The sequence below is a fragment of the Lysinibacillus sp. S1 genome, from assembly GCF_044986265.1.
Lineage (GTDB): Bacteria > Bacillota > Bacilli > Bacillales_A > Planococcaceae > Lysinibacillus > Lysinibacillus capsici.
In genome coordinates this window covers 2,201,369-2,246,366 of the sequence record NZ_CP173154.1, presented here as the reverse complement: position 1 = coordinate 2,246,366, position 44,998 = coordinate 2,201,369, and the positions used below count along the sequence as shown (strand labels likewise).

At 37.9% G+C, this 44,998-nt stretch carries 38 protein-coding genes, 3 pseudogenes, 2 riboswitches and 1 other annotated feature (2 of these 44 cut by a window edge); of the genes and pseudogenes, 25 read left to right on the top strand and 16 right to left on the bottom strand.

Annotation, left to right across the window (positions count from 1 at the left end; translation table 11 throughout):
* Positions 1-145, top strand: a pseudogene (locus tag ACHZEU_RS11305) (glycine C-acetyltransferase); it begins 1,055 nt to the left of the window's first position.
* Positions 146-320: 175 nt separating this feature from the next.
* Here ACHZEU_RS11305 and ACHZEU_RS11300 read toward each other — a convergent pair.
* From ACHZEU_RS11300 to ACHZEU_RS11275, 6 genes and pseudogenes are all read right to left on the bottom strand, one after another.
* A pseudogene (locus ACHZEU_RS11300) lies at positions 321-1,517 on the bottom strand (CaiB/BaiF CoA transferase family protein).
* Positions 1,514-2,674: pseudogene (locus ACHZEU_RS11295) on the bottom strand (alpha-hydroxy-acid oxidizing protein). Before ACHZEU_RS11295 ends, ACHZEU_RS11300 begins: the two co-directional pseudogenes overlap by 4 nt.
* Positions 2,675-2,688: 14 nt before the next feature.
* Positions 2,689-3,468: an enoyl-CoA hydratase/isomerase family protein gene (locus ACHZEU_RS11290; protein ID WP_404804535.1), complete on the bottom strand. Its 780-nt coding sequence runs from the start codon at positions 3,466-3,468 to the stop codon at positions 2,689-2,691.
* Between the two features lie 13 nt (positions 3,469-3,481).
* On the bottom strand, positions 3,482-4,153 hold the full coding sequence (locus tag ACHZEU_RS11285; protein ID WP_048393370.1) for a methionine ABC transporter permease: 672 nt from the start codon (positions 4,151-4,153) through the stop codon (positions 3,482-3,484).
* Positions 4,146-5,171: a methionine ABC transporter ATP-binding protein gene (locus tag ACHZEU_RS11280; protein WP_066037030.1), complete on the bottom strand. Its 1,026-nt coding sequence runs from the start codon at positions 5,169-5,171 to the stop codon at positions 4,146-4,148. The genes ACHZEU_RS11285 and ACHZEU_RS11280 overlap by 8 nt, the downstream gene beginning before the upstream one ends.
* 107 nt (positions 5,172-5,278) lie before the next feature.
* On the bottom strand, positions 5,279-6,109 hold the full coding sequence (locus ACHZEU_RS11275) for a MetQ/NlpA family ABC transporter substrate-binding protein (RefSeq protein WP_404804534.1): 831 nt from the start codon (positions 6,107-6,109) through the stop codon (positions 5,279-5,281).
* An 88-nt stretch (positions 6,110-6,197) separates the two neighbouring features.
* A riboswitch (SAM riboswitch) is annotated at positions 6,198-6,302 on the bottom strand.
* 122 nt (positions 6,303-6,424) lie between these two features.
* On the opposite strand from ACHZEU_RS11275, the gene ACHZEU_RS11270 reads away from it, so the two are divergent.
* A complete protein-coding gene (locus ACHZEU_RS11270) occupies positions 6,425-6,928 on the top strand; it encodes a PPC domain-containing DNA-binding protein (RefSeq protein ID WP_048393374.1) in 504 nt (167 codons plus the stop codon).
* 42 nt (positions 6,929-6,970) lie between these two features.
* Here the strand turns inward: ACHZEU_RS11270 and ACHZEU_RS11265 are convergent, their stop codons facing one another.
* Complete coding sequence (locus ACHZEU_RS11265; protein WP_404804533.1) at positions 6,971-8,140, bottom strand: pyridoxal phosphate-dependent aminotransferase; 1,170 nt, start codon at positions 8,138-8,140, stop codon at positions 6,971-6,973.
* A 96-nt stretch (positions 8,141-8,236) separates the two neighbouring features.
* On the opposite strand from ACHZEU_RS11265, the gene ACHZEU_RS11260 reads away from it, so the two are divergent.
* Positions 8,237-9,031 carry a carbon-nitrogen family hydrolase gene (locus tag ACHZEU_RS11260; RefSeq protein ID WP_404804532.1) on the top strand — a complete coding sequence of 265 codons (795 nt, stop codon included), beginning with the start codon at positions 8,237-8,239 and terminating at the stop codon, positions 9,029-9,031.
* A 52-nt stretch (positions 9,032-9,083) separates the two neighbouring features.
* On the opposite strand, the gene ACHZEU_RS11255 is transcribed toward ACHZEU_RS11260, so the two are convergent.
* Entirely contained in the window at positions 9,084-10,652 is a 1,569-nt protein-coding gene (locus ACHZEU_RS11255; RefSeq protein ID WP_066037027.1) for a PucR family transcriptional regulator ligand-binding domain-containing protein, read from the bottom strand.
* Between the two features lie 233 nt (positions 10,653-10,885).
* On the opposite strand from ACHZEU_RS11255, the gene ACHZEU_RS11250 reads away from it, so the two are divergent.
* The 14 genes from ACHZEU_RS11250 (at position 10,886) to ACHZEU_RS11185 (ending at position 27,188) form a co-directional block, all read left to right on the top strand.
* Entirely contained in the window at positions 10,886-12,298 is a 1,413-nt protein-coding gene (locus ACHZEU_RS11250; RefSeq protein ID WP_279493801.1) for an amino acid permease, read from the top strand.
* Positions 12,299-12,322: 24 nt separating this feature from the next.
* Complete coding sequence (locus ACHZEU_RS11245; RefSeq protein ID WP_048393386.1) at positions 12,323-13,852, top strand: CoA-acylating methylmalonate-semialdehyde dehydrogenase; 1,530 nt, start codon at positions 12,323-12,325, stop codon at positions 13,850-13,852.
* A gap of 24 nt (positions 13,853-13,876) precedes the next feature.
* A complete protein-coding gene (locus ACHZEU_RS11240; protein WP_048393388.1) occupies positions 13,877-15,229 on the top strand; it encodes an aspartate aminotransferase family protein in 1,353 nt (450 codons plus the stop codon).
* A 482-nt stretch (positions 15,230-15,711) separates the two neighbouring features.
* Positions 15,712-17,295, top strand: coding sequence for a glutathione ABC transporter substrate-binding protein (locus ACHZEU_RS11235; protein ID WP_319839888.1), 1,584 nt, complete (start codon positions 15,712-15,714; stop codon positions 17,293-17,295).
* Positions 17,296-17,361: 66 nt separating this feature from the next.
* Positions 17,362-18,285 carry an ABC transporter permease gene (locus ACHZEU_RS11230; RefSeq protein ID WP_404804531.1) on the top strand — a complete coding sequence of 308 codons (924 nt, stop codon included), beginning with the start codon at positions 17,362-17,364 and terminating at the stop codon, positions 18,283-18,285.
* A gap of 13 nt (positions 18,286-18,298) precedes the next feature.
* Positions 18,299-19,195, top strand: coding sequence for an ABC transporter permease (locus tag ACHZEU_RS11225; RefSeq protein WP_048393395.1), 897 nt, complete (start codon positions 18,299-18,301; stop codon positions 19,193-19,195).
* Positions 19,196-19,206: 11 nt separating this feature from the next.
* Positions 19,207-20,199, top strand: coding sequence for an ABC transporter ATP-binding protein (locus ACHZEU_RS11220; RefSeq protein ID WP_404804530.1), 993 nt, complete (start codon positions 19,207-19,209; stop codon positions 20,197-20,199).
* Positions 20,192-21,157, top strand: a complete 966-nt coding sequence (locus tag ACHZEU_RS11215) for an ABC transporter ATP-binding protein (RefSeq protein ID WP_054549116.1) — start codon at positions 20,192-20,194, stop codon at positions 21,155-21,157. The genes ACHZEU_RS11220 and ACHZEU_RS11215 overlap by 8 nt, the downstream gene beginning before the upstream one ends.
* Positions 21,158-21,175: 18 nt before the next feature.
* Positions 21,176-22,054 (top strand): sugar phosphate isomerase/epimerase, encoded by an 879-nt coding sequence (locus ACHZEU_RS11210; RefSeq protein WP_112117293.1) that lies wholly within the window; start codon positions 21,176-21,178, stop codon positions 22,052-22,054.
* A gap of 13 nt (positions 22,055-22,067) precedes the next feature.
* Positions 22,068-23,126 (top strand): Gfo/Idh/MocA family protein, encoded by a 1,059-nt coding sequence (locus ACHZEU_RS11205; RefSeq protein WP_404804529.1) that lies wholly within the window; start codon positions 22,068-22,070, stop codon positions 23,124-23,126.
* Between the two features lies 1 nt (position 23,127).
* A complete protein-coding gene (locus tag ACHZEU_RS11200) occupies positions 23,128-24,009 on the top strand; it encodes a sugar phosphate isomerase/epimerase family protein (RefSeq protein ID WP_404804528.1) in 882 nt (293 codons plus the stop codon).
* A gap of 14 nt (positions 24,010-24,023) precedes the next feature.
* Positions 24,024-25,175: an ROK family protein gene (locus ACHZEU_RS11195; protein WP_404804527.1), complete on the top strand. Its 1,152-nt coding sequence runs from the start codon at positions 24,024-24,026 to the stop codon at positions 25,173-25,175.
* Between the two features lie 18 nt (positions 25,176-25,193).
* Complete coding sequence (locus ACHZEU_RS11190) at positions 25,194-26,195, top strand: asparaginase (protein ID WP_112117296.1); 1,002 nt, start codon at positions 25,194-25,196, stop codon at positions 26,193-26,195.
* Positions 26,196-26,207: 12 nt separating this feature from the next.
* Complete coding sequence (locus ACHZEU_RS11185) at positions 26,208-27,188, top strand: N-acetylglucosamine kinase (RefSeq protein ID WP_404804526.1); 981 nt, start codon at positions 26,208-26,210, stop codon at positions 27,186-27,188.
* 56 nt (positions 27,189-27,244) lie between these two features.
* Here the strand turns inward: ACHZEU_RS11185 and ACHZEU_RS11180 are convergent, their stop codons facing one another.
* Positions 27,245-28,420: an FtsW/RodA/SpoVE family cell cycle protein gene (locus tag ACHZEU_RS11180; protein ID WP_404804593.1), complete on the bottom strand. Its 1,176-nt coding sequence runs from the start codon at positions 28,418-28,420 to the stop codon at positions 27,245-27,247.
* Positions 28,421-28,654: 234 nt separating this feature from the next.
* Between ACHZEU_RS11180 and ACHZEU_RS11175 the strand changes: the two genes are divergently transcribed.
* The 3 genes from ACHZEU_RS11175 (at position 28,655) to ACHZEU_RS11165 (ending at position 33,438) form a co-directional block, all read left to right on the top strand.
* Positions 28,655-30,325, top strand: a complete 1,671-nt coding sequence (locus tag ACHZEU_RS11175) for a methyl-accepting chemotaxis protein (RefSeq protein WP_279493813.1) — start codon at positions 28,655-28,657, stop codon at positions 30,323-30,325.
* 351 nt (positions 30,326-30,676) lie between these two features.
* Entirely contained in the window at positions 30,677-31,630 is a 954-nt protein-coding gene (locus tag ACHZEU_RS11170) for an L-threonine 3-dehydrogenase (protein WP_279493814.1), read from the top strand.
* Between the two features lie 188 nt (positions 31,631-31,818).
* On the top strand, positions 31,819-33,438 hold the full coding sequence (locus tag ACHZEU_RS11165; protein WP_066037065.1) for a long-chain fatty acid--CoA ligase: 1,620 nt from the start codon (positions 31,819-31,821) through the stop codon (positions 33,436-33,438).
* A gap of 43 nt (positions 33,439-33,481) precedes the next feature.
* Here ACHZEU_RS11165 and trpB read toward each other — a convergent pair whose 3' ends face one another.
* Both trpB and ACHZEU_RS11155 read right to left on the bottom strand, forming a co-directional pair.
* Positions 33,482-34,645 carry a tryptophan synthase subunit beta gene (gene trpB / locus ACHZEU_RS11160; RefSeq protein ID WP_048393416.1) on the bottom strand — a complete coding sequence of 388 codons (1,164 nt, stop codon included), beginning with the start codon at positions 34,643-34,645 and terminating at the stop codon, positions 33,482-33,484.
* A 58-nt stretch (positions 34,646-34,703) separates the two neighbouring features.
* Positions 34,704-34,903, bottom strand: a binding site (T-box leader).
* 68 nt (positions 34,904-34,971) lie between these two features.
* Positions 34,972-35,454, bottom strand: coding sequence for a QueT transporter family protein (locus ACHZEU_RS11155; RefSeq protein ID WP_048393417.1), 483 nt, complete (start codon positions 35,452-35,454; stop codon positions 34,972-34,974).
* A gap of 6 nt (positions 35,455-35,460) precedes the next feature.
* Positions 35,461-35,505, bottom strand: a riboswitch (PreQ1 riboswitch).
* 330 nt (positions 35,506-35,835) lie between these two features.
* Between ACHZEU_RS11155 and ACHZEU_RS11150 the strand changes: the two genes are divergently transcribed.
* The 3 genes from ACHZEU_RS11150 (at position 35,836) to ACHZEU_RS11140 (ending at position 38,758) form a co-directional block, all read left to right on the top strand.
* Positions 35,836-36,858 (top strand): ABC transporter substrate-binding protein, encoded by a 1,023-nt coding sequence (locus ACHZEU_RS11150; RefSeq protein WP_257961635.1) that lies wholly within the window; start codon positions 35,836-35,838, stop codon positions 36,856-36,858.
* 84 nt (positions 36,859-36,942) lie between these two features.
* On the top strand, positions 36,943-37,971 hold the full coding sequence (locus ACHZEU_RS11145; protein WP_009371612.1) for an ABC transporter permease: 1,029 nt from the start codon (positions 36,943-36,945) through the stop codon (positions 37,969-37,971).
* The gene (locus ACHZEU_RS11140; RefSeq protein WP_279493818.1) at positions 37,964-38,758 is read left to right on the top strand and encodes an ABC transporter ATP-binding protein; all 795 of its coding nucleotides are present in this window, start codon (positions 37,964-37,966) and stop codon (positions 38,756-38,758) included. The genes ACHZEU_RS11145 and ACHZEU_RS11140 overlap by 8 nt, the downstream gene beginning before the upstream one ends.
* A 520-nt stretch (positions 38,759-39,278) precedes the next feature.
* Here ACHZEU_RS11140 and ilvA read toward each other — a convergent pair.
* A complete protein-coding gene (gene ilvA, locus ACHZEU_RS11135) occupies positions 39,279-40,541 on the bottom strand; it encodes a threonine ammonia-lyase IlvA (RefSeq protein WP_048393422.1) in 1,263 nt (420 codons plus the stop codon).
* A gap of 289 nt (positions 40,542-40,830) precedes the next feature.
* Here ilvA and ACHZEU_RS11130 point away from each other — a divergent pair, with 289 nt between their 5' ends.
* Positions 40,831-41,574, top strand: a complete 744-nt coding sequence (locus ACHZEU_RS11130; protein ID WP_048393424.1) for a TerC family protein — start codon at positions 40,831-40,833, stop codon at positions 41,572-41,574.
* Here the strand turns inward: ACHZEU_RS11130 and bshB2 are convergent.
* The 3 genes from bshB2 to ACHZEU_RS11115 all read right to left on the bottom strand — a co-directional run bounded on the left by bshB2 (position 41,571) and on the right by ACHZEU_RS11115 (position 43,511).
* Positions 41,571-42,305 (bottom strand): bacillithiol biosynthesis deacetylase BshB2, encoded by a 735-nt coding sequence (gene bshB2 / locus ACHZEU_RS11125; RefSeq protein ID WP_404804525.1) that lies wholly within the window; start codon positions 42,303-42,305, stop codon positions 41,571-41,573. The genes ACHZEU_RS11130 and bshB2 overlap by 4 nt on opposite strands.
* A 13-nt stretch (positions 42,306-42,318) precedes the next feature.
* A complete protein-coding gene (locus ACHZEU_RS11120) occupies positions 42,319-42,669 on the bottom strand; it encodes a YojF family protein (protein ID WP_004225428.1) in 351 nt (116 codons plus the stop codon).
* Positions 42,670-43,229: 560 nt separating this feature from the next.
* A complete protein-coding gene (locus ACHZEU_RS11115; protein WP_048393429.1) occupies positions 43,230-43,511 on the bottom strand; it encodes a hypothetical protein in 282 nt (93 codons plus the stop codon).
* A gap of 196 nt (positions 43,512-43,707) precedes the next feature.
* On the opposite strand from ACHZEU_RS11115, the gene ACHZEU_RS11110 reads away from it, so the two are divergent.
* Complete coding sequence (locus ACHZEU_RS11110) at positions 43,708-44,256, top strand: acyl-CoA thioesterase (protein WP_004227610.1); 549 nt, start codon at positions 43,708-43,710, stop codon at positions 44,254-44,256.
* Positions 44,257-44,301: 45 nt separating this feature from the next.
* Here ACHZEU_RS11110 and thiD read toward each other — a convergent pair whose 3' ends face one another.
* A protein-coding gene (gene thiD, locus ACHZEU_RS11105; protein WP_404804524.1) for a bifunctional hydroxymethylpyrimidine kinase/phosphomethylpyrimidine kinase crosses the window boundary here: on the bottom strand, positions 44,302-44,998 show its 3' portion. The gene runs 134 nt beyond the window's last position; only the last 697 of its 831 coding nucleotides appear in the window; its start codon lies beyond the right edge, outside the window; it ends in the stop codon at positions 44,302-44,304.

Sequence of the window (44,998 nt, the reverse complement as noted above, 5' to 3'; positions counted from 1 at the left end):
WGMMARATCAATTGTCTDCCCARCAGTTCMAAAAGGTACAGGDCGCGTTCGGAATATGCCAACAGCGGCACATACAAAAGAAATGCTTGATGATGCAATTGCGATTTACGAGAAGGTTGGTCGTGAATTAGGCGTTATTCAATAAGAAAAAGGCTTCCTCATGAATGGGGAAGCCTTTTTTGCATGATAGAAAAGAAAAAGTGAAGGATAGAATCAAAAAAGTGAAGGATAGAATCAAAAAAGTGAAGGATAGAATCAAAAAAGTGACCGATAGAAGCTTAAATCTAACTGATAGGGCGATCTAAAAATAGACAATCACTTTATTTTGACCCAATTATTTTGCCTGCCTTGAGCTGTTGAATAGCTTGATCAGAAATATTTAATGCCTGTAAAATTTCTTCATTATGTTGTCCTAAAGTGGGTGCTGCACTTGTTAGCTGTCCAGGTGTTTGTGAAAACTTAGCTGGGAAGCCCAATGTTCTCATTGGTCCAGCAGTCGGATGCTCATAGGACAGTACCATGCCACGCTCTAGTATATGAGGGTCATTCAATGTTTGGTCATAAGAATAGATTGGACTAGATGGTACACCATGCTTATCTAATAGTTCGAGCCAGTAGATAGCCTTATGCTTAATTAGCTCGCTTTCAATTTCTGCTTCCAGCTCCCTCACATGTTGGGCACGTGAATAGTTGGTAGCAAAGAGAGGATTGTCTAACCAATCAGGTCGATTGACAACCTTTGCCGCAAAAATCTCCCATAGCTTTTGATTKCYAGCWMCTACTASMATATAGTCATCCAGTGTTTTGAAACCTTGATAGGGCGCAGACACACGATGGGCGGTTCCTGTTCGCTCAGGTAACTCACCCTTTCCGAAGTAAGCAGCGGCCTCCCAAACAGTCCACGCAMKRYCTSWYWYMAMWAWSKMCRCAYCAAYATWTTGACCTTCACCACTACGAAGCTTATAAATATAGGCCATTAAAATCGATTGTAAGGCTGTTTGTGCAGCAGCAATATCATTCACCGCAAAGCCAACCTTTACAGGTCGTCCATCTGCTTCACCTGTCATATGCATTAAGCCACTCAGACCCTGAGCCATAATATCATAGCCACCCTTTTGACTATAAGGACCTGTTTGACCATAACCGGAAATAGAGCAGTAAATTAGGCCAGGATTGATGGCTTTTAATGTGTCATAATCAATACCAAGCTTTTTCGTGACACCTGGTCGATAATTTTCCACAAGTACATCAACAGATTGAATCAATTCTTTAAATAAAGTCAGTCCTTCAGTCGTTTTTAAATTGATGCAGACACCTTTTTTATTACGATTAACCATCATATACATATGACTTTCTTCATTAACGAATGGACCCATTGTACGGGTATCGTCTCCATTTGGGTATTTTTCAATTTTGATAACTTCTGCACCCATATCTGCTAATACCATGGTGCAATAGGGACCTGCTAAGACTTGTGATAAATCGATAACCTTTAATCCTTGTAATGCTTGTTTCATTTACCCTCAGTCCCATCCTGTTTGACTAATGTGATGTTGCGTAATCCTTTGACAGAGGTAGCACCGGCTAATGCGATAGAAACCTTTAATTCATCATAAAGATTGGTCATCACCTTTTCGACACCTTGTTGTCCCTCAAGGGCTAGTCCATAGACGAAAGGACGTCCAATTGCAACTGCATTCGCTCCTAAAGCAAGTGCTTTTAAGGCATCCATGCCACGATATACACCACTATCTAATATAATAGGAATTTGTCCATTCACAACTTTCACAATAGCAGGAAGGGCATCAAGTGAACCAATTACACCATCTAATTGACGGCCACCATGGTTTGATACAATAATGCCATCAATACCATTGTCGATAGCATGCTTTGCATCTTCAGGATGTAAAATTCCCTTCAATAATATAGGAAGGTTGGTATGTTTTTTTAGCTCTCGAACATGCTCCCAATTAAGTGTTGGGTGGAAGACATTTTGCAAGACACCTTGTACGTAGGACTCGAATGAATCATCAGGTAAAGTGGCTGTAAAAACGGGATCATTCATATAATTTCCTCTTGCATAGCCTAGCTTCAATGGTGAAAATTGATTGCGTACATCTTCTTCACGCCAGCCTAGCATTACGGTGTCGACAGTTAAAACGATCGCTTCAAATCCAGCTTCCTCCGCACGTGCAGCCATGCTAAAAGCAATTTCTTCATTAGTAGACCAATATAATTGAAACCATTTTGTTGCAGAAGGCGCAGCTTGAGCAACTTCTTCAAGAGCAAAAGTGGACACAGTGCTTTGTATATAAGGGATATTTAAAAACTGGGCGGCACGTGCAACGGCAAGCTCACCTTCAWCKTGAACCATTSSRTYYWWGMSMWYAKKRRSWWWAAKCWRWKKWGTTGGATAYGTWTKACSAAAYAARWGAASCKAWGTATYAACGTTTGACACATCATTTAWAWATCGGGGAACAATGGAATACTTCTCAAAAGCTGCACGATTATTGCGCAGTGTTTGTTCACCGCCAGCACCTGAACGGATGTAGCCAAAAGGGCCAGCTTCGATTTTTTCCGCTACGGCCTTTTCTAAATCTGCAAAGCAAATGGGGAAGGGGGCTTGTGCAGTTATATTTTTTAAGAGTAGATCGCCATCAGTTATGTTTGTCATCGTTACTACCTCACTTATTTATTGAAAATAGGCTTTCTTTTATTTAAAAAGGCTTGAATACCTTCGTTATAATCGTCTGAACTAAATGAATCCAAAACTAACTGTGCCAGCTCATCGTTTTCTTCAATTTCACCATCAACAATTGCTTGGATAATTTTTTTGATGCCTGCGTTTGCAATGGATGATTTACTTAATAAATGTTCAGCGAATTGCAATGTCGCCTCATCAATTTCCTCTGGTTCGTGTAGGGCCGTGATTAAACCAATATTTTTTCCCTCTTCAGCTGTAAAAATAGTAGCTGTGTACAAAATTTCCTTTGCCYTAGCGACACCAACAATATTTATGAGACGTTTCGTGCTTTCTAAATTATATACAATACCTATGTTTGCAGCGGTAATGCCTAGCTTACTCTTAGGCGTTGCTATTCTAAAATCACAAGCATTTGCTAACTCTAAGCCACCACCAATTGCTAAGCCCTGAATCATAGCAATTGTCGGGTGTGGAAATTTATAGAGAGCATCGATCGCCTTTAGAGCCAATTCATTATAGGCTTTAGCATTGTCTGTAGCATAACGAACATCTAAAAACTCGCTAATATCTGCACCGGAAGAAAAGGCTACTTCATTGACACCGCGAACAATTAAAAGTTTGATGGAAGAATCTATACGGAGCAGCTCTAGTTGGTCTACTATGGCTTGAAACATTGCCCTTGATAAAGAATTCCGTTTATCCGGGCGGTTTAATACTAACGTTGCAATATAGCCATTTTTCTCTACATAAATTTCGTTTGTCATCTTCATTCTCCTCTTAATCTTTTTTCAACTTCGCGGCGAAGCGGTTACCAATGGATTGAATGCTCTGCACAAGGATGATTAAGATAAAGACAGTTGCATACATCACATCAACCTCATAGCGCAAATGACCATAACGATAGGCAAGGTCACCTAAACCGCCAGCACCAACCATTCCTGCCATTGCTGTTGCACCAATTAATCCTATTGTGGCAATTGTTAAGCCTAAAATAATAGATGGTCGCGCTTCACGTAATAGGACATGCCAAATGATATGGCGACGTTTAATACCCATGGCTGTGTAGGCTTCTACTACTCCGGAATCCACTTCTAAAAGCGCAGACTCCATCAGTCGTGCAATATAAGGAGCTGTGTAAACAACTAGTGGAACGATTACACCTTTAACACCAATTGTTGTACCTACAATTAACTTGGTAAAAGGTAAGATGAAGAATAGTAAAATGATAAATGGAACAGAGCGAACAATATTGATAAATAGATTAAAAAACTGATAGAAAAATTTATTTTCAAAGGATTGTCCTGGTCGTGTTAAAACGATTAATAGCCCTAATGGAATGCCAATCAGAATGGAGAAAAATAATGAAATTCCGACCATTTGAAATGTTTCGATAATTGCTTTGCCAATAACATCTGACCAATCTGTAAAGAAGCTTTGGATACTACTCATTGAACGCACCTCCTAATTCTTCCACTGCCACGCCATTTTCTGAAAAATACGTTAACGCCTTTTGGACAATCTGCGTTTCGCCATGTAAATGCACCACAATATTGCCGACAATACCGTTTTTTAATTCAATAATATTAGCTGTTAAAATATTTGGTTGCACATCATATACCTTAGTGACTTCTGCTAATAATGGCTTACCAGTACTTTCACCAAGGAATGTTAAACGGATTACACTTCCTGAAACATTTAATTGCTCAATAAGAGAAGGGGATAAATTACGTTGTGAAATTGTATTCAAAAACTTTCGCGTTGTAGGGTGCTTCGGTTTCGCAAAAAGTTCAATCGCTGTGCCAAATTCCACAACTTTCCCTGATTCTAGAACAGAAACCTCATCGCAAATTTTTTGAATTACATTCATTTCATGTGTGATGAGCAGAATCGTAATGCCTAATTCACGATTAATTTTTAACAACAATTCAAGAATGGCTTCCGTTGTCTCAGGATCAAGTGCACTTGTTGCTTCGTCACTAAGTAAAATCTCTGGTTCCTGTGCTAAGGCACGTGCAATAGCCACACGCTGTTTTTGACCACCTGAAAGTTGATTTGGGTAACTATCTAGTTTATCTGTTAAACCGACAATTTCAGCATACTTAGCTACTCGGTTTTTTACTTCCGCCTCTTTATAGCCTAGTAGCTTTAAGGGAACTGCAATATTATTGTAAACTGTTGCTGTTTTTAAGAGATTAAAGTGCTGGAAGATCATCCCGATTTTTTGGCGTGTTTGACGTAATTCGTGAAGAGAAAGGGTCGTAATGTCTACATTGTCTATCACTACTTTTCCTGCTGTAGGACGTTCTAGTAGATTAACGCAACGAATGAGTGTACTTTTACCAGCACCACTATAGCCGATTACACCATGAATTTGTCCCTTTTTTACGTGAAGATTGATGCCATCCACAGCTTTTATGATGCCTTTTTTCGACTTAAATTCTTTTGAGATATTTTGTAATTGAATCATGCGATTGTTTGCTCCTTTCTCAACCTTCTAAAAAGCAAGAATCTGCTCGTCTTCCCATTGGGGAATTTCAGCAGATTCTTCGGCTTTATAGAAGCTTTCTGAACATATTACCAGCTAGGGATTACAGAACCTTTGAATTCCTCTTCGATGAATTGACGCACTTCGTCAGATTGGTAAGCCTCAACGAACTTTTTAATTGTTGGATCATTTTCATTTTCAGCACGTACAACAATATAGTTCACGTATGGAGAATCAGTAGATTCCAATAAAATAGAGTCATCTTTAGGGTTAATGCCAGCTTCTAGTGCAAAGTTTGTATTAATAGCTGCTACATCTACTTCACTAAGTTGTTTAGGAATTTGAGCTGCCTCTAATTCAATGAATTTTAAATTCTTTTTGTTTTCTTCTACATCACGGATCGAGGCTGTTAAGTCTGCACCCTCTTTTAACTTAATATAGCCAGCTTCCTGTAAAACAAAGAGGGCACGTGCTCCATTCGTTGGGTCATTTGGTAGGCCAAACGTTGCACCGTCAGGAADGBCATCAAAGGATTTATATTTTTCTGAGTAGATACCCATTGGATTTAAAATCGTCTTGCCCACTGGTACTAAATCTGTATCATGGTCTTTATTAAATGTATCTAGGAAAGGCTCGTGTTGATAGCTGTTCGCATCAAGATCACCTTCAGCTAAGGATGTATTAGGTAAAACATAGTCAGAAAATGATTTTAGTTCTACTTCTAGCCCGTTCTCTTTTGCTACTTTAGCGGCTACTTCTGCAATTTGTTCGTGTGGACCAGAAGTGACGCCTACAACGATTTTCTTTTCATCAATTCCTTCAGCTTGGCTTTTACTATCTTCTTTAGAGCCACAGCCTGCTAAAGCTGCTACTAATGTTAAACTTGYTAAACCTMYTAAWARTWTATTTTTCTTTTTCATGAWAATAYCTYMAAGATTGTTTTTATCGGTTTTTTGAAAATAAAAAAACTCTCTTACAAATTAAGAGAGGCTCATGAAAAGATGTCCTCTCTTATCTATCAAACGAAGATCGTTTGCAGGATTTAGCACCTTCCTATAAAAAGGAGGTTGCCGAGCTTCATAGGGCCAGTMCCTCAGCTACTCTTGATAAGAGATTTATAATATTTTTTTGTAATTCCGATAGAACTAATATAATTTATAGGGTATAGTAAGTCAATAAATAATTTTTAAATTTTTTATATAATTATAATATTTCGACGCAAAAGAGGGATAACAATGTCTGTAAGAGTTAATTATGGTATAGGTTCATTTGGTAAGGTTATTAGTGCTCGTTTTCTAACGGGAACAGATATCATTGAAGGAATTGAAGCGCTTTGCGAAGAGAATAGTATAGAGTCAGCAACAATTGTAAGCTGTATTGGCAGCTTTCAAAAAAGTAGCTTTGTTTATTTAGTGCCAGATGCAACAGTTCAAATTCAAGTTCGTTTTAGTGATGTGATTGAAAAAGAGGGACCATTAGAATTTATTCAAGGTTCAGGTGTGGTGTGTAAGCGAGATGGTGGATATGAGACACATTTCCATGGTTCTATGAGCGATCAATGGGGTGTTGTATCAGGTGGGCATTTAATAAAAGGGGGCAACCCTGTTATTACTGCTGACATCGTGTTGGCAGAGGTACAAGGGATTCAACATATTCGAAAATGGGATGATGAAACAGGTCATGTTCAATTTTATCCATTAGAAAATGGTTTAGGGCAACCAAGGAAAATTGAAAAATAGTAATAATCCTGTAGCTAGGGATAGCTACAGGATATGGCGTCATTATCTTATAAACAATTGTAATTGCTCGATTCTATGGATTGCTTCACGTAAGCGCTCCTCACTAACCAGCAATCCTACGCGAACATAGCCTTCACCATATTGACCGAAGCCATTACCTGCTGCTACAGCGATATCAGCTTTTTCGAGCAAAAGATCAGCAAACTGTTCACTTGTATAGCCTAGTGGTACAGGGAGCCATGCGAAGAAGGAGCCACTTGGAGCCGTAACATGCCAGCCAATTCTTCGAGCTTCTTCAATGAGTACATTGCGGCGACGCTCATAAGTAGCTCGTAGTTCATCCGCACATTGCTGGGAAGCCGTCAGTGCTACTGCTGCGGCTTGTTGAATGGCAGGGAATTGACTACAAAACAGATGATCCTGAATTAGATTAATAGCAGCAATAATCTCGGCATTCCCTACAGCGAAGCCTATACGCCAGCCAGCCATATTATAGGTTTTCGATAATGTATACATTTCAACTCCTACTTCTTTTGCACCCTTTGCTTGAAGGAAGCTAACTGGTTTATTACCGTCAAATCCTATTGCCCCATAAGCAAAATCATGTGATAMGATAATATTGTGCTCCTTCGCAAAGCGAACGGTCTCTTCAAAAAACGCAAGTGATGCTGTACCACCTGTAGGGTTGTTCGGGTAATTTAAGTAAAGAAGCTTTGCTTTTTCTTTCACTTCATCAGGTAATGCATGATAATCAGGTAAGAAATCATTTTCAGCAAAAAGGGGCATTACTTCAAAATTGACGTCTCCTAGTACAACACCTGATAGGTAATCTGGATAGCCAGGATCTGGTAAGAGCATCGTGTCACCAGGGTTTAACACAGCTAAAGGTAGCTGAACTAGACCAATTTTTGTTCCACTAAGAATCGCTGCCTCTGTATCTGGATTTAGTTCAACCTGATATTCACGTTGATAAAAGTGCGCAGCAGCTGGGCGTAATTCAGCGAGTCCTCTAAATGGTGAATATTTGTGGTTTTGAGGATTTTCAGCTGCTTCCTGTAATGCTTGAATGATGTGAATAGGCGTTGGCTGATCGGGATTTCCTTGCCCAAGGTTAATGACATCACGCCCTTCTTCTAGAGCCAAGTTTACTTTTTGAACGAGTGCTGCAAAAAATTGAGTGGGTAGTTGCTGTAGTTTTTTAGAGAATTCCATGCATGATCACCTTTTTCAGAATATAATAATTATTATTGAAGAATATGAAGCAAATAGTATTACTTTTTCTGTTAATTGTCTAGAGGAGGAATAGAGATGAAAATCGGTTGTATTCAATTAAATGTTGGCTTTGGCAAAGTTGAAGAAAATTTTGAACGTGCCGAGGATAAGATTCGTGAAGCTGCAAAAAATGGGGCAGAAATCATAGTGTTACCTGAAATGTGGAATACAGGCTATGCTTTAGAGAAACTGCCTGAGCTAGCAGATATCAATGGTGAGCGGACAAAGGCCTTTTTGGCTAAACTTGCTAAGGAACTTGATGTACATATTGTAGGGGGCTCTGTTTCAACAAAGAAAGGCGATAAATTTTATAATACGATGTATACCTTTGATCGTAATGGAGAACTTGTTGGGGAATATAGCAAGGCACATCTTTTCCGTTTAATGGWCGAGCATCTTTACTTGGAAGCAGGGGATGAAATGAATCGTTTTGCTTTAGATGATATTGAAGCTGCTGGTGTCATTTGCTATGATATTCGCTTCCCAGAATGGTTACGTGCACAWGCATTACAAGGAGCAAAGGTATTATTTGTACCAGCGCAGTGGCCAACTCCAAGGATTGACCATTGGAAAACGTTGCTACAGGCTCGTGCAATTGAAAATCAATGCTTTGTCATTGCAGTAAATCGTATTTCGAAAAAGGTAGAAAATTTTAATGGGCAGTCTATGATTATTCAGCCTTGGGGAGAAGTATTATGGGTAGGTGCTGAGGACGAGGAAGTAGCAGTGATCGATGTAGACTTTTCTATTGTCGATGAAGTACGTGGAAGAATTCCTGTTTACGATGATCGTAGACCAGGACTGTATCACGATGTAGTTGTGAAAGGGTAATAAAGGGCACGCTTAGGAGGGGAGTTAACCTTTTAAGCGTGCCAACTTTTTTCTAGCTCTTATCCTCGATTAATGAATTGGCTAGTAGCATAAATTCAAGTGTAATGCGGTTATGCCCGTTCATAAAATTTTTACCAAGTAAACTTTCAAGCTTTTTTAGGCGGTGATAGAGTGTTTGACGAACAATAAACAATTGATTCGCTGTTTGCTGTTTAGAGCCATTTGTTTGTAAATACACCTGCAATGTTTCGAGAAGCTTACTATTATATTTTTCATCGTATTCAATAACGGGCTGTAAATAGTCATAAATCACTTCCTGTAAATCCACCTGCATTTGTAATTTATAGATTAAATGATATAAATGCAGATCATCGTAAAAGAACGAGGACGTTTGTACTTTTCGACAAATATATAAGGTTTCTAGTGCAGTTTGATAGCTTTTAGGAATTTCATCTACATCACAAACAACCTTCCCAATAGCTATCTGATAACCTTGTGCCTGCTGCTTTTTATAAAATTCAGTTTTGACCAAAGAGGAAAACATGTTGTTTAGCATATCACGAATGGCTTTACTATCTTTTGTATGCAGTAAAATAAAAATAACATAGCTTTTTCTTTCAAATAAAAATGGAATAAAGCCATGTTGCTCAAAGAGATTACGATAATAAAGCTTACTATAGACTACATCCTCCTGTGCCTTTGTCAACGTATTAGGAGAAGCCAAAATAAAGACAGTGCCACTGGATTGTGTATAGTTAGTATAATGTGTAACGATAAATTTATAGATTTCCTCCTTAGATAGTTTTTGATCAATCCAATCAGCTAAAATCGAAGCATCCTCAATATTCTTTTTTTCCTCAATATAGAACTCTCGCATTAAAAGCTGTGCCAACGCTGTTGCCGTGCGATCTAATATTAATAATTCAAATTCGGAGAAAAGCCCATCTTCTCGATAAATTGATAAATCGGCATAATGTTGATCAAATAGAAAAATAGGCTCATGTTTAAATTGCTGAGACGATGTATTCAATGTTAGGAATTGCTGCCGCTTTTTATGAGCCATATTCGGGAAAAAGACAGGTTCTCTTCCCTTAATGGAAAACATAATTTGTATTTTTAATTCATTATACATATTTTGTAAAATATCGTCCGTGTTTTGTCCCAATACTGCATTTTTGTTCAATGTTTGTGAGTAAGCTTCTAGTGAAGAAATCAATAGATATTGCTGATTGATAATTTGACTATGTAAATCCTGTGTAATACGAACAAAAGGAACTGCTTCATGGAAAACAATAATAGGAAACTGGTGGCGGTTGGCAAGTGTTAAAATCGCTTCGGGTACTGCTTGAATAGAGGTGCCATATTCAATACAAAGTGCTGCACAATTTTTTTGAATGATGGCTTCTATAAAGGACACAAAGTCCTCAATACTATGTTGGAGACTAAGCCCTGTAGTTAATACTAACTCTTCACCAACTAAAAAATTATCAACATGTATGATTTCTAGTACATGTGCCCATTTAACGCTCCTTGTTAATCCCTCATGACCTGCAACTACCTCTGCATTTTGAAAATATTTATTCTGTAAAACGTCTAGTACTTTTAGTTGAAATGGGCTCATTTTTGCCCCTCCTTTTGACATGCGTGTCAGCGGTTAGAATTCAAAAATTTCTGCTTGGTGCAGAGAATTTACTCATAAAATCGTTTAAAAATTATTTTAAGAATATTTAGTCTATTTTACATTATGTATAAAACAAAAGTATAGAATTTTACAGTTTGTCTATTACTTCAACGTTATGAAAGATGTAAGATTTTTGTAAGCGATCAAGCAATCTACTAAAAGAGGTGACAGATATGGGGCGACAAACGCATTTACAAAGAGGATTAAAGAAGCGGCATATGACGATGATTGCGATTGCCGGTGTAATCGGTGCTGGACTATTTATGGGGAGTGGCTCGGTCATTAATCTAGCTGGTCCAGGGGCAATTTTATCGTATATATTTGCAGGAATTATCGTTGTATTAGTTATGCGTATGCTAGGTGAGATGGCGGCAGTCAATCCAACGAGTGGATCGTTTGCTCACTATGCACATGAAGCCATTGGTCCGTGGGCAGGTTTTATGATTGGATGGTTGTACTGGTTTTTCTGGGTGATTGCCATTGCTTTAGAGGCAACAGCAGCAGCTGCCATTATTCAATATTGGTACGATGGGATTCCTTTATGGCTTTTAAGTCTGTTATTAACTGTAGCACTTACATTAACAAATGTTCTTTCTGTCAAAGCTTTTGGTGAGTTTGAGTATTGGTTCTCTCTTATTAAGGTTGCAAGTATAGTCGTTTTTCTAGGTCTTGGTGCTTTTATTATCTTTGGTATTGCTCCAAACTTTAATGCTGTTGGTATGACCAATTTAGTTGAACAGGGTGGTTTTTTGCCAAATGGTTTTGGCGCTGTTCTAATGGGTGTCGTTATCGTTATTTTTTCATTTATGGGGACAGAAATCGTTGCGATTGCTGCTGGTGAATCGGATGAACCGTTAGCCGCTGTCACAAAAGCTACCAATTCTATTACTTGGCGTATTTTAATTTTCTATGTAGGCTCTATTGCAGTTGTAGTGACGCTATTGCCTTGGCATTCCTCAGATATTTTAACAAGTCCTTATGTAGCGGTACTTGATTATATTGGTATTCCTGCAGCCGCACAAATTATGAATTTTGTTGTTTTAACTGCTGTATTATCATGCCTAAATTCAGCACTATATGCTACATCAAGAATGGTATTTTCTTTAGCGGAAAAAGGAGAAGCACCAAAGGCATTTTTAAAATTAAATAAAAATGGTGCACCTGTTAATGCCATACTTGCCGCAACATTTTTCTCATATATTGCGGTCATTATGAACTATGTGTCGCCAGATAAAGTATTTATGTTTTTATTAAGTTCTTGTAGTGCTATTACGTTGATTCTTTATTTAATCATTGCCTTTTCACAGTTAAGAATGCGACGGAAGATTGAGCAAGAAAATCCAGAGCTATTAAAGGTGAAAATGTGGCTATTTCCATATTTAACATATTTAACAATAGTAGCAACAACAGCATTACTCATTGCGATGTTCTTTATAGAGTCTATGCGCTCACAAATTTTATTTACATGCGTTATTGTGGCCATTGTGATGCTTTTCTATATGCTGACTCAAAAGAAAAAGGTGATCAAACAAGCCGATGAATCAAGTTCCCTTTTCACAAAAGACAAGTTTGATTTTGAACAATAAGACGAAAAAAAGGAGTGGTCAATTATGACAGTTCAACAAGAAATGAAAACGCTAACACATTTTATCAAAGGAGAAGAGGTAGCAGGTACAAGTAACAGATTCTCTGAAGTATATAATCCGTCAACAGGTGAGGTTATTGCAAGAGTACCCCTTGCTTCAAGAGCCGAGGTAAAGCATGCTATTCAGTTAGCTAAGGAAGCCTTTCCAGCATGGAAAAAAACATCAATTGGGAAGCGGGTAGAAGTGCTACATCGTTTCCGTCAGCTGTTAGTAGAAAGACAGGAAGAACTTATCAATGTGATTTGCCAAGAAAGTGGAAAAACTAAGGAAGATGCGAAAGGTGAAATTGTTCGTGGTATTGAATCTGTGGATATGGCGATCAGTGCCCCCCAATTGCTAAAAGGAGAGTATTCCGTCAATGTAGGTGGAAATATTAATGCTTTTTCTGCCAAATCGCCTCTTGGTGTAGTAGCAACCATTGCACCATTTAATTTCCCTGTTATGGTACCACTGGCTATTACAAGTATGGCTGTTGCGGTAGGAAATGCAGTTATTCTAAAGCCATCTGAACGTGTACCTATTTCAGCATTATATTTGTGCCAATTATGGAAAGAGGCAGGTCTACCAGACGGTATTTGGACAGTGGTTAATGGAGATAAAGAGGCAGTCGATGAACTATTAGAAAATAAAGAGATTCAAGCAATTTCATTTGTTGGCTCAACGCCTGTTGCTGAATATATCTATCAAACTGGGACAAAGCACAATAAACGAGTCGCTGCATTTGGTGGTGGAAAGAACTTTATGATTGTTATGCCTGATGCCAATTTAGAACAGACAGCAAATGCCTTTTTAGGAGCAGCATATGGCGCAGCATCTCAGCGTTGCATGGCTATTTCTGGTGCACTCGTTGTAGGGAAGGATACGGAGCAACGATTTACGGAAATATTGAAAAATAAAATTTCCGAACTAAAGGTAGGGCCTTATACAGAGCAAGACGTCGATTTTGGTCCTGTTATCACTAAACAATCAAAGGAAACGATTATACGTTATATCGATGGGGCGGTCAGTGAAGGAGCGAATCTTGTCATCGACGGAAGAAATCCAAAAGTATGTGAATCGTCAAATGGTTTTTATCTTGGTCCTACTTTACTTAATCATGTCACACCAGAAATGACGATCTTCAAAGAGGAGGTCTTTGGTCCAGCACGTATTGTAGTAGGGGTTGATTCACTACAAGAGGCTATTGATTTAATAAATGATCATGAGCTTGGCAATGGTGTCACAATGTTTACAAGCAGTGGTGCGGCAGCGCGTAAATTCCAAGAAGAAATAGAGGTGGGTATGGTAGGGGTAAATGTGCCAATCCCAATCCCAGTTGGCTATCATAACTTTGGTGGGTGGAAACGCTCTAAGTTTGGTGAAGGGCATATGTTTGGTCCAGATCAGGCGAGGTTCTTTACAAAGGCAAAAACGATTTCTGAACGTTGGCCCGATGAGACAGAGGATACAGCAAGCTCCTTTGCGTTCCCAAGTAATAACGATGCGAAAAACTAAAATAATAATGAGGGGTGTTTGGCGATGACGCAGATCAATCTTAAAAGTGATGTATTAGCAAAGGATGAGCAATATGTATGGCATTCGATGAAACCCTATAATCCACAAGCCACGTATGTAGTAGAGAAATCTGATGGTGCAAGAATTACTGATACAGATGGTGTGGAATATATTGATGCGATGGCTGGGCTATGGTGTGTCAATGTTGGCTATGGTCGTAAAGAATTAGCGGATGCAGCCCATGAACAAATGATGAAAAATGCTTATGCACCTTTATCTCAGGGACATTTACCAGCCGTGGAACTAGCCGAAAAACTTAATGAAATGCTTGGTGGAGATTATGTTATTTTCTTCTCTAACAGTGGTTCAGAAGCGAATGAAACAGCTTTTAAAATAGCTCGACAATACCATCAGCAAAAAGGACAAAGCTCGCGCTATAAAATCGTCTCTCGCTACCGTGCTTATCATGGGAACTCCTTTGGTGCATTAGCGGCAACAGGGCAGGCGGAGCGTAAATATAAATATGAGCCTCTATCACCTGGCTTTATCCATGTTGCACCACCTGATCAATATCGTGAGCATGAAAGTGAGACTATTGCACCATTAGATTTAGCGAGTGTAAAGGCCGTAGACAAAACGATGACCTGGGAGCTGGGCGATACAATTGCAGCAATGATCTTAGAGCCTATTATTACAGGTGGTGGTGTCATTATGCCTCCAGAAAACTATTTAAAAGGTATTGAAGAAGTATGCAAAAAACACGGCGCTTTAATGATTGTGGATGAGGTTATTTGTGGCTTTGGTCGTACAGGGAAGCCATTTGGATTTATGAATTATGGTGTAAAGCCTGATATTATTACAATGGCCAAAGGAATTACAAGTGCCTATTTACCATTATCAGCTACAGCGGTAAAGCGTGAAATATATGAGGCGTTTACTGGATCAGATGCATACGGCTATTTCCGCCATGTAAATACATTCGGTGGCTCACCGGTGGCATGTGCAGTCGCATTAAAAAATATTGAGATTCTTGAGCAAGAGGCTTTATTTGACCGTTCCAAGGAAATTGGTGCAGTAACACTAAAAACACTGCAACAAGAATTACAGCCTCACCCAAATGTAGGAGATGTACGAGGCAAAGGCTTATTGATTGGAATTGAATTAGTGGTAGATAAAGTTTCGAAAGAACCTTTACCTGTGGAGAAAGTGAATGCTGTCATTGCAGCATGTAAAGGGCAAGGGGTCATCATTGGGAAAAATGGAGCTACTGTAGCAGGGTTTAATAATGTCTTAACGTTATCACCACCACTTAATATTTCACAAGAAGATCTTGACCGCATACTAAATGTGGTTGTGAATAGTATAAATACGCTATAGCAACTATTCATGTAGGTTCTAAAAGCCATGTAATAAGGGCTTTTAGAACTTTTATTATTGGCCTTTGGGGCAACAAAAACTCTAGGGATAATTATTATAGTTCAATAAAAACAATTATAAAATTCTGAAATTTATTAAAAAAATAGTGGAAATAATAGATTTCATAGTTTATAGTTGTTAAAAAATAATTAATTTTCTGATAATAAAAATGTCCTGAGAGGGAATATTTTTTTACTCATTTATTTTCAGCAGTGGAATAAATACACCTTGTATTTTGAACTATACTTTCTGATTAAAAGCAATTGTGATAGTTGAGGGAGCAATTTTTCCTGAATTGAATTGTCTAATCGTAAGAAAATATAGTTTATTTTTTGCCTACTTATTTTCATCAGTGGAGAAAATAAATGTTTTTTGGTAATTATATTTCTTAATTTAAGTTATAAGAAATATTCTTATAGATTTTTACAAAGGGAGTAGATGAGATGAATTATGTTAAAAAATTGGTTTTTGTAATTCTATGTACGTTGCTTTTAGCAGCATGCGCAGAGAAAGACAATTCTAACGCATCAAATACTGGGGACAAGTCTACTACAGATTCAGGTACAGCTAGTTCAAAAAATGAACTTGTTATCGCTGTAAATGAAAACTTTATTTCAATGGATCCACATAACACAGGGGATACGAATTCGAGTTCTGTACAGGAGACAATGCTAGAAGGATTGTTAGGCTTTAATGCAGATGGTCAAATTATTAAGGTTCTAGCAGATGACTATTCAATTAGTGAAGACGCGCTAGTCTATACATTCAAACTTAAAGAAGGGGTTACTTTCCATGACGGGGAGCAGTTTAATGCTGAAGCTGTAAAGGTCAACATTGAACGAATCATGAATGATGAAAGCTTACGTTTATATTCTCGTGGTTTTAGCTTAATCAGCGATGTTGAAATCCTAGGCGACTATGAAATTAAAGTTACTTTAAAAGAACCATATGGACCAATGATTACGCGTTTCGGAGTTGCCAAAATGATTAGTCCAAAAATGATTAAAGAAAATTCAGCAGATATACCTAAAAAACCTGTTGGTACAGGACCATATAAATTTGTTGAATGGGTACAAGGAGACCATTTAACAATTGAAAACTTTGATGGCTATTGGGAAGGTGGAGAACGTGTTGCTAAAATCACCTATAAACCAGTGCCAGAAAACGGCTCGCGCGTAGCGATGCTAAAAGCGGGCGATGCTCAGGTTATCTATCCAGTGCCAGCACAAAATATTGATGAGCTTTCTAATAGTAAAGATGTAGAGGTAAATAAGGTTCCTTCTACAATTGCACATTACGTTTCATTAAATACCTATAAAAAACCTTTGGATGATATTAAAGTTCGACAAGCCTTTAACTACGCCGTGGACAAGGATGCTTATTTAAAAGTGGTGAATGCAGGGCTTGGTTTACCATTAGACTCTATTATTCCTTCCAAAACCGTTTATTATAAGCAGCAAAAAATGTATGAACACAATATTGAAAAGGCAAAAGAATTATTGGCTGAGGCAGGCTATCCAGATGGTTTCGATATTGAAATCTGGGGGAACACGAACTCGGATACGATGAAGGGTATGCAGTTTATTCAACAACAGTTAGGTCAAATAGGTGTAAAAGTAGAAATTAAATCGATGGAAGAAGGAACTTTATCAGACGAAATCTATGGTGCACAAACACCAGATGATGCGAAATTACAAATGTGGTATGTGAGTTGGTCAGCGTATGCTTCGGATATAACGAATGCAACAAAGCCTCTTTTCCATAGCGTATCATTCCCACCGAATGGTGCAAATACAGCTTACTATCATAACACGGAGGCAGATCAATTAATGGATGAAGCTAACTCCATTTCAGATGTAGATCGCCAAGCTGAATTATATGAAAAATTACAGGAAATCGTTTATCAAGATACACCTTGGATTTTCTTAGGGGTAGATGAAGTTGTATATGGTGTACGTTCAAATGTGAGCGGTGTGCTAGTAAACCCTACAGGTGGGCTTGATGTGAAGAATGCCAAAGTGGAGTAATGAACAGTAAAAGGAATTGATGCTCGTCAATTCCTTTTCCATAAAAATAGAAAGGAGGAAGGCCACATGTGGAAGTATATAGCAAGAAGAACTGTTKAAMYSWTACYGMWATTAATTGTCATTTCTATATTAACATTCTTATTTATTCATTTCATACCAGGTGACCCTGCAAGATTAGTAGCTGGTAAGGATGCCASGCTAGAAGATGTTGAAAATGTACGCCATGAGTTAGGTTTAGATAAACCCATTCTTAAACAATACATGGATTATATGAAAAATCTTGTGACGGGTGAGCTTGGAACATCTTTAACAACAGGACTACCTGTCATAGATATGTTTAAAACAAGGTTTATGCCTTCTCTTCATCTTACTTTCCTTTCCATGTTTTGGGCTACATTAATGGGTTTGGTGATTGGTGTTCTTTCTGCCATCAATAAAAACAAATGGCCTGATTATTTTGGTATGGTAACGGCTGTTTCTGGCATCTCAATTCCAGGATTTTGGTTGGGCTTATTATTAATTCAATTATTTTCAGTGCAGCTAGGGCTATTTCCGACAGGTGGATTAGATGGCTTTTCTAGTTATATTTTGCCCTCCTTGACTTTAGGGGCTGGCATTATGTCAATGATTGCGCGATTTACTCGTTCTTCCATGCTTGAAACGTTACAAGCAGATTTTATAAGAACAGGGAGAGCAAAAGGATTGAAAGAACACTCCGTTATTGTTACCCATGCTTTAAGAAATTCCTTGATTTCTGTGGTAACAGTAGCAGGTCTGCAATTCGGATTTCTCTTAGGAGGATCGGTGGTAGTGGAGACAGTCTTTAGTTTTCCAGGAATGGGACGACTTTTAATTGATTCGATTGCCTTTCGAGATTATCCCGTCATTCAGTCTGCACTGCTGTTATTTGCATTTGAATTTATTTTAGTCAATTTAATAGTTGATGTGCTTTATACCGTGTTAAATCCAAAAATCCAATTAAATTCTTAAGGGAGGGAACAAAATGACTTCACCAACTACTGTGCAAAATAGCCAAGTGCAAAATACACAAAGAAAATACTCTCCTCTTAAAGAATTTTGGAAGTCTTTTAAAAAACAAAAGGCTGCTTTGGTAGCAAGTATCTTTATAGGATTGTTAATTGTAATCGCTATTATTGGCCCTTATATCGCACCTTACGATCCTTTTGAACCGAATTATAATGCTTTATTAGAGGGACCAAGTGCAAGTCATTTGGCAGGAACGGACGAGTATGGTMGAGATATTTTTAGTCGTTTAATAGTAGGCGCAAAAATATCCTTAATGGTGAGTTTCAGTGCCGTATTTTTAGGCTTAATACTAGGAACTATTTTAGGTTTAATTAGCGGTTACTTCGGTGGGTGGGTTGACAAAATCATCATGCGTAGCTGTGATGTGTTGTTTTCATTCCCTGATTTATTATTAGCGATTGCCATTGTAGCCTTATTGGGCCCTGGTATTAATAATGTCATCATTGCTGTGATGATCTTTAGTGTGCCATCTTTTGCTCGTTTAGTCAGAGGTGCTACATTGAATGCGAAGGAGAATGTCTATGTAGAAGCAGCACAATCTATGGGAGCATCGCATGTTAGAGTGCTGTGGAAACATATTTTCCCTGAAACAATTAGTGAGTTAATCATTTTTGTCACAATGCGTATAGGGACAGCCATTTTAGCAGCTTCTGGTTTAAGTTTTTTAGGCTTAGGTGCAAGCCCTGAAATGCCTGAGTGGGGAGTAATGCTAAGTAGTGGGCGCGACTATTTAGGGACATCTTCGCATGTAGTCATCATGCCAGGTATTGCCATATTTTTAACCGTACTAGCATTTAACTTAATAGGTGATGGATTACGAGATGTGTTAGATCCAAAAATAAAAAATAATTAAGGAGAATGCCTATGCCAGAACATGTATTGCGAGTAATTGACTTAGAAACGTCCTTTACGCGTGATAATAAGGAAATCAAAATTTTAAGAGGTGTCAATTTTTCCATCCGTAAAGGAGAGATAGTAGGCTTAGTGGGAGAATCGGGCAGTGGAAAAAGCTTAACATCGTTATCCATCATGCAATTATTTCACGGTACTACAGGCAAAATCGTCAATGGCTCTATTCATTTTAATGGACATGACTTGACGAAAATGTCCGAATCAGAAATTCGGAAGATTCGTGGCAAGCAAAGGGCCATGATTTTGCAAGAGCCCATGACTTCTTTAAATCCTGTCTTAAAAATCGGCAAGCAGTTAATGGAAGCAATTGAGATGCATTTGAAGCTGCCGAAAAACGAAAGTAAGCATCATGCAATCCAAATGTTAAAAAGCGTGGGCATAGGAAGAGCCGAGGAAATCATTTATGAATATCCACATCAGCTCTCAGGAGGAATGCGCCAACGGGTAATGATTGCAATGGCTATGGCCTGCCACCCTAATTTACTTATTGCCGACGAACCAACCACTGCGCTTGATGTCACGATACAAGCTCAAATTTTAGAGCTAATGAAAAAGCTAAAGGAAGAAAATGAGACAGCTATTTTATTAATTACACATGATTTAGGTGTTGTGGCGGAAATGTGCGATAGGGTAGTGGTCATGTATGCAGGGCAGGTTGTAGAGGAAGCAGATGTCTTTGAATTATTTGCTAGCCCCAAGCATCCCTATACAAAAGGTTTAATTGCATCTGTACCGAAAATTGGTGATAACAAAGAAGTATTAGATTCTATCAATGGTCAAGTACCATCCCCACAAAATATGCCGAATGGTTGTAAATTTGCTCCACGTTGTAATCAAGCGATGTCTATATGCCATCAGGAGAGTCCACCGACAGTAAAAATTTCGGCTACACGCCAATGTAGCTGCTGGCTATATGTGAAAAAGGATGTGGAAGTAAATGCCTAACAGTATATTAAAAGTGGAGAATTTAAAAAAGAGCTTTCAAATAGCCGGAGGGTTATTTCAAAAAAAGCAATATGTTAACGCAGTTATAGATGTCTCCTTTGAAATAGAAGAAGGTACGACATTTAGTTTAGTTGGGGAAAGTGGTTGTGGGAAATCTACTACGGGCAGATTAATTACTAGATTGATAGCACCAACGAATGGAAGTATCGTTGTGGATGGGAAAGAAGTAGCTACTGCAAAGCCATCTGAATTAAGGCACTTAAGGCAAACTGTTCAAATGATTTTTCAAGATCCATATGCCTCATTGAATCCAAGAATGAAGGTCAAGGAGCTTGTTGGAGAGCCTTTAGAAATTCATACAAAACTTTCGAAAGCAGAGCGTGAAAAACTAGTGCTTGAAATGCTGGAAGTCGTTGGATTAAATGCTGAACATGCTGATCGCTATGCACATGAGTTCAGTGGTGGACAAAGACAGCGTTTGGGTATTGCCCGTGCTTTAATAACAAAGCCAAAATTAATTATTGCTGATGAGCCTGTGTCTGCGTTGGATGTATCTATACAGTCACAAATATTGAATCTATTAAAGCAATTGCAGCAAGAATATAAAATATCTTATCTCTTTATTTCTCACGATTTAAGTGTTGTAGAACATATTAGCCATTATATTGGGGTTATGTATTTAGGATCCATTGTAGAAATTGGGCGTAAAGAAACCATATTTAATGAACCAAAGCATCCCTATACACAAGCGCTCATTGCTTCCGTACCGATTGCAGACCCAACATTACGAAAAAAGAAGATCGTTTTAACTGGTGATATTCCAAATCCTAAAAATCCGCCGAGTGGTTGTACCTTCCACACAAGGTGCCCCTTTGCATCAGATATATGTAAGCAAGCTATACCAGAAATGAGGAAAATTAACGAAGAGCAAAGTGTTGCATGTCACTTTGTTAACTAATGGAGAGGATGTTTATAAATGAAAATAGGGTTAAGCACATACAGCATGGTTAAAAAAATGAGACAGGGAGAGATGGATGTTCTAGATGTTTTACAATGGGTAGCAGACAACGGTGGTCAGCATGTAGAATTAGTGCCCTATGAATTTACGGTTGTAGATAACTATGAACTTGCAACTGAAATTAAAGATAAAGCAGCAGAGCTAGGATTAGAGTTATCCGCCTATTCGTTACCAGCTAACTTTATTCAGGATACGGAGGAAGCTTTTTTAGAAGAGGTTGAACGTTTAAAGAAACATATTGATGTAGTTCATCATATGGGTATTCACATTATGCGCCATGACGTTACTCTCTTTACCTTACCAAAGGAGCAAACATCCATTCATTATTACAACGAGCATTTTGAAGAAATGGTTAGAGGCTGTCAGTTAATTGCAGATTACGCGAAACAATTTAATATTACGACAACGATTGAAAATCATGGCTTTAATGTTCAAACAAGTGATCGTGTACAACAATTAATTCATGCGGTAAACAGAGACAACTTTAAAACAACTTTAGATATCGGTAATTTTTTATGTATTGATGAAGAGCCTCTCATTGGTGTTATGAAAAACATTCCTTATGCTGCTACAGTGCATTTCAAAGATTTTTATATTCGTCCTTATTATGAAAATCCAGGTGAGGGCGAGTGGTTCCGTACAGTTCATAACAACTACATCAGAGGTGCTATTGTCGGGCATGGTGATATAAATATTCGAGAAATTATTAAACTCGTAAAAGGCAGTGGATATGATGGCTATCTTACTATTGAGTTTGAAGGGATGGAAGATTGCCAAGTTGGTTCAAAAATAGGGATGGATAATGTACGTCGTTTATGGAATGAATGCAAGCTCTAAAGGAGGAAAGCACATGGATAAATTAAAAGTTTGTGTCATTGGCACAGGTTCTATTTCAGATTTTCACTTAGGTTCCTATACGAATAATCCATACGTTGAATTATATGGCGTGTATGATKCTTCCATTGAACGAGGCAAAGCAAAAGCAGCCCAATTTGGAGCAACACATGTTTTTTCTTCAAAAGAAGAGCTATTCGCAGATAAAAATGTGGATGCTGTCAGTATTTGTACATGGAATAATACGCATGCAGAATTGGCGATTTTTGCTTTGGAAAATGACTTACATGTTCTAATAGAAAAGCCGCTATCTATGACTTATGCAGAGGCTCTAAATATCCAAAAGGTTGCAGAAAAGCATCAGAAAGTATTTCAAGTGGGCTATGTAAGACGATTTGCAACAAATACCAAAGTACTGAAAAGCTTCATCGACGATAACAAATTGGGCGATATTTATTATGCTAAGGCTTCCTGCCTAAGAAGATTAGGGAATCCAGGAGGCTGGTTTGCCGAAATTGATAAGTCTGGCGGCGGACCTTTAATTGATCTAGGGGTACATGTAATTGATATATGCTGGTACTTAATGGGTAGACCAAAGGTGAAACGTATAACAGGTCATACTTACAATCAATTAGGAAATCGAAATCATATAGAAAATTTATCCTTCTACAAGGCTGCAGACTATGATGCAACTAAAAACACAGTAGAAGACTTAGCAAATGCCCTCATTACATTTGAGAATGGAGCATCGCTAATGGTAGACGTTTCCTATACACTACATGCTTTAAAAGATGAAATAAGTATTAAGCTATATGGCACGAACGGTGGAGCAGAGCTAGAGCCTGAATTAAAAATTGTAAGTGAAGAGCATAATACAATTTTAAATATTCATCCTCAAATTAACGATCTAACTTTTGATTTTGCAACTGCCTTTCAAAATGAAATTAATTCATTTGTTGATTGTTGCCTTCATCATTATGATTCAGTTGCACCTGTGGAGGATGGGGTAGAAATTATGAAAATCTTAGAAGGTATTTATATTTCTGCAACTGAAGGAAAGGAGGTTGTTTATTAAAATGGTGAAATTGGATAATAAAATCGGTGTGATAGTAGACAGCTTTCGTTTACCTATTCGTGAAGGTTTGTTAAAGGCGAAAGAAGTTGGGGCACAGGGGGTACAAATGTATGCCGTTTCAGGTGAGCTGGACCCCGATAACCTAAATGCTGAACAAAGAGCAGAATTGAAGGCGTATATTTTAGGGTTAGGTCTAGAAATCTCCGCCTTATGTGGAGATTTAGGAGGACATGGCTTCCAAGATAAAGCAGAAAATGCCAGAAAAATAAAAAAATCAAAAGAAATACTGCAATTAGCCAAGGACCTAGGAACATCCATTGTTACAACCCATATCGGTATTATTCCTGAAGATGAAAATGACCCAATCTATCAAACAATGCTGGAAGCTTGTGAAGAATTAGGACAATATGCTACATCATTAGATGCTTATTTTGCGATTGAAACAGGGCCAGAAACGAGTAAAACATTAAAAGGGTTTTTAGATAAGCTATCAACGAATGGTGTATCGGTTAATTTTGATCCAGCCAATATGGTGATGGTAACAAAAGATGATCCTGTAGCTGGAGTCAAACTATTAAAGAAATATATTGTACATACACATGTAAAGGATGGTATTCAACTGCAGTCAACGAATCCTAAAGATGTGTACGGGTACTTAGGATACGATTCTGGAACATCTCATGATAAAATAGAAGAAATGGTGGAAAATGGAGAGTTTTTCAGAGAACTTCCATTAGGTCATGGAGATGTCAATTTCGAGCTTTATTTTTCAGCTTTACAAGAAATCGGATACAATGGCTATTTAACTATTGAACGAGAAGTGAGATCAAATCCCGAAAAAGACATCAAAGAAGCTGTACAATTCATAGAAAAGTTTAAATAGGGGTTGAATCTAATTTGAAAAAGCAAGATCAAGTACAAATGCGAAGACAAAATAAATATATTGTGCTTGACGCAATAAGGCAGATGGCGCCAATTTCAAGAATTCAATTATCAAAATATACAAAAATGAGCCCTACGACCATTACTCGTATTGTGCAGGAGCTAGAAGCGGAAGGCTTTATTCTTGAAGGGGTATCGGAAGAAACAGCCATTGGTAGACGTCCTACGTTAATTCATATGCGAGAAGATGCTTTATATACGATTGGGATAGAAATTGACTGCTTTACTATTCGAATAGGTATACTAGATTTCTTAGGGAAGCTTATTGCCTTTCAGGAAGTCAAATGTAGCATCAAGCATCAATACGAAGAAGCTATATATCTACTTAAACGATCTATAGAAAATATCATGACAGAATATCAGATTGCTCAGGATAAATTACTAGGCATTGGGATAGGAATTCCAGGAGTAATCAATAACGAGGAAGGAATTATCGTTTCCTCTGAGCAATTGAAGTGGGAAAACTGCCATATAAGAGAAGATTTAAATGGTGTTTTTGGTTGTGAAGTCATCGTAGATAATGAATTAAAAATGCAAATCATTGCTGAAATTGGTGATATCTATACGCCACAGTATTCAAATTGTATTTTAGTCGGAATTGGAACGGGAATAGGAGCATCCATATTATTAAATGGAGAAGTGTATCGTGGCATTCAAAATAAAGCTGGAGAAATAAGTCATATAACGATTAATCCCTTTGGTGAAATGTGTCACTGTGGTAAAAGAGGATGCTTATCGATGTATGTTTCTGAAGTTACGCTGTTAAAAAGAACACCTAAAAATCTTAATATTCAATCAATAGAAGAGGTTTTGCAGTGTGTTGATCAAGGTGAGCAATGGGCAATCGATATTCAACAAGATGTAGCTACTTTTCTAGCTGTAGCCATCAATAATCTAGTTTGTTTATACGAACCAGAGGCTGTCATCGTCAGTGGAGAAATTATTGAGCACAATGTGACATTTCAAAAACTACTTAGTGAAAAGTGTAAACAGTATATATGGAAGGAATTACAACCCTACTTTGATTTGCAGTTTTCCAATCAATTAAAAGAAGGGGTTGTTAAAGGAGCGGCATTACAAGCACAAAAGCAGTTGCTGTCTGTTTAAAGAAAGGTTGGTTGATTCGTGGCTTACTCAGAATTTTTAAAGGAGTATCGTTCAGGATTAATGGAAAATGTGCATTATGGACAAATGAGTGCTGTGAATCTAACGAAGGAAGAATTCGTCTCTGTAGGTCAAGACTATGAGCCTGTGTATTTTCGTTCTGCAGCAAAACCATTTCAAGCCATTCCCATTTTTATGACTGATTTTATAGAAAAATACGGGATTACTTCAAATGAAAGTGCATTATTTCTGGCTTCGCAAAGAGGTGAAATTTATCATCAAGAGGCATTAGTCTCTTTGCTGGAAAAACTCCCTATTAATGAAAATGATTTAATTTGTGCAGCATCCTATCCATTAAATGAGGAACCTAAAACACAGTATATTCAACAGGGATTTGAAAAGAGGAAACTCTTTCATAATTGCGCGGGCAAGCATTTAGGATTTTTAACTGCATGTTTAGCAAATGGCTATGATGTCAAGCAATATTGTCATCCAGAACATCCACTGCAACAGATGATAAAAAAATATATTGCTTATTTAAGTGAATATGAAATAGAGAGAATTCGTACAGGGATTGATGGCTGTGGTGCGCCTGTCTTTGCGATTCCGCTAAAAAACATGGCCATTGCCTATTTAAAGTTAGCACGACCAGAATTGATTGATGATGAACTAATTCGTGAAGCAGTAATAAAACTTACAGCAGTAATGAATCAAGAGAGTCATATCATTGCAGCGCAAAACTTTATTTGTACAGCATTATTAAAGGACCCTAATATTGTGGCGAAGGGCGGAGCACAGGGTGTATACTGTTTTGCTCTAAGAAATGAAGGAGTAAGTTTTGCCTTGAAAATTATGAATGGCTCCGAAAGTCCGTGGCCCAATGTAATTGCTTCTGTATTGGAACAAATGCAGTATACAAATCAAGAAACAATTGAGCGTATTAAAGCATTGTCTCCTGCATTTGTGCGTAATGATGCAGGGGTAGAGGTAGGAGAAATTGTATCTACAATTAAAATTGTATAGAGGTGAAGGTACTTGCATGTTTTGGCAATAGATGGCGGTGGAACGAAAACGATTGCAACAATCTCAACATGTCATGGGCAAATTATGGCGCTAGCAGAAACAGGCAAAAGTAATCCCACATCCATGAGCTTCGAGCATTTTACAGAGACGATAACAGAATTAATAAATAATTTAAAAAGACAACAGCCTCACGAATTTCAACACATTACAAAGTGCCATGCTGGCCTGTCTGGTGTAACAGAAAATAATAATGGGAAAATTACCTATGCATTATTAACCTCGCTTTTACCGAAAGACTGTCAACTATCACTATCGAATGATGGAATGAACGCGCTGTATGCGGGAACCTTGGGGCAGCCAGGCATTGTACAAATTTCTGGTACGGGTGCGATTACACTCAGTATAGATGCATCTGGAAGAATTGAGCGTACAGCAGGATGGGGTTATATTTTTGATGATGAGGGCAGTGGCTATGATATTGGCATTCGCACATTAAAAGCGGTATTTAAAGCATTCGACAAAAGAGGTCCTGAAACGCTTCTAACAGCAGCGGTATTAGAATATTTTCGATTACAATCCGTTCCGCAGATAATTGAAGTGGTATATGGCGAAGGACATCCGCGGGATACCATATCACCTTTAAGTAAGGTTGCAATTGAATGCGCTAAACGTGGTGATGGAGAAGCCAATACAATTATTGATCAAGTGTGCCATGTTTTTTATCAAAGTATAGACGCTTGTTACAAAAAAAACCCGTTTGCACATAAGCAAGTCAAAGTAGTGCTAGCTGGTGGCGTTTTTAATGAATTGGAGCTATTTACTAAAAAATTAATCGCTATTGATAAAAAGAATAGTAATCAGTATGACTTCGTGGGTGCTTATAGCTTACCGGTAGGTGGTGCCGCTTTAGCTGCTTTAAGATTACCATATAATGAGGCAAAGCTATTTATCGATCAATATAATGCAAGTATGAAGAAGTTTTTAACGAATTAATCCCCCTTAACTTAGCAAGTAGAGAATAGCATATACATGTCTCTACTTGCATTTTGTCAGTCTCCTACTTTAAACATATACCCCTTATATGAATTATGAATGATCATGACGATTCCGAWAAGCATAAAAKTGGATAATAACGAACTTCCACCATAGCTTAAAAAGGGTAGGGTGACACCTGTGACAGGTAAAAGCCCAATGGTCATGCCGATATTTTGAGTAATTTGAAAGGCTAGTAAGCTTGAAATACCTGCCCCCATTAAAGTCATAAAGGGGTCTCGCGCTACTACCGTAATAACGACAATACGATAGATAACAAAAAAAAGTAGCGCGATTACAAATGCTCCTCCAATAAAACCTAGCTCTTCTGCAATAGCAGAGAATATAAAATCGGTATGTTTTTCTGGTACATAGACATTGTTATGTAGATAGCCCTTGCCCACAAATTCTCCTGACCCGATAGCCATAAAGCCTTGGCGTACTTGAAAAGAAGAATCTGTATATTCATAAGGCTGAAGCCATCCATAAATTCTAGAAATCTGATGTCCTGATAGAGCACCTAAAACCTTCTCTGTAAAAAATTCATTAAATCTGACATAGAGCACTACCAGCGTACTGATGATAACTAGAGGAACAGCCGTAAATACGACAAGAAGCTTTCTATGAATACCTGAAAAGAAAATCATCGGTAAAATCATTGCCATATACAACATGACCATACCTGTATCGGGTTGTCTATAAACAAGTAGCGTAGGAGGAAGGACAATTAGCCCGATTTTTATAAGTAACCAAAAATCTGCTAGATAGGAGGGGCGGACATTTTTCTCTTGATGAGCAATAATGACCTTACTCACAACTATTAAAAAAGCGAACTTTAAAAATTCCGAGGGTTGGAGAGAACCTAAAAACGGGATTTGATACCATGATTTTGCCTGATTGATCGTTCGAGCAATGCTTTCAGGAGCAACAATAAGACCAGCCGTTAAAGCAACTATTAGGAAGTAAAATGGCCATCCAATCTTCTTCAACTGTTCAATATCAAGCAAGGATATTCCAAGCATGATGGTTAATCCGATGACATAAAATAAAAACTGTTTGATAATAAAGGAGCTTGCATACTGTTCAAAATTTACACTACTAGAATGGACAAAAAGGCAACTAATAGCGCCGAGTAAAAGAAGACTTATTACTAAACTCCAATCTAACTTCTTGAATTGCGTCAAATGTAACACCTCCATTCTCTAGTATGAACGCTTACAATGTATGGAAGGTTGCGAATGTTTTTCTAAAAATAGTATGAATAAGTAGCAATAATCTGGCTAATTTAGCGAGTTAAATTACCTAAATAAAACTAAATGATGGGTAGAAATTCTTACTATTTCGATTAAAATTTACAAAAATATAACACTGGCTTTATATCTCTATACTATCATTATTGGTAAGAGTTGGAGGAGGAGCCAAGGATCATGCATTTTTTCCGTTTCATTAAGGTGAAGGACAAGTTACTTGTACTCATGATTGTTTGTGTATTATCGAATGTATTGCTAGGTGTATTCAGTGTAGATTATTTAAGGAAAATGTCGTGGCATGCAAGTGAGAGTTACACACAGGGACTGGTCCCAATTGGATGGCTAAATGAGCTAGAAGAATCACAGCGTCGATTAGATTTTATAGTAGATTCGAAGGGTGACGATAAAGAAATGACAGCCATTTTACAAAACATGGCGCAGCCTTTAGATCATCTAGATAGCCAAGAAATTGACAAGAAGATGAGTCATCAAATTAAGAAGTATAAGTCATTGCTTAAGAAGCAGGAAGAAGCCATTGAGAACTTTAAGCAATTGAACCATGGTGAGCTAGATCAGTTTTATGTGCAAACATTTTTACCAATTAGTCAGGAGAGTCATGCATTATTAGAAGACACGCAAAATTATTTGGTTCAACGAGCAAAAGACCAACAGCAGGCTTATCAAAAAGATGTACAATTTGGCTACTGGTTACTAGGTGGCGTATGCTTAGCGGTTGTCTTGCTTGTTATCCTTATCGGCTTTATTGCAACGAAGGCAGTCAATGTGCCAACCCGTCAACTAAAGTCATTATTAAAACGAGCAGAACAAGGTGATTTCACTGCCAATGCAAGTTATGTAGCTCATGATGAGCTTGGTGAAGTAGTTCTGTCATACAATCAAATGGTAACAGAGGTGAAACGACTACTCCATACTGTCACAGACAGTGCCTATGAAGTAGAAGAAATGACAGGGAAATTGCAGAAATCCTCTGAGCAATCATCAACAACGACATTAAAAATAGCGAAGGATGTACAATCTATTTCAGAGTCAACGTCTGCTTCTTCTAGTAAACTAGCTTCGAATACTGCTTCCTTAGAGGAGGTTTTAAATGATGTACAGGTTATTTTAGAAAAGGTTCAGGTTGTAGAAAGTTTTGCACAAAAAACGGCCAGAGATGCAGAAAGTGGAACTGAAATTGTACAGGCTAATTTAACACAAATGCAAGCTATTAAGCAGGCGGTTGAAAAATCTAATACAGCTATCTTTAATTTAGTAGAGCGGGCTGCATCGATTGATCAAATGATTGAAGTAATAGAAAGAATAACAGCGCAAACTAACTTACTGGCTTTAAACGCTTCAATTGAAGCCGCTAGAGCAGGAGAGCATGGTAAAGGCTTTGCAGTAGTGGCTAATGAGGTTCGTAAGCTTGCAGAGCAAACTGTTCAATCGACACAAACGATTACATCCATTGTACAGAACATCCATCTAGATTCGAGTTATGCGGTACAAATGATGGAAGGGGTTTTAGTAGCGACTGAAAAAGGTGTAGCTGTTACAGGACAAACTGCGTCAAGTTTTGATCAAATTTTAGAAAAAGTACATACTATTAAGCCATATATTATGGAAGTATCTGCTACGGTTCAAGAGATTGCCAATCACACGAAGAAGGTAAGTGAGGATGCGGGTATGCTGACAGCCTTATCCGATACGAATGCCGTGTCTACTAAGCATGTTGCTACGTTAACAGCTGATCAATTAACAGCTCAGCAACAGTTCCATAATTATATTAAGGAATTGCGCAAAGTATCAAAAGTTTTGCAAATAGCTGTCAAACGTTTTTCGATATAATTTAATATTAAAGAATAATATTCAAAAAGGGTCTTCTTTGCAAAAAATAGCAAAGAAGATTCTTTTTTTGCATGGTTACAAAACTAGCTTATGAAAGTGTAAATGATTTGTGTTTTTGAGATGTACAAATGTGTTTTGTATATTTTTGTAGCACAATATTTTTCTTGTTCTCATATACTGTGAATAAGGGATTGTATGTTCTTTGTAAGGAATATTATTAATATAATTGTTGTATTTTCAAAACGAACACATTATAATGAATTTCATTGAAAGTGTTATTAAATCAATGTTTATTAATGTATTTTTGTACTTTCAGAAAGTACAATTGTTCACATGTGGAGGTTTTGGGAAATGAAAAAGGTTATTGTTACTGGAGCACTTGGTCAAATTGGTTCTGAGCTAGTAGAAAAACTTCGTGGTATTTATGGAGAGGACAATATACTTGCTACAGACATTAGAAAGCTTGAACATACTAAGGGCCCATTTGAAATATTGGACGTGACAGATGGACAAAGAATGCATGATTTAGCAAAGGACTTCGGTGCAGATACGATGATGCATTTAGCAGCACTATTATCAGCTACAGCAGAGAGAAATCCATTGTTAGCTTGGAATTTAAATATGGGTGGATTAATGAATGCGTTAGAAGTTTCACGTGAGTTAAATATGCAATTTTTCACGCCAAGCTCAATTGGTGCGTTTGGTCCGTCTACACCTAAGGAAGATACACCACAGGATACTTTGCAAAGACCAACAACTATGTATGGGGTAAATAAGGTAGCGGGTGAGTTATTATGCGATTATTACTTCAATCGTTTTGGTGTTGATACACGCGGAGTACGCTTCCCGGGGCTAATTTCTTATGTAACACCTCCAGGTGGTGGTACAACAGATTATGCTGTAGAAATTTTCTATGAAGCCATCGAACAAGGCAAATATACATCGTATATTCAGGAAGGTACATTTATGGATATGATGTACATGCCAGATGCCTTACAAGCTATTGTAGATTTAATGGAAGCAGACGGTAGTAAGCTTGTTCATCGCAATGCTTTTAATATTACAGCCATGAGCTTCGAACCTTCGCAAATCGCGGCTGAAATCAAGAAACACTTACCAAATTTCACAATGAGCTATCAGGTAGATCCTGTTCGTCAAGCCATTGCAGATAGCTGGCCAAACTCTTTAAATATTGAAGCGGCTCAAAAAGAGTGGGGCTTCAAAGCAGAATATGATTTAGCTAAAATGACGGTAGATATGTTAGAAAAATTGAAAATTAAACTGCATAAAAAAGCAATTTCATAATAGATAGGCAACGGGTGAAGACTAGACTTCATCCGTTTTTTTATATATAAAAGAAAATTATTGGAATATATAGATTAAATTATGAAATTAAAATATAATAATATTCGGAATATTAATAGTATTCAGTTAAATTGATGCTATGATAATTTCACAAGGGGAAATTCACAAATGAAGGGATGATGGGTTTTATGATGCAAGCACCATTAGTTTTAACTAGTTTTTTTAAACGAGCAGAGAGCTATTTTGCAAGAAAATCAATTATTTCACGGACAAGCCCACACAAAATACATCGTTTAACATATGGGCAGTGGGCAAAAAGAACGCGTCGTTTAGCAGATGCCCTTACGAAGCTTGGGATGACAAGAGGAACAAAAGTCGGCTCCTTTGCGTGGAATCAGCATCGACATTTAGAAGCTTATTTTGCTGTGCCTTGCTCAGGGGCAATCTTACACATGGTAAATATTCGTTTATCAGAAGAGCATTTGATCTATATTATTAATCATGCAGAAGATGAGATTTTAATGGTAGATGTAGATTTATTACCGATCATTGAAAATATTGCGCCAAAACTTGAGACAGTGAAACATTATATCATTATGACGGATGAACCAGCTTTGCCAAAGACTACATTACAAAATGTTTTATCCTATGAGGACATATTAGCTACTGCTGATGAAGAATTTCAATTTCCAGAGGATATTGATGAAGAAGCACCTGCCGGTATGTGCTATACAAGCGCCACAACAGGGAATCCAAAGGGGGTTGTCTATTCCCATCGGGGTTTAGTATTACACAGTATCATGCTGAGTATGTCTGACTCTATGGGAATTGCGGAAAGAGATGTCGTGATGCCGATTGTACCCATGTTTCATGCAAATGCATGGGGCTTGCCTTTTGCTAGTGTCAATGTGGGTGCTACACAAGTTCTACCAGGTCCGCAATTTACTTCAGCATTAATAATGGATTTAATCGAACAAGAAAAGGTTACATTAACTGCTGGTGTTCCAACCATTTGGATAGGTGCCCTGCAGGAGCAGGAAAAGAAAGAACGAGATATTAGTTCTTTAAGAGCGATATGCTGTGGTGGATCGGCTTCACCAACTCGACTCATTCGGACATTTGAAGAAAAATATGGGATTCCTTATATTGTTGTCTACGGCATGACGGAAACTACACCAATCGTGGCATTGTCTAATTATATGTCATGGATGGAAGATTGGCCGATTGAAAAACGTATTGAAGCTCGAGCGATGCAAGGGATGACAATGGCAGGTATCGAATCTAGTATTATTAATGAGGCGGGTGAGGTACCTTGGGATGGCGAAACAATGGGGGAATTACGTTTAAAAGGCCCATGGATTTCCAACGAATACTATCGTGATGAGCGAACAGCAGATGCCTATCGAGATGGTTGGTTATATACTGGTGATATTGCTGTACGAACAGCAGATGGCTTTATTAAAATTACGGACCGTACGAAAGATCTTATTAAATCAGGTGGGGAATGGATTTCCTCTGTTGATTTGGAAAATGCGCTGATGACTCATGATGCCGTTTTAGAAGCGGCTGTCATTGCCATGCCCCATGCTAAATGGCAGGAGCGTCCATTAGCTTGTGTTGTATTGAAAGAGGGACAATCAGTAACTGAACCAGAGCTTCTTGCTTTTTTAGAAAATCAATTTGCCAAGTGGTGGGTACCAGATGCAGTCGTCTTTCTAGAAGAAATTCCAAAGACATCTGTCGGAAAATTCCTGAAAGCGAAGCTGCGAGATAATGTAGCAGAAATTTATCCTAAATCATTGGTATAGGTAAAAGAGCGATTTCCGTAAATGGAAGTCGCTCTTTTTTGAGTTATTTAGTTAGCATGTGGAAGACTTGTTCAACGTCTTTATCGCCACGACCAGAGATATTAATAATAATGCTTTCCTCAGATGATAAAGTTGGTGCTAATTTTAGAGCATGTGCGACTGCATGTGAGCTTTCAAGAGCAGGAATAATACCTTCAACCTTAGAAAGTACTTGGAAGGCATCTAAAACTTCTTCATTTGTCACGGTCACATATTCAGCACGACCGATTGTTTTCAAATGGCTATGCTCAGGCCCCGCACCTGGATAATCTAAACCAGCTGCTATTGAATAGGTAGGTAGTGGGTTGCCTTCTGCGTCCTGAAGTACTAAACATTTGAAGCCGTGTAGCTCTCCTGGTGTTCCTTCGTTTAAGGTAGCAGCTTTGTCTGGCTCTATTCCAATAAGACGAACATCTTCGTCTGCAATATAATCAGCAAATGCCCCAATGGCATTACTACCGCCTCCTACACAGGCAAGAACAGCTGTCGGCAGCTTTCCTTCCTTTTCTAAAATCTGTTCACGACTTTCGCGGCTAATCACTGATTGAAAATGTTTAACCATTGATGGGAAGGGGTGTGGTCCAACTGCTGAGCCTAATAAATAGAAGGTTGTTTCATAGTTTTCTACTAAGTCAGCGAATGCCTCATCTACTGCATCCTTTAAGCGTCCTTGCCCTTTATCGACAGCTACAACTTTCGCTCCGAGAAGTTCCATGCGAAATACGTTCAATGCCTGACGTTTTGTATCTTCCAAGCCCATATAAATCGTGCAATCCATTCCAAACATGGCACACGCTGTAGCTGTTGCTACACCATGTTGACCTGCCCCTGTTTCGGCAATCACGCGATTTGCTCCCATACGTTTAGCTAGTAAAATTTGTCCTAATACATTATTGATTTTATGGGAGCCTGTGTGGTTAAGGTCTTCACGTTTTAAATAAATTTTTGCGCCACCTAATTGCTTTGTTAAATTCTCTGCAAAATAAAGAGGGGATTTACGACCGACATATTCACGGAAATAGTAATCTAATTCTTGCTTAAAATCATCATCCTCTTTATACTTTTGAAAATTCTCATCTAGTCTATTTAAAACATTTTGAAGCTCCTTTGGAACAAAGCTTCCACCAAATTCACCGAAATATCCCTTTTTTTCTACTACTGTACTCATCTTAACTCGACTCCTCTATGCTAATTTTTCCAAAAAAAAAGCCACTCCAATCCCTCATAAAAAGGACGAGTAACCGTGGTGCCACCTTCATTCGCAATTTTTGCGCGCTTTCCTGCTCCGGTAACGGGGAGCGAAACGGCCTTACATTTGATAAGGCTGCTCTGAAGTCCATTCACAAGTCTGTACTACTGGTTTGCACCAACCACCAGCTCTCTAAAAGTAACAATGCTTGCTACTACTCTTCTTCCTTGCATTTATTAGAAAGAATTGTAGAGTATTTTCAGAATAGTGTCAAGAAAAAAGACGAATCTAAAAAGATCCGTCAGTTAAATCAAATTTTTAAAGTGAAGGCGTTTGTTTAATACATACATAATCGGTGCACCTACAGCTAATACAACAAATTCACCCGCCGCGACTGTTAGCCAAGTCCAGAAAAATGGCAACTCTAAAGCCAAGTTCAGCTCAAAGGCAATGATAAACATAGTACATGTAAAGAGCAATGTATTAATAATTAAACGTGCCCAAATATTTTTGACAAATTTACAGATTAAAATAAACAGGCCAAGTGTAATCATTGAATGACCTACACCAAAAACTAAATCGTAAATGCCAAGTGGTGAAAAGAGATTAGAGATCAATACACCAATAATAATCCCTACGGCAAAGCGTGGATTAAAGGCCACTAAATGGTTAAACATCTCAGATACTCGGAACTGTACCTCTGTAAAACCAAATGGGGCAACAAGCATGGTTACAGCTATATATAGAGCCGCAATGATACCACTTGCTGCTAAAAATTTTATCTTCATATTCATTTCTCCTTAGTTTTTTTTCGTGGGATGGTTACGAACCACGGTGCTTTCACACAAGTAAATATTCTATTATAGATATCTAGTAGAAGTCAAATGTCAGACTTTGTCTATTATGTCCTATCGTCGCAAAATTGTCATAAATAATTTTTACTATGTTGAAAAAAGAAATCGATTAACTAAAACAGCGTAGTTTAGCGGTTTAAAGCGCCAAATTAAATGAAAAACTAAAATATTTTGTCACTTTTAAAAGTCAGAACATTCATAATGTTGTTGACGGAGCTCGATAATAACGATAATATAGCGATACATTCACACTTTGTTTGGATAAAGTGCGATAGATATTCGAGAATATAAAGAATATAATCGGGGGGATTATTTGTGAAAAGCAATGTAAAGAAGTTGTCATTCCTTCTTTTTGGATTAGTGTTGCTTCTTGCTGCTTGTGGTAGCGGTGGCTCAGGTACAGCAGATTCAAAAGGAAATGAAAAAAACAATGCAAGTGAGAGCGGAAATGCAGATGATAAAACATATAAAATCGGGATTACTCAAATTGTTGAGCATCCATCGTTAAACGCAGCAACGGAAGGCTTTAAAAAAGCAATTGAAGATGCTGGTTTAAAAGTTGACTACGATCCACAAATTGCACAGGGAGATAATAGCCTTAACACAACGATTGCTAACAATCTAGTAAGTGCAAACGTAGATTTAATTTTTGCAAACTCTACACCTTCTGCACAAGCCGCTGCAACAGCAACAAGTGATATTCCAATTATTTTTACATCTGTTACAGATGCTGTTGGTGCACAGCTAATTGACTCAATGGAGAAGCCAGGGAAAAATATTACAGGCACAATCGATTTACATCCAGAAACGATTTCTAAAACTGTAGCATTCCTAAAAGAACTTGGTGCGAAAAAAGTAGGGATGGTCTACAATGCGGGTGAGCAAAACTCAGTTGCACAAGTTTCAGAAGTGAAAAAGGTTATGGACGAACAAGGTTTAGTGGTGGTAGAAGCATCAGCATCTACTTCAGCGGATGTAAAACAAGCGACAGAGTCTCTAATTGGTAAAGTAGACGCTTTCTATATTATTACTGATAACACAGTTGTTTCTGCATTAGAATCGGTAATTGATGTTGCCAATACGAATAAATTACCATTAATTGTAGGAGAACTAGATTCTGTAGCACGTGGCGGTTTAGCCGCTTATGGTTTTGAATATTTCGATATCGGTTATGAAGCAGGTCAAATGGCTGTGAAAATTTTAAAAGGTGAAGCGACACCTGCCGATACACCAGCACAATACCCACAAAATCTGAAATTATTAATCAATAAAAAAGTTGCAGATGATTTAGGCATCGAAATTAAAGATTCTTGGGGTGCCGAAATTCTAGAACAGTAAAACGAAGCGGGGTGCATTATCCCCGCTTTATCTTCATTTTACAAGTGATATAAATAATAAAGAGATTTAGGAGATGATTCAACGATGTTTTTAGCATTATTTGGCGCAGTGGAGCAAGGAATCATCTATGCAATTATGGCACTTGGTGTATATTTAACATTTCGGGTGTTAGATTTTCCGGATTTAACGGTTGATGGAAGCTTTGTAACAGGGGCGGCAACTGCAGCAACAATGGTTTTGCTTGGCTACCACCCAATCTTAGCGACTTTAGTGGCAATTGTTGCTGGATTTATTGCTGGATGTATGACAGGAATTCTTCACACGAAAGGAAAGATTAATCCGTTATTATCAGGAATTTTAATGATGATTGCTTTATATTCGATTAATCTACGTATCATGGGGTTAACTGCAGAAAATACGATAGGTCGCCCGAATATTCCACTACTAAACTCTGAAACAATCTTTTCAAAGTTTCAATCTTTTTGGAGTAATTTAGGGATCGATGATGCTATCAATAACCTATTAAAAAGCATAGGCTTTCAGCATGTACCAGGTACATGGAGTGTGCTGATTGTTGTATTAATCATCACGATTTTAATTAAGTTAATAGCAGACTGGTTCTTAAAGACAGAGGTTGGGCTAGCTATCCGAGCAACTGGTGATAATAAACGAATGATTCGCAGCTTCTCTGCAAATACAGACACACTTATCATTTTGGGGCTAGGTCTTTCCAATGCGCTTGTCGCATTTTCTGGAGCTTTAATCGCACAATACTCGAAGTTCTCTGATGTTAGTATGGGGATTGGTATGATTGTGATCGGTCTCGCATCCGTTATTATTGGTGAAGCTATTTTTGGGACTAAAACTATTATCCGTACAACGTTTGCAGTTATTGCAGGAGCCATCATTTATCGTATTATATTAGCTTTAGCATTACGTGTAGATTTCCTTGATTCAGGAGACATGAAATTAATTACAGCGATTATCGTTATTTTGGCGCTGATCTTACCGCAATTTATTAATAAGAGTAAAGAACGTAAACGTAAAGCTAAACGTGCTGCAGAACTTTCACAAGTAAAAAAAGTAGAGCAGGGAGGTAATGGCCTTGCTTAAATTACATGGTATTAATAAGGTATTTAATGAAGGAACACCTGATGAGAAGATTGCACTTGCGGAGATAAACCTACATTTAAAGCCCGGTGATTTTGTGACAATTATAGGTAGTAATGGTGCAGGTAAATCAACGATGATGAATATGATTTCAGGTGCTTTAACACCCGATTTCGGTACAGTATTGATTGATGGTAATGATGTGACAAGTTTGCCTGAATTTAAACGCTCTCAATACATTGGGCGTGTCTTCCAGGACCCAATGGCAGGAACTGCACCTACGATGACAATTGAAGAAAATCTAGCATTAGCATACTCTCGAAATAAGCATAGAGGACTACGCAATGGTGTGGACAAAAAGCGTCGTGAATTTTTTAAAGAATCGCTAGCGATGCTTGGTTTGAATCTTGAGAATCGTCTTTCTGCTAAGGTAGGTTTACTTTCAGGTGGGGAACGTCAAGCTTTGTCGCTCTTAATGGCTACCTTCACAAAGCCATCTATTTTATTGCTAGATGAACATACAGCTGCACTTGATCCATCACGTGCAGAATTAATTACCCGTATTACGAAGTATTTAGTGGAAAAAGATAATTTAACGACATTAATGGTAACGCACAATATGCAGCAAGCATTAGATTTAGGGAATCGTCTTATTATGATGGACAAAGGCCAAATCATTTTAGAAGTTGGTGAAGATCGCAAACATGAATTAACAATTCCTGATTTAATGTCCGAGTTTGAACGTATTCGTGGGGAAAAAATGAATTCAGACCGTGCTCTATTAGGTTAATATCGAAACGCTCATACACTTGTATGGGCGTTTTCCATAGTGTAAAAAATTTCATCCATAGTGTTTTTATGAATGGTGTAAATGAATGACCGTTGCAGGTTCCCTAATTTCATGTGTGGGGGGTGCCGATCTATCTTATGGGAGTCTAGTAGCCTTCCAATCCAGCTCATTAATTTAGCAAAGGTCCTCACTACTCTTTATGGAGGGCGTTGTCACACATCGTTTTTCCGCATTGTTAGTATGATAGAAAATGAAAGGGCACAGTTTTAAAAGGGTTGATTGGAGAGGAGTTGCCCCTTAGGGGATTTAGCGGCTCATCAGACGCCACCTGGACGCTGGCGGAACAGATATCAATCTCTCGCCTAGCCAGAATGTCTCTTTCCGCAGACAATATTGTTTTTTCAACATCATATAAAACGCTCATGCACTAGTTTGAATAATTTTATATAGGGAAATTAAACGATCGATAAACTTTATCACATAAAAAAGCCTCACTTTCAGAGAAGTGAGGCTCTTCATTTTAAACGAGTAAGCCAAATAGTTGAATATCGTTGTTTACTTCTTTGTATTTGAAGCCGAATTCATCCATTCGGGCAAGTAGTCCTTCATATTCAGCACGATCACCTAACTCAATGCCGACTAGTGCAGGGCCACTTTCTTTATTATTTTTCTTGGTATATTCAAAGGTAGTAATGTCATCGTTTGGTCCAAGTACACTAGTGAGGAATTGACGTAATGCTCCGGCACGCTGAGGGAAGCTGACGATGAAGTAGTAAAGTAATCCTTCGTGTATAAGTGACTTTTCTTTAATCTCCTGCATTCGTCCAATGTCATTATTCCCACCACTGATGATGACAACGACTGACTTACCTTTAATTTCTTCTTTATAAAAATCAAGAGCTGCCACTGATAATGCTCCTGCAGGCTCAGCGATAATCGCATGTTTATTATATAGATCTAGAATGGTTGTACATACCTTGCCTTCAGGTACAAGAACAATATCATCTAAATAGCGACGACAAACATCATAAGTGTGGTGACCGACGCATTTTACTGCAGCACCATCAACGAATTTATCAATCCAATCAAGAGCAACTGCGCCACCTTCAGCAAAGGCAGCCTTCATACTACCAGCACCAGCAGGCTCCACACCAATAATTTTACTAGCAGGAGAGAGATTTTTAATGTAGGCAGACACGCCTGACATTAAGCCACCACCGCCAATACTTCCGAATACGTAGTCGATTGGCTCCTCCATATCATTCATAATTTCTACCGCTACCGTTCCTTGACCAGCAATGACATCAAAATCATCAAATGGATGAATGAAGATTTTACCATGCTCTTCACAATAGCTCAACGCGCTTTCAGCAGAATCATCGAATGTATCTCCTGCTAAAATAATTTCCACATATTCACGTCCAAACATACGTACTTGGTCTATTTTTTGCTTCGGCGTTGTTTGTGGCATAAAAATGCTTGCTTGAATTTTTAATTGGGCACAGGCATAAGCTACACCTTGTGCATGATTGCCTGCACTTGCACAGACAACCCCAGCATCGCGCGCTTCATCCTCGATTTTTTTAATTTTATAATAGGCACCACGAAGCTTGAATGAGCGTACATGCTGTAAATCTTCGCGTTTAATATAAATATTAGCTCCGTATTTCTCGGATAAATAGTCGTTTTTTTGTAGTGGTGTGTGCACAACTACATCTTTTAAAAAATGATGTGCAATCAGGACATTCTCCACTTGCACGGTTCTAGTATCAGCAACTTCCATAGTATTCATCCTCCGTTATACGTTTAAAACATTTATCTATGATAGCACACTTTATTTGCTTTTTGTGATTAATTTTTAGTAAATTCTAAATTTTCCGTGTCTATTTTATGATGTAAGCGTTTTATCTTGATATAGCTAATTATTTTATAAAGAAGCAATGTCTCAGACCTAGAATTAGCTCAATTTAAGGGGAGAAAATCTGTTGTTTCAACTCTACAAAATACTACTCTCATAACAAAAATGGTCAAGCATATACTAGATTAGCTTAGGACAAGTAGGAGGGTATGTAGTGGAAATCATTCAAGGAATTTTATCAACATATTGGAAGTTTTTTGATTTGGCGATGTGGCAAGAAGTACTAATGGACCCTGTCTCCTGGGGACTAATATCCTCATTAATTATTATAGAAGGTTTGCTGTCGGCAGATAATGCACTGGTATTAGCGGTACTAGTGAAACATTTACCAGATAAACAACGAAAACGGGCATTAATGTATGGTATGCTAGGTGCCTATTTTTTTAGATTTTTATTTATTGGCATAGGTGTTTATCTAGTAGAATTTTGGTTTATTAAAGTATTAGGTGCTTTGTATTTAGGTTGGCTTTGTGTAGCTCATTTCCTTCACATAGGGAATGAGGATAGTGTAAAAGAGGTAAAGAGGTCAGGATGGATGGTGCGTCTTTTCGGCACGTTTTGGGCAACTGTCATTTCTGTTGAGCTAATGGATATTGCTTTTTCAATTGATTCAATCTTTGCTGCGTTTGCGATATCAGATCAGGTCTGGGTGCTTTTAATTGGAGGGATGTTAGGAATATTAATGATGAGGACGATTGCAGGTGTATTTTTAATCATCATTGAAAAAATACCAGAACTTGAAGCAACAGCCTTCATAATTATAGGTGTCATCGGCTTAAAAATGTTAGTAAGTGTTTTCAATATCCACATCCCTCATTATTTATTCTTCCTTTTCTTAGTGATTGCTTTTTCCATCACAATCATTGTGCATATGATGAAGAGAGTAAGATCTGCCTAATTAAAAAGTACTGTTCTCCAAAAATGAGAACAGTACTTTATNTATTTTACABATTTATCTGSGTCAACAATATAGAACTTTTCAACATTAAGCCAGCTCTCGCTCATTGGTTCGCCGTCATCAATACGTTTTTCAGTCTCCTGCATCATCCAACCAGTCTGAGACGCATGGGCTTGTAATGCTTTTAATTTGTCCATTCGCATTTCCCGAATATCATAGACCACATGTGGTTCACCATTTTTTTCAATCGTATCATTGGCGAAGGCACAACCGAATATTTGTGGACGAGCAGCCTTTGGCATACGACGTACAGCTTCAATTACAGCACGTGCTGTTGCTTCATGGTCTGGGTGGACAGCAAAGCCAGGTAAAAATGTGAAAATTAAAGAAGGCATTAGTTCTTCGATTAGCCCTTCCATTAATTTTACCATTTTCTCATCATCTTCAAATTCAATTGTTTTATCACGTAGACCAAGCATGCGTAAATCTTGAATACCCATCGCCTCTGCCGCTGCAACCAATTCCTTACGACGGATTTCAGGTAAAGACTCGCGTGTAGCAAAGGGTGGATTACCTAAATTACGTCCCATTTCGCCTAATGTTAAACAGGCATATGTAACAGGTGTATTCATTTTCTTTGTATAGTAGGCGATGGTCCCCGCAACTGAGAAAGCCTCATCATCTGGGTGAGGGTACACAATTAAAATATGACGTTGTGGTTGTAAATTCAAATAGTCKTCCCCCTTAGTAAGTAAATGGCGTTTCACTAATTTCAAGCGCAATCGCCAATTTTCCAGAGTAGTCTAGTCCAGCCATTAATAAACGGCCTAAATCATCTAATTCAAAATGTGTAATGCCTTGAGCATAAACCCAGCCATGAGGTAATTTTAAACCCACACGATGAGGTGCATTATCTACAACCTTAGCAAGCTCATAGTTAATTTTAGCATTGCGAATAAAAGCACCTGCATTAAAAAACTGTTCATCATAGTGTGCTGCATAAGATCCGTTTGTCGTCTCAAGATGAATATAAACGTCTTTGTTGGCGAAAGAATTCAGCAATTTTTGCAACGTCTCTACTTGTACTTCTTGCATCTTAACACTCCTCTCGATCATTTCTCCTTTAAGTATAGTAAAAAAAATTCGCAAAGGGAAATTGATTGCTTTGATAAAAAAAGTGATGATTTATATTTACAAACCTTAGCGCAATTTTGTCCAAATTTTTGAGAGTGTGAAAATGAATCCTAGCATCGAGAGAAATAAATCATCATCTCTAAACCTATGACAAGTTCTTAAGCAATATTCTTGAAAAAATTATTGTAATGTATCAATATAGGGAGTGTGAAAATAAATATGTACAAACTGTGTCGTTTCGCATTGTATCCGTTTTCACATCTGAAAAGATATTGCAACCATGACTTCTTCCTAATTTGTGTGTGTAGACAGCTCCACCTGTTGAAGGTAGTATTATTTCAGAAATAATGAATTCTATCTTGGTACAATAGATGACGTTCCTTGAACAGGTTATGCAAGGTAGCTGTGAAAAAGGGAAGAAAAATGAAGCTCATTATCATAGTATAATAAAAACCGCGACTCTCTTTATGACGGAGAGTCGCGGTTTTTTTTATTGAAAATTAATGTAGGCTATGTATTTGTTAGTATCGATTGAGCTTTCGTTCTATTGTATCTAAACGATTATTAACATTTTGTAATTGTTTAAACATTTGCTTCATATAAAGATTTTGATCTTGGGTTTCAGTAGTTTTGGCTTGTGCCAATTCTTCCTCCTCCTGCAGAGCCAATATTGTGGCAAGGGTGGATAATGAGTAACCAAGTGTTAATATGATGGAGGCAATTACTTCAACTTTTGAAGAGGTGATTTCTCCAGCTAGTAAACCTGATTCTTCCGTTAAGTCTTCTACCTTGTTTTTTTTCATTTTTTCCCCTCCCATACAGCTAATATATGGGGTATGAGGCATTAACGTATCTTGTCCAATTTTAATCTTTATCGGATAAATACTCATCATTAAATAATTGTTTAGTATTTGTAATTTTCTAATAATTACATTGATTTTTCCATTTAAATATAGCATTATAGTAGGAATAAACAAGACGTTTAGAGGGGGAATTAGAGTGAATAAGGACTTTAAATATTGTAAGGAATCAAGAGTGATGCGTACAAGTCGTGTATTTCCAAACGATGTAAATAATCATAATACATTATTTGGCGGACGATTGATGAGCGATATTGATCAAGTTGCTTCCATTTCAGCTGCAAAGCATAGCAGAAGAGATTGTGTTACAGCCTCAACTGATTCAGTCGATTTCCTACATCCCATTCGCCCAACAGATTCGGTTTATTTCGAATCCTATGTAACTTGGACGGGAAGGTCTTCTATGGAGGTTTTTGTTAAAGTCATTTCTGAAAACTTGAAAACTGGGGAGAGAAAGGTGGCAGCGACTGCATTATTAACTTTCGTGGCATTGGATGAAAATAACAAACCAGCACTGGTCCCACGAGTAATACCTGAAACAGTAGAAGAGACAAAATTGCATGAAACAGCTTCAGAACGAGCGAAGGCCCGTGCTGAACGTAAAAAGGAAAGTAAAGCATTAGCGCAATTTATATCTATGAATGATCCATGGGATTATCGGCTAGAAATGATGGAGAATTATATGTAAAAAAAGAGGGATGTCTCAAATGACTTTGAGACATCCCTTTCATCCTTATATTTCTGTTACTGTTACGTGTGGAGCACCAAAGCGTGATTTCGCTCCATGCATGACAGGACCTACATATTCATTTAGCGCCCAGCCATGTGCAATAGCTGCCGATACAAACTCTTTTGCTTCAATGACAGAATCTTTAATAGTAAGTCCATTCGCAAGATTCGCTGTGACAGAGGCAGCAAAAGTACAGCCTGCACCGTGGTTATTTGTAGATGCAACTTTTTCAGATTCTAATAAGTAGAATGTTTCACYATCAAAGAATAAGTCTATTGCTTTTTCAGTAGCTAGGKCKTTTCMACCTTTTATGACAACAGCTTTAGCTCCTAGTTCATGGATTTTACGAGCAGCAATCTTCATGTCGTCAATGTTTTTTGGTGTACCTGTGCCAGCTAATTGTCCAGCTTCAAACAGGTTTGGTGTTGTTACCGCTGCTAGTGGTAAAAGATGCTGAATCATGGCATCTGTGTTACCTGGATTCAGTACTTCATCGTCACCTTTACATACCATAACAGGATCGATGACCACATTTGTAGTCCCTGAATTTGCAATAGCCTTTCCAGCAATACGAATAATTTCTTCTGTTGAGAGCATTCCTGTCTTAATGGCATCAATTCCTGTGGAAAGTGCTGTGTCAATTTGTTTTTGTAGTAAATCAGTTGGCAAAGGTGTGACGTTATGTGTCCAGCCGTTAGGG

What these genes read in the sequence shown, in the direction of transcription:
- ACHZEU_RS11175 (WP_279493813.1), top strand. Translation starts at nt 28,655, where the DNA reads ATGCATTTTTTCCGTTTCATTAAGGTGAAGGACAAGTTACTTGTACTC.
- ilvA (WP_048393422.1), bottom strand. Translation starts at nt 40,541, where the DNA reads ATGGAAGTTGCTGATACTAGAACCGTGCAAGTGGAGAATGTCCTGATT.
- ACHZEU_RS11270 (WP_048393374.1), top strand. Translation starts at nt 6,425, where the DNA reads ATGTCTGTAAGAGTTAATTATGGTATAGGTTCATTTGGTAAGGTTATT.
- ACHZEU_RS11280 (WP_066037030.1), bottom strand. Translation starts at nt 5,171, where the DNA reads ATGATTCAATTACAAAATATCTCAAAAGAATTTAAGTCGAAAAAAGGC.
- ACHZEU_RS11210 (WP_112117293.1), top strand. Translation starts at nt 21,176, where the DNA reads ATGAAAATAGGGTTAAGCACATACAGCATGGTTAAAAAAATGAGACAG.
- ACHZEU_RS11145 (WP_009371612.1), top strand. Translation starts at nt 36,943, where the DNA reads ATGTTTTTAGCATTATTTGGCGCAGTGGAGCAAGGAATCATCTATGCA.
- ACHZEU_RS11120 (WP_004225428.1), bottom strand. Translation starts at nt 42,669, where the DNA reads ATGCAAGAAGTACAAGTAGAGACGTTGCAAAAATTGCTGAATTCTTTC.
- ACHZEU_RS11165 (WP_066037065.1), top strand. Translation starts at nt 31,819, where the DNA reads ATGATGCAAGCACCATTAGTTTTAACTAGTTTTTTTAAACGAGCAGAG.
- ACHZEU_RS11285 (WP_048393370.1), bottom strand. Translation starts at nt 4,153, where the DNA reads ATGAGTAGTATCCAAAGCTTCTTTACAGATTGGTCAGATGTTATTGGC.
- ACHZEU_RS11240 (WP_048393388.1), top strand. Translation starts at nt 13,877, where the DNA reads ATGACGCAGATCAATCTTAAAAGTGATGTATTAGCAAAGGATGAGCAA.
- ACHZEU_RS11245 (WP_048393386.1), top strand. Translation starts at nt 12,323, where the DNA reads ATGACAGTTCAACAAGAAATGAAAACGCTAACACATTTTATCAAAGGA.
- ACHZEU_RS11255 (WP_066037027.1), bottom strand. Translation starts at nt 10,652, where the DNA reads ATGAGCCCATTTCAACTAAAAGTACTAGACGTTTTACAGAATAAATAT.
- ACHZEU_RS11235 (WP_319839888.1), top strand. Translation starts at nt 15,712, where the DNA reads ATGAATTATGTTAAAAAATTGGTTTTTGTAATTCTATGTACGTTGCTT.
- trpB (WP_048393416.1), bottom strand. Translation starts at nt 34,645, where the DNA reads ATGAGTACAGTAGTAGAAAAAAAGGGATATTTCGGTGAATTTGGTGGA.
- ACHZEU_RS11220 (WP_404804530.1), top strand. Translation starts at nt 19,207, where the DNA reads ATGCCAGAACATGTATTGCGAGTAATTGACTTAGAAACGTCCTTTACG.
- ACHZEU_RS11115 (WP_048393429.1), bottom strand. Translation starts at nt 43,511, where the DNA reads ATGAAAAAAAACAAGGTAGAAGACTTAACGGAAGAATCAGGTTTACTA.
- ACHZEU_RS11250 (WP_279493801.1), top strand. Translation starts at nt 10,886, where the DNA reads ATGGGGCGACAAACGCATTTACAAAGAGGATTAAAGAAGCGGCATATG.
- ACHZEU_RS11215 (WP_054549116.1), top strand. Translation starts at nt 20,192, where the DNA reads ATGCCTAACAGTATATTAAAAGTGGAGAATTTAAAAAAGAGCTTTCAA.
- ACHZEU_RS11155 (WP_048393417.1), bottom strand. Translation starts at nt 35,454, where the DNA reads ATGAAGATAAAATTTTTAGCAGCAAGTGGTATCATTGCGGCTCTATAT.
- ACHZEU_RS11200 (WP_404804528.1), top strand. Translation starts at nt 23,128, where the DNA reads ATGGTGAAATTGGATAATAAAATCGGTGTGATAGTAGACAGCTTTCGT.
- ACHZEU_RS11170 (WP_279493814.1), top strand. Translation starts at nt 30,677, where the DNA reads ATGAAAAAGGTTATTGTTACTGGAGCACTTGGTCAAATTGGTTCTGAG.